This window comes from Pseudoxanthomonas sp. CF125, from assembly GCF_900104085.1.
GTDB lineage: Bacteria > Pseudomonadota > Gammaproteobacteria > Xanthomonadales > Xanthomonadaceae > Pseudoxanthomonas_A.
In genome coordinates this window covers 55,354-110,928 of the sequence record NZ_FNLD01000001.1, presented here as the reverse complement: position 1 = coordinate 110,928, position 55,575 = coordinate 55,354, and the positions used below count along the sequence as shown (strand labels likewise).

52 protein-coding genes, 8 tRNA genes and 2 pseudogenes (1 of these 62 only partly in view) are annotated in these 55,575 nt (G+C 64.4%); 27 read left to right on the top strand and 35 right to left on the bottom strand.

Annotated elements, in window-relative coordinates:
- Nucleotides 1–18: 18 nt before the first annotated feature.
- From BLR66_RS00585 to BLR66_RS00565, 5 genes are read right to left on the bottom strand one after another with little or no spacing between them, the layout of a single operon-like run.
- Nucleotides 19–264 carry a MoaD/ThiS family protein gene (locus BLR66_RS00585; protein WP_093279707.1) on the bottom strand — a complete coding sequence of 82 codons (246 nt, stop codon included), beginning with the start codon at nt 262–264 and terminating at the stop codon, nt 19–21.
- Entirely contained in the window at nt 261–749 is a 489-nt protein-coding gene (gene moaC, locus BLR66_RS00580; RefSeq protein WP_093279706.1) for a cyclic pyranopterin monophosphate synthase MoaC, read from the bottom strand. Before moaC ends, BLR66_RS00585 begins: the two co-directional genes overlap by 4 nt.
- Nucleotides 750–1,799 carry a GTP 3',8-cyclase MoaA gene (gene moaA, locus BLR66_RS00575; protein WP_093279705.1) on the bottom strand — a complete coding sequence of 350 codons (1,050 nt, stop codon included), beginning with the start codon at nt 1,797–1,799 and terminating at the stop codon, nt 750–752.
- Between the two features lie 19 nt (nt 1,800–1,818).
- The gene (locus BLR66_RS00570) at nt 1,819–2,571 is read right to left on the bottom strand and encodes an MBL fold metallo-hydrolase (RefSeq protein WP_093279704.1); all 753 of its coding nucleotides are present in this window, start codon (nt 2,569–2,571) and stop codon (nt 1,819–1,821) included.
- Nucleotides 2,571–3,320 carry a 3-deoxy-D-manno-octulosonic acid kinase gene (locus BLR66_RS00565; RefSeq protein WP_093279703.1) on the bottom strand — a complete coding sequence of 250 codons (750 nt, stop codon included), beginning with the start codon at nt 3,318–3,320 and terminating at the stop codon, nt 2,571–2,573. Before BLR66_RS00565 ends, BLR66_RS00570 begins: the two co-directional genes overlap by 1 nt.
- Nucleotides 3,321–3,341: 21 nt before the next feature.
- Between BLR66_RS00565 and BLR66_RS00560 the strand changes: the two genes are divergently transcribed.
- On the top strand, nt 3,342–4,394 hold the full coding sequence (locus BLR66_RS00560) for a glycosyltransferase family 9 protein (protein ID WP_093279702.1): 1,053 nt from the start codon (nt 3,342–3,344) through the stop codon (nt 4,392–4,394).
- Between the two features lie 20 nt (nt 4,395–4,414).
- On the opposite strand, the gene BLR66_RS00555 is transcribed toward BLR66_RS00560, so the two are convergent.
- Nucleotides 4,415–4,822 (bottom strand): DUF6165 family protein, encoded by a 408-nt coding sequence (locus BLR66_RS00555; protein WP_093279701.1) that lies wholly within the window; start codon nt 4,820–4,822, stop codon nt 4,415–4,417.
- A 272-nt stretch (nt 4,823–5,094) separates the two neighbouring features.
- Nucleotides 5,095–5,184: transfer RNA gene (locus BLR66_RS00550), tRNA-Ser, on the bottom strand.
- Between the two features lie 207 nt (nt 5,185–5,391).
- Between BLR66_RS00550 and BLR66_RS00545 the strand changes: the two genes are divergently transcribed.
- Nucleotides 5,392–6,096, top strand: coding sequence for a PP2C family protein-serine/threonine phosphatase (locus BLR66_RS00545; RefSeq protein WP_093279700.1), 705 nt, complete (start codon nt 5,392–5,394; stop codon nt 6,094–6,096).
- A 97-nt stretch (nt 6,097–6,193) separates the two neighbouring features.
- On the opposite strand, the gene dnaQ is transcribed toward BLR66_RS00545, so the two are convergent.
- The 4 genes from dnaQ to BLR66_RS00525 are packed head-to-tail and all read right to left on the bottom strand — an operon-like array spanning nt 6,194 to nt 8,589.
- Complete coding sequence (gene dnaQ / locus BLR66_RS00540) at nt 6,194–6,904, bottom strand: DNA polymerase III subunit epsilon (protein WP_093279699.1); 711 nt, start codon at nt 6,902–6,904, stop codon at nt 6,194–6,196.
- 8 nt (nt 6,905–6,912) lie between these two features.
- Entirely contained in the window at nt 6,913–7,443 is a 531-nt protein-coding gene (locus BLR66_RS00535) for a GNAT family N-acetyltransferase (RefSeq protein WP_093279698.1), read from the bottom strand.
- Nucleotide 7,444: 1 nt separating this feature from the next.
- On the bottom strand, nt 7,445–7,897 hold the full coding sequence (rnhA, locus tag BLR66_RS00530; RefSeq protein WP_093279697.1) for a ribonuclease HI: 453 nt from the start codon (nt 7,895–7,897) through the stop codon (nt 7,445–7,447).
- A 29-nt stretch (nt 7,898–7,926) separates the two neighbouring features.
- Nucleotides 7,927–8,589 (bottom strand): class I SAM-dependent methyltransferase, encoded by a 663-nt coding sequence (locus BLR66_RS00525; RefSeq protein ID WP_255402256.1) that lies wholly within the window; start codon nt 8,587–8,589, stop codon nt 7,927–7,929.
- Between the two features lie 75 nt (nt 8,590–8,664).
- Here BLR66_RS00525 and gloB point away from each other — a divergent pair, with 75 nt between their 5' ends.
- The 3 genes from gloB (at nt 8,665) to BLR66_RS00510 (ending at nt 11,556) form a co-directional block, all read left to right on the top strand.
- A complete protein-coding gene (gene gloB, locus BLR66_RS00520; protein WP_093279696.1) occupies nt 8,665–9,432 on the top strand; it encodes a hydroxyacylglutathione hydrolase in 768 nt (255 codons plus the stop codon).
- Nucleotides 9,429–10,688: a lytic transglycosylase domain-containing protein gene (locus tag BLR66_RS00515; protein WP_093279695.1), complete on the top strand. Its 1,260-nt coding sequence runs from the start codon at nt 9,429–9,431 to the stop codon at nt 10,686–10,688. The genes gloB and BLR66_RS00515 overlap by 4 nt, the downstream gene beginning before the upstream one ends.
- A 76-nt stretch (nt 10,689–10,764) precedes the next feature.
- On the top strand, nt 10,765–11,556 hold the full coding sequence (locus tag BLR66_RS00510; RefSeq protein ID WP_093279694.1) for an enoyl-ACP reductase FabI: 792 nt from the start codon (nt 10,765–10,767) through the stop codon (nt 11,554–11,556).
- A 129-nt stretch (nt 11,557–11,685) separates the two neighbouring features.
- On the opposite strand, the gene BLR66_RS00505 is transcribed toward BLR66_RS00510, so the two are convergent.
- From BLR66_RS00505 to BLR66_RS00465, 9 genes are all read right to left on the bottom strand, one after another.
- The gene (locus BLR66_RS00505) at nt 11,686–13,662 is read right to left on the bottom strand and encodes a peptidyl-prolyl cis-trans isomerase (RefSeq protein ID WP_093279693.1); all 1,977 of its coding nucleotides are present in this window, start codon (nt 13,660–13,662) and stop codon (nt 11,686–11,688) included.
- 165 nt (nt 13,663–13,827) lie between these two features.
- Nucleotides 13,828–13,904: transfer RNA gene (locus BLR66_RS00500), tRNA-Asp, on the bottom strand.
- Between the two features lie 58 nt (nt 13,905–13,962).
- A tRNA-Val gene (locus BLR66_RS00495) sits at nt 13,963–14,037 on the bottom strand.
- A 39-nt stretch (nt 14,038–14,076) separates the two neighbouring features.
- Nucleotides 14,077–14,349, bottom strand: a complete 273-nt coding sequence (locus tag BLR66_RS00490) for an HU family DNA-binding protein (protein ID WP_093279692.1) — start codon at nt 14,347–14,349, stop codon at nt 14,077–14,079.
- A gap of 217 nt (nt 14,350–14,566) precedes the next feature.
- Nucleotides 14,567–16,999, bottom strand: coding sequence for an endopeptidase La (gene lon / locus BLR66_RS00485; RefSeq protein WP_093279691.1), 2,433 nt, complete (start codon nt 16,997–16,999; stop codon nt 14,567–14,569).
- A gap of 132 nt (nt 17,000–17,131) precedes the next feature.
- Nucleotides 17,132–18,418 (bottom strand): ATP-dependent Clp protease ATP-binding subunit ClpX, encoded by a 1,287-nt coding sequence (gene clpX, locus BLR66_RS00480; RefSeq protein ID WP_093279690.1) that lies wholly within the window; start codon nt 18,416–18,418, stop codon nt 17,132–17,134.
- Nucleotides 18,419–18,557: 139 nt separating this feature from the next.
- Nucleotides 18,558–19,187 (bottom strand): ATP-dependent Clp endopeptidase proteolytic subunit ClpP, encoded by a 630-nt coding sequence (gene clpP, locus BLR66_RS00475; protein WP_093279689.1) that lies wholly within the window; start codon nt 19,185–19,187, stop codon nt 18,558–18,560.
- 84 nt (nt 19,188–19,271) lie between these two features.
- Nucleotides 19,272–20,564 carry a trigger factor gene (gene tig, locus BLR66_RS00470; protein ID WP_093279688.1) on the bottom strand — a complete coding sequence of 431 codons (1,293 nt, stop codon included), beginning with the start codon at nt 20,562–20,564 and terminating at the stop codon, nt 19,272–19,274.
- Between the two features lie 328 nt (nt 20,565–20,892).
- Nucleotides 20,893–20,975: transfer RNA gene (locus tag BLR66_RS00465), tRNA-Leu, on the bottom strand.
- Nucleotides 20,976–21,151: 176 nt separating this feature from the next.
- On the opposite strand from BLR66_RS00465, the gene BLR66_RS00460 reads away from it, so the two are divergent.
- Entirely contained in the window at nt 21,152–21,415 is a 264-nt protein-coding gene (locus BLR66_RS00460; protein ID WP_143014512.1) for a DUF2845 domain-containing protein, read from the top strand.
- 1,206 nt (nt 21,416–22,621) lie between these two features.
- Here the strand turns inward: BLR66_RS00460 and BLR66_RS00455 are convergent.
- From BLR66_RS00455 to BLR66_RS00440, 4 genes are all read right to left on the bottom strand, one after another.
- Nucleotides 22,622–22,697 (bottom strand) — tRNA-Lys (locus tag BLR66_RS00455).
- Nucleotides 22,698–22,760: 63 nt separating this feature from the next.
- Nucleotides 22,761–22,837 (bottom strand) — tRNA-His (locus BLR66_RS00450).
- 35 nt (nt 22,838–22,872) lie between these two features.
- Nucleotides 22,873–22,949, bottom strand: a tRNA-Arg gene (locus tag BLR66_RS00445).
- A 59-nt stretch (nt 22,950–23,008) separates the two neighbouring features.
- Nucleotides 23,009–23,085 (bottom strand) — tRNA-Pro (locus BLR66_RS00440).
- 168 nt (nt 23,086–23,253) lie between these two features.
- Between BLR66_RS00440 and BLR66_RS00435 the strand changes: the two genes are divergently transcribed.
- A complete protein-coding gene (locus BLR66_RS00435; protein ID WP_093284068.1) occupies nt 23,254–24,009 on the top strand; it encodes a Bax inhibitor-1/YccA family protein in 756 nt (251 codons plus the stop codon).
- Between the two features lie 51 nt (nt 24,010–24,060).
- Here BLR66_RS00435 and BLR66_RS00430 read toward each other — a convergent pair whose 3' ends face one another.
- The 4 genes from BLR66_RS00430 to grxC form a co-directional block, all read right to left on the bottom strand.
- On the bottom strand, nt 24,061–25,380 hold the full coding sequence (locus BLR66_RS00430) for a Na+/H+ antiporter NhaC family protein (RefSeq protein WP_093279686.1): 1,320 nt from the start codon (nt 25,378–25,380) through the stop codon (nt 24,061–24,063).
- Nucleotides 25,381–25,515: 135 nt separating this feature from the next.
- Nucleotides 25,516–26,523 carry an isocitrate dehydrogenase gene (locus BLR66_RS00425; protein ID WP_093279685.1) on the bottom strand — a complete coding sequence of 336 codons (1,008 nt, stop codon included), beginning with the start codon at nt 26,521–26,523 and terminating at the stop codon, nt 25,516–25,518.
- 284 nt (nt 26,524–26,807) lie between these two features.
- On the bottom strand, nt 26,808–27,206 hold the full coding sequence (locus tag BLR66_RS00420; protein WP_093279684.1) for a carboxymuconolactone decarboxylase family protein: 399 nt from the start codon (nt 27,204–27,206) through the stop codon (nt 26,808–26,810).
- On the bottom strand, nt 27,203–27,514 hold the full coding sequence (gene grxC, locus BLR66_RS00415; protein ID WP_093279683.1) for a glutaredoxin 3: 312 nt from the start codon (nt 27,512–27,514) through the stop codon (nt 27,203–27,205). The genes BLR66_RS00420 and grxC overlap by 4 nt, the downstream gene beginning before the upstream one ends.
- 173 nt (nt 27,515–27,687) lie before the next feature.
- Between grxC and BLR66_RS00410 the strand changes: the two genes are divergently transcribed.
- The 8 genes from BLR66_RS00410 to BLR66_RS00375 all read left to right on the top strand — a co-directional run bounded on the left by BLR66_RS00410 (nt 27,688) and on the right by BLR66_RS00375 (nt 38,177).
- Complete coding sequence (locus tag BLR66_RS00410) at nt 27,688–29,328, top strand: M48 family metalloprotease (RefSeq protein WP_093279682.1); 1,641 nt, start codon at nt 27,688–27,690, stop codon at nt 29,326–29,328.
- Between the two features lie 166 nt (nt 29,329–29,494).
- Entirely contained in the window at nt 29,495–30,184 is a 690-nt protein-coding gene (gene phoB, locus BLR66_RS00405) for a phosphate regulon transcriptional regulator PhoB (protein ID WP_093279681.1), read from the top strand.
- 138 nt (nt 30,185–30,322) lie between these two features.
- Nucleotides 30,323–31,660 carry a phosphate regulon sensor histidine kinase PhoR gene (gene phoR, locus BLR66_RS00400; RefSeq protein WP_093279680.1) on the top strand — a complete coding sequence of 446 codons (1,338 nt, stop codon included), beginning with the start codon at nt 30,323–30,325 and terminating at the stop codon, nt 31,658–31,660.
- Nucleotides 31,657–33,753, top strand: coding sequence for a polyphosphate kinase 1 (ppk1, locus tag BLR66_RS00395; protein ID WP_093279679.1), 2,097 nt, complete (start codon nt 31,657–31,659; stop codon nt 33,751–33,753). Before phoR ends, ppk1 begins: the two co-directional genes overlap by 4 nt.
- Nucleotides 33,754–33,868: 115 nt before the next feature.
- Nucleotides 33,869–35,398 (top strand): exopolyphosphatase, encoded by a 1,530-nt coding sequence (ppx, locus tag BLR66_RS00390; protein ID WP_093279678.1) that lies wholly within the window; start codon nt 33,869–33,871, stop codon nt 35,396–35,398.
- A gap of 4 nt (nt 35,399–35,402) precedes the next feature.
- Nucleotides 35,403–36,377: an aldo/keto reductase gene (locus tag BLR66_RS00385; RefSeq protein WP_093279677.1), complete on the top strand. Its 975-nt coding sequence runs from the start codon at nt 35,403–35,405 to the stop codon at nt 36,375–36,377.
- Nucleotides 36,378–36,499: 122 nt separating this feature from the next.
- Complete coding sequence (locus BLR66_RS00380; protein ID WP_093284058.1) at nt 36,500–37,642, top strand: glycosyltransferase family 4 protein; 1,143 nt, start codon at nt 36,500–36,502, stop codon at nt 37,640–37,642.
- On the top strand, nt 37,620–38,177 hold the full coding sequence (locus BLR66_RS00375) for a phosphatase PAP2 family protein (protein ID WP_255402255.1): 558 nt from the start codon (nt 37,620–37,622) through the stop codon (nt 38,175–38,177). Before BLR66_RS00380 ends, BLR66_RS00375 begins: the two co-directional genes overlap by 23 nt.
- Nucleotides 38,178–38,255: 78 nt before the next feature.
- Here BLR66_RS00375 and BLR66_RS00370 read toward each other — a convergent pair whose 3' ends face one another.
- The 7 genes from BLR66_RS00370 to creB all read right to left on the bottom strand — a co-directional run bounded on the left by BLR66_RS00370 (nt 38,256) and on the right by creB (nt 44,431).
- Complete coding sequence (locus tag BLR66_RS00370) at nt 38,256–39,140, bottom strand: carbon-nitrogen hydrolase family protein (protein WP_093279676.1); 885 nt, start codon at nt 39,138–39,140, stop codon at nt 38,256–38,258.
- The gene (locus BLR66_RS00365; protein WP_093279675.1) at nt 39,137–39,742 is read right to left on the bottom strand and encodes a GNAT family N-acetyltransferase; all 606 of its coding nucleotides are present in this window, start codon (nt 39,740–39,742) and stop codon (nt 39,137–39,139) included. Before BLR66_RS00365 ends, BLR66_RS00370 begins: the two co-directional genes overlap by 4 nt.
- A gap of 43 nt (nt 39,743–39,785) precedes the next feature.
- Nucleotides 39,786–40,034: a hypothetical protein gene (locus tag BLR66_RS00360; RefSeq protein ID WP_143014511.1), complete on the bottom strand. Its 249-nt coding sequence runs from the start codon at nt 40,032–40,034 to the stop codon at nt 39,786–39,788.
- Nucleotides 40,035–40,184: 150 nt separating this feature from the next.
- Entirely contained in the window at nt 40,185–40,622 is a 438-nt protein-coding gene (locus BLR66_RS00355; protein ID WP_093279673.1) for a hypothetical protein, read from the bottom strand.
- A 7-nt stretch (nt 40,623–40,629) separates the two neighbouring features.
- A complete protein-coding gene (creD, locus tag BLR66_RS00350) occupies nt 40,630–42,039 on the bottom strand; it encodes a cell envelope integrity protein CreD (RefSeq protein ID WP_093279672.1) in 1,410 nt (469 codons plus the stop codon).
- Nucleotides 42,040–42,311: 272 nt separating this feature from the next.
- Entirely contained in the window at nt 42,312–43,742 is a 1,431-nt protein-coding gene (gene creC / locus BLR66_RS00345) for a two-component system sensor histidine kinase CreC (protein WP_093279671.1), read from the bottom strand.
- A complete protein-coding gene (creB, locus tag BLR66_RS00340; RefSeq protein ID WP_093279670.1) occupies nt 43,742–44,431 on the bottom strand; it encodes a two-component system response regulator CreB in 690 nt (229 codons plus the stop codon). The genes creC and creB overlap by 1 nt, the downstream gene beginning before the upstream one ends.
- An 18-nt stretch (nt 44,432–44,449) precedes the next feature.
- On the opposite strand from creB, the gene rlmJ reads away from it, so the two are divergent.
- The 12 genes and pseudogenes from rlmJ to BLR66_RS00285 all read left to right on the top strand — a co-directional run.
- Nucleotides 44,450–45,307: a 23S rRNA (adenine(2030)-N(6))-methyltransferase RlmJ gene (gene rlmJ / locus BLR66_RS00335; protein ID WP_093279669.1), complete on the top strand. Its 858-nt coding sequence runs from the start codon at nt 44,450–44,452 to the stop codon at nt 45,305–45,307.
- A 54-nt stretch (nt 45,308–45,361) separates the two neighbouring features.
- Nucleotides 45,362–46,315, top strand: a complete 954-nt coding sequence (locus BLR66_RS00330; protein WP_093279668.1) for a DUF808 domain-containing protein — start codon at nt 45,362–45,364, stop codon at nt 46,313–46,315.
- A 61-nt stretch (nt 46,316–46,376) separates the two neighbouring features.
- The gene (locus tag BLR66_RS00325) at nt 46,377–46,919 is read left to right on the top strand and encodes a GNAT family N-acetyltransferase (protein ID WP_093279667.1); all 543 of its coding nucleotides are present in this window, start codon (nt 46,377–46,379) and stop codon (nt 46,917–46,919) included.
- A 177-nt stretch (nt 46,920–47,096) separates the two neighbouring features.
- Nucleotides 47,097–48,149: a class I SAM-dependent methyltransferase gene (locus BLR66_RS00320; RefSeq protein WP_093279666.1), complete on the top strand. Its 1,053-nt coding sequence runs from the start codon at nt 47,097–47,099 to the stop codon at nt 48,147–48,149.
- Between the two features lie 212 nt (nt 48,150–48,361).
- A pseudogene (locus BLR66_RS19495) lies at nt 48,362–49,657 on the top strand (transcription-repair coupling factor); the annotation flags it as partial.
- 174 nt (nt 49,658–49,831) lie between these two features.
- Nucleotides 49,832–52,006: pseudogene (mfd, locus tag BLR66_RS19490) on the top strand (transcription-repair coupling factor); the annotation flags it as partial.
- A 157-nt stretch (nt 52,007–52,163) separates the two neighbouring features.
- The gene (locus tag BLR66_RS00310; protein WP_093279665.1) at nt 52,164–52,367 is read left to right on the top strand and encodes a hypothetical protein; all 204 of its coding nucleotides are present in this window, start codon (nt 52,164–52,166) and stop codon (nt 52,365–52,367) included.
- A gap of 110 nt (nt 52,368–52,477) precedes the next feature.
- Nucleotides 52,478–52,918, top strand: a complete 441-nt coding sequence (locus BLR66_RS00305; protein ID WP_143014510.1) for a hypothetical protein — start codon at nt 52,478–52,480, stop codon at nt 52,916–52,918.
- A 94-nt stretch (nt 52,919–53,012) separates the two neighbouring features.
- Nucleotides 53,013–53,345 carry a hypothetical protein gene (locus BLR66_RS00300; protein ID WP_093279663.1) on the top strand — a complete coding sequence of 111 codons (333 nt, stop codon included), beginning with the start codon at nt 53,013–53,015 and terminating at the stop codon, nt 53,343–53,345.
- 20 nt (nt 53,346–53,365) lie between these two features.
- Complete coding sequence (locus tag BLR66_RS00295; protein WP_176943710.1) at nt 53,366–53,860, top strand: SixA phosphatase family protein; 495 nt, start codon at nt 53,366–53,368, stop codon at nt 53,858–53,860.
- Between the two features lie 54 nt (nt 53,861–53,914).
- Nucleotides 53,915–54,640, top strand: a complete 726-nt coding sequence (nfi, locus tag BLR66_RS00290; RefSeq protein WP_093279661.1) for a deoxyribonuclease V — start codon at nt 53,915–53,917, stop codon at nt 54,638–54,640.
- A gap of 78 nt (nt 54,641–54,718) precedes the next feature.
- A protein-coding gene (locus tag BLR66_RS00285; RefSeq protein ID WP_093279660.1) for a pirin family protein crosses the window boundary here: on the top strand, nt 54,719–55,575 show its 5' portion. The gene runs 7 nt beyond the window's last position; 857 of the gene's 864 nt are visible here — the first part of the coding sequence; its start codon is at nt 54,719–54,721; its stop codon lies off the right edge, out of view.

Here is a 55,575-nt window from a genome sequence, read left to right as displayed (position 1 = left end):
CGGCATGACTTGGCATTGTTACCCCCCCGACACCGGCGGAATGAAGGCGATCTCGCCGCCATCGCGCAACGCATCGCCCCACTTGGCGAATTCGCCGTCGGCCGCCACCCGCAGGCGATTGGCCGGCAAGGCGAATCCGTGGCGCGACTGCAGTTCGGCATACAGGGTCTGCAGGTCCGCCGCGGTCGATTCGATCCGTTCCGAGGCGACACCGCTCGCATCGCGCAAACTGGCGAAATAAAGGACCGTCACCGTCGCCATCAAGCTTCTCCGAAATCGCTTTTGCCGCCGCGCTTGCCCAGCAGCTTGGCCGGACCGATCACGATCCGGTGCGAAAGCGCCTTGCACATGTCGTAGACGGTCAGCGCGGCGACCGTGGCGCCGGTCAGCGCTTCCATTTCCACGCCGGTGCGGTGCATGGTCCTGACCGTGCATTCGATCCTCAGCGCGCTATCGCCGTCCCAGACGATGACGATGCGGCAGCCGTCGATCGGCAACGGATGGCAGAAGGGAATCAGCTCGTGGGTGCGCTTGACCGCCATGGTGCCGGCGATGACGGCGGTATCCACGATGCCGCCCTTGGCGCTGCGCAGCCCGTTGGCGTGCAGCTGCACCGCCACTTCTTTCGGAAACCGCACCCGGCACTCGGCCGTGGCCGCACGCGCGGTCGCCGGCTTGCCGGAGACGTCCACCATGGACGGCAGGCCTGCGGCATCGAGGTGGGTCAGGACTTTCTTGCGCGCCGCCATTCAACCACCGATCAGGAACATTTCGACATGCCGGCCTTTGCCGGCCTCGCGTTCGCCGCGCAACTCGCTGTAGCGATCCGCGCGCCGCGACCAGAGCCCCGCCAGATGGTCGGCGAATGCCGCTTCGCCCTGCGCAAGCGCACCGCGAAGATCGGCTCCCTCGGATGCGAACAGGCAGGTGTACAGCTGTCCGTCCGCCGAAACGCGTGCGCGGTGGCAATCGCCGCAGAAGGTTTCGCTGACCGAACTGACGAATCCGATTTCGCCCGCACCATCCTGGAAACGGTAACGCTTGGCCACTTCGCCGCGATAGTTGGCATCGAGCGGGATGATCGGCCAGCATGCGGCGATGCGATCACGCAGTTCGGCCGAAGCCACCACCTGCGCGCGCTGCCAACCGTTGCAGGTGCCCACATCCATGTATTCGATGAAACGCAGCACGTGGCCGCTGCCGCGGAAGTGTTCCACCAGCGGCAGCACCTGGTTTTCGTTGACGCCGCGCTGGACCACGCAATTGATCTTCAGAGAACCGAACCCCGCCCGTGTTGCGGCGTCGATGCCGGCCATCACCGCGGACGCTTCGCCGCGGCCGCCGGACATTTCGCGGAACAGGTCCGCATCCAGTGCATCCAGGCTGACCGTCAGCCGACGCAGGCCGGCGCGGTGCAGCGCATGTGCTTGCGCGGCCAGCAACGAACCATTGGTGGTGAGGGCCAGATCCTCGATTCCCGGAACGACGGAAAGGCGGGCGATCAACTCCGGCAATCGCTTGCGCAGCAGCGGTTCTCCCCCGGTCAGGCGCAATTTGTTGACGCCGATGCGCGCGAATCCGCGTACCAGGGTTTCGATTTCGTCGAACGACAGGCGCGACGCCGAATCCAGGCCATAGTCGTCCGGCACCTGATCGGCAGGCATGCAGTAACCGCAGCGGAAATTGCAGGCCTCGATCACCGACAAACGCAGGTCGCGCAACGGCCGGCCGCGCCTGTCCAAAGGCATGTTCAAAGGCATGCCCTGCGGCCAGGCCGGAGATTGCGGAACTGCACTCATGATCAGGGGCCACTCATGATCAAGCGATGGGGGCGACAGTGGTCTCGTGCAAGGCTACCACTTCGCCCTTCCTGGCTACCCGATAACCGCGCGCCTCCAGGGCGCGCCCGTCCTCGGCGCTGGCGTAGTGGTAAAGCAGGCAGCGCTGCAGCAGCTCGGGCGGGTATTCGCGCTCCAGATCGTCGATGCCGCTGTGAGAGGGATTGCCGTGCAGGCCGCAATCGTGGGCGACGCATTCGCCGGCGTCGGCGAATTTGGCCAGCGTTTCGGGGATCGGCCTCGTATCGCCGGTCCAGACCAGGCTGCCGCGCAGGCGCAGGCCGTAGGCGGTTTCGGGCCAGTGATGGCGGGCTGGAAACACTTCCAGTTGCACGCCGTCGTGCCAGAACGATGTACCGACCGGTATCACCTGGAACGCATCCCAGAAGTTGACGCCGCCCTCGGCCAGCGCGTTGGGATAGCTGCCCACACGCTGATGCAGCAGCGGCACGACCGGGGCCGGAACGTAGAGCTTCACTTTCCCGCGACGCTCCGGGTCGAACCAGGCGGCCACGAACAGCCGTTCGAAGCCGCCCACGTGGTCCAGATGCGTATGGGTGACGAACAAGGCTTGCGGCAAGGCACCGTAATGCGCCAGATAAGCCGACAGGCCCTCCGCTCCGCAATCGATGGTCAGCCACGGCAAGCCGTCGCGCTCGATGGTCGCGTTGGCCGAGCCCAGCTCCACCGCCGCCGCGCTGCCCACGCCCAGGAACCGCAATGCCCAGCCCATCAGAAACCCCTCTGCCAGGCAATGTCATAGGCGCGGCGCAGGCGGGCGAAGTCCTGCATCACCTCGTCGCGGCTGCGCGTATCGCGAAGTTTCAACAGCGAACGTTGCAATCGCATCAGGTTGTTCTCGCGCCAACGGGTAGCCGGAATACGCAGTGCGCCGCGGTCGAAATCGATCATCCAGCCTTTTCCCTGAGGGTTGAACAACAGGTTGTGCGCGTTGAGGTCGGCGTGGTCGAGCCCGGCACGATGGAAGCGCGCGACCAGCCGGCCCGCCTCTTCCCAAGGCGCATCCTTGCCGGCGACCTGGGCGCGGTCTGCGAGGGTACGCACATCGGGCAGGCGTTCGATCAGGATCGCAGCGCGATAGGTCATGCCGTTGCGCACATAACTGGCGGCGATGGGGCGCGGCACCGGCAAGCCCTTGGCCAGCAGGACGCGGGTCAGGCGGAATTCTTCGAAACTGCGGGTGCGGTTGGCGCCGTGCCACAAGTACTGGTCGCGGCTGACGCGTGCGGCCAGGCCGCCGCGCAGGTACAGGCGCAACAGGCTGGGGCCGAACGGCGCGTCGATGAACCAGGCCCCGCCGCGACCGCCGCTATCGACCGGCCGGGCCCGTTCGGCCCACTTCGCCGGCAGGAACCATTCCGGATCCGCTTGCCGTAGCTGTTTGCTGTCGAACAGAATCGCTCCCAATCCGCTACCTTCGCGGAACGGGGTCATGGATTCCGTTGCGTCAAAATCGACCATTCCCTCCGAGTCTAACAATACTTGTCTACCAATCCCTTATCGCTGTGCCTGCTGCGCCTGTCGGCGCTGGGCGATGTGACCCACGTCGTACCTTTGGTCCGCACGTTGCAAAGCGCATGGCCGCAATCGCAGCTGCACTGGATCATCGACAAGGGCGGCCAGAAGCTGCTGGAAGGCCTGGACGGGGTGATTTTCCATGCCTACGACAAGCGCTCCGGACTGGCGGGCATGCGCGAATTGCGCAAGCAGTTGCCGGCGGAGGGTTTCGATGCGCTGCTGCAGATGCAGGTGGCCTTGCGCGCCAACGTGCTGTCGGCCTTCGTTCCCGCCAGGCGCCGCATCGGCTACGACCGCGCCCGCGCCAAGGACCTGCATGGCCTCTTCATCAACGAACGCATCCCCGACCGTCCCGGCATCCATGTGCTGGACGCCATCGGCAGTTTCTGCGAGCCGCTGGGTCTGAAGCAGACCGAAGTCGTGTGGAACCTACCGGTACCCGAGGACGCGCGCGAATGGGCCAGGGCGCAGTGGGCCGATGATGATCGAACGCCGACCTTGATGATCTCGCCCTGCTCCAGCCACACGCGCCGCAACTGGTACCCGGACCGCTATGCCGCCGTCGCCGACCATGCCGCGGCCCAGGGCTGGCGCATCGTCCTGTGCGGCGGCCGCAGCGAGCTGGAACGCAGCACTACCGACGCGATCGTCGCGGCGATGAAGGCTACCGCGCTGGACCTCGTCGGCAAGGACACGTTGAAGCAGCTGCCCGCCCTGCTGGAGCGCGCCGACCTGGTGATGACGCCGGACTCCGGCCCGATGCACATCGCCAATGCGATGGGCGCGAAGGTGCTGGGCCTGCACGCCGCCAGCAATCCGCTGCGCAGCGGGCCGTACTCGGATGTGCGCTATTGCGTGGACAAGTACGATGCGGCCGCGCGCAAGTTCCTGGGCAAACCTGCGTCGGAACTCAAATGGGGAAGCAAGATCGAGTTCGACGAGGTGATGGCGTTGATCGGCGTGGACGACGCGATCGCGGCGTTCGAGCGTTATCGCGCGGACCGGCTTCCCGCCTAGGGAAGGGATCGGCGCAACGATCAGGGATTGGAAGCGGCCCGGTAATCCTGGTAGGACTTCTCTTCCACATAGCTGGAACCCAGCGCCAGGTTGATGTCCTTCTTGATCCGCGCGCGGTCGTCGTTCTCGAAATACACCGCGCGCGCCAAGCGGATGAATTCGGCGTCGAATTCCTGCGCTTTTTCCTTGATGCGGATGTCGTCCTCGATCACCCACAGGCGTTCGTTGACCGCCTTCAGCTGCGCACGCAGATCGACGATATTCTGGCCGGCGGCCGGATGCGCCATCCAGGTGTTCTCCAGCGCGGAGAGCTCGTTGCGCACGTTGGCCAGTTTGGTTTCGTCGCTCATCCGCTCGGATTTGATCTGCAGGATGGCGATCTTGTCGAGCAGCTCGCCGAAGGAAACGGGGACTTGGATCTCTGACATGGCATCGGCTCTGATTGCGGGACCGGGAAGTGTAAGGGAACGGGCGTTGGCGGTCTGTTGCCGCCACATGCAAAAGCCCCCTTGTGGGTGGCCTTTGGCGCATCTGGCGAAGAGGCAGGGATGCATTCGGCTCATCCATGTGCCTCACCCCTTCGGGGCGGCTGCGCCGTGCAGAACGGCGATCCTGCCGTTCTGTCGAACAGGCTTCTCCTCAAACTGCTCCCTCTCCGCCAGATACGCAAAAGCCCCCTTGCGGGGGCCTTTGGCATGCCTGGCGGAGAGGGAGGGATTCGAACCCTCGGTACGCTTACACGTACGCCTGATTTCGAGTCAGGTACATTCGACCACTCTGCCACCTCTCCGGTCGCCCCGCCCATACCGGCCGGGGCCGTGCATGATACGGGGCGGACCATCCCGGGACAAGCGCGATGGCCATGTTCGCCGGCTTTCGCGCTGTCGCTGAACCCTCGCAGCCCCGCGGTCCCGCAAAACCTTGCCGCTTGTCCGTTTCCCCGCGATCATGCCGTTCAAGCCGATAGGGATAATCGGATTCAGACCAACAGGGCGCCATGATCGAATTCGGACACCTTACCCACGTTGGGCTCCGCCGCGACTTGAACGAAGACACCTATTACGGCGACAGCGAACTGGGGCTGTGGCTGGTGGCCGACGGCATGGGCGGACACGCCTGCGGCGAAGTCGCCAGCGCCTTGGCCCGCGAAACCATCGTGCGCGAGATCCGCGACGGCACCCCGCTGGCCCAGGCCATCCGCATCGCCGACGAAGAGATCATCCGCACCTCCAAGCGCCGCAACGACACCCTGCCGATGGGCACCACGGTGGTGGCGGTGCGCGTGCACGGCAACCGCTTCGAAGTGGCCTGGGTGGGCGACAGCCGGGCCTACCTGTGGCGCGACGGCAACCTGGCCCAGCTCAGCCAGGACCACAGCTACGTGCAGGAACTGATCGTGCAGGGCTCCCTGACCAGCGAGCAAGCGCGCTCCCATCCGCACCGCAATGTGGTCACCCAGGCCCTGGGAGTGACCGACCCCAATCATCTGAACGTGGAAACCATGACCGGGGAACTGAAACCCGGCATGCAGCTGCTGCTCTGCAGCGACGGCCTGACCGAGGAAGTGGACGACAAGGGCATCGCCAACACCTTGCGCCACAACGATTGCAGCGCGCAGGAATGCGTGGATACGCTGATCGCCGCGGCACTGGACGGCGGCGGATCCGACAACGTCACCGCGATCCTGGTCCGCTGCCACTGACAGCCCTGTAGGAGCTGCGTAAGCTGCGACCGGAGATCGTCCGGACACGTGAGGTTTTCCGCAGGTTCGGTTGCCGTGGTCGCAGCTTACGCAGCTCCTACAAGGGGACGACGTCCCACAGGCATTTATCGCCCGATTTCTTGCGCAGCACGGCCAGGCGCGATTCGTGGGCGGCCAGCTCGATTTCGCTGACCAGCACGCGCGGCCGCGTTCCCTCCGCCGGCAAGACGAACACCGGTGCAGCCGTCGTCTGTTGTGAAGACTCGTCGCCGCCGAAGCCGATCTCGCTTTGCCCCGCGGTCAGGTGCAGGTACACCTCACACAACAACTGCGCGTCCAGCAGCGCGCCATGCAACTGGCGGTGGGTGTTGTCCACACCCAGGCGTTTGCAAAGCGCGTCCAGCGAATTGCGCTGGCCGGGGAAGCGCTGCCGCGCCATCAGCAGCGAATCCTCCACCTGCACGCGGTCGCGCATGCGTCCGTAGCGCTCGCCCAGCAGCGACAGCTCGTTGTCCAGGAAGCCGATGTCGAAGGCGGCGTTGTGGATGATCAGCTCGGCGCCGTCGATGAACTGCAGGAAGCCGTCGGCGATGTCGGCGAACACGGGCTTGTCGGCCAGGAATTCCAGGCTCAGCCCGGTCACTTCGGCCGCGCCCTGCTCGAATTCGCGCTGGGGGTTGATGTACTGATGGTAGGTATTGCCGGTAGGCCGGCGCTCCATCAGTTCCACGCAGCCGATCTCCACCACGCGGTTGCCCTTCTTCCATTCAAGGCCGGTGGTTTCGGTATCCAGGATGATTTGGCGCATGCGGCAGCTTACCTCGAGGGCCCGGATGCGAACAGCTTGAGCGTGACGTCGTCCGGTGTTAGCTGGACCATTTTCTCGAAGCGGAAATCGAGTTTTTCAAGCACCCGGATCGAACCGGCGTTGCGCGGATCGACGATGGCGACAATCCGTTCCAACCCCAGCCGTTCGCGTGCGTCGGCCAGAACCGCCGCACCTGCTTCCACCGCATATCCGTGTCCGCAGAATTCCGGCAGCAAGGCGTATCCCAGATCCACGTCGTCCAAGGTGGGGCGGTTGACCAGACCGCACATGCCCACGGTCTGCCCTCCTTGTCTGGTCTGCACGCGGTACAGGCCGAAGCCGTTGGCGCGGTAGCTGGTCATCGGCCCTTTCACGATGTAGCCGCGCGCATCCTCGAGGTTGCGCACGCCGCGGTCGCCGATGTTTTCGAGAAAGCTGGGCTCGTTGAGCAGCCGATGGACGAAGGCGATGTCTTCCTGCGATTGGTCGGAGAGTTCATGCAGTTGCAGGCGTTCGGTCTGGAGGATCGCTTCGCTCATCTCAGCCCACCGACGCGAGATCGCGGAATTTGATCGCCTCGTTGCGCGCCAGCACGTCCACGCGTTCGTTGTCCGGGTCGCCGGAGTGGCCTTTCACCCAGCGCCATTCGATGGTGTGACGCTGGGTGGCGGCGTGCAGGCGTTCCCAGAGGTCGCGGTTCTTGACCGGATCGCCGCCGGCGGTTTTCCAGTTGCGTCGCACCCAGTTGGCCATCCATTCGGTAATGCCCTGGCGTACGTACTGCGAATCGGTCTGCAAGGTGATCCGGCAAGGCTCGCTCAGCGCTTCCAAGGCCATGATCGCGGCCATCAGTTCCATGCGATTGTTGGTGGTCAGGGCTTCGCCGCCGGCCAGCTCTCGTTCGCGTCCCTGGTAACGCAAGACCGCGCCCCAGCCGCCGGGACCGGGATTGCCAAGGCAGGAGCCGTCGGTATGTACTTCCACTTCTTTCATTGCTGACCTTTTTGAGAGAGACGCTTGCGTCATGCGGGTGCGGCGCCGGCCCGCCACTGGCGGGAGACCGGCGCGGGGGGAATCAGGGAGGCGGTGCGCTTTTCCGCTTCCAGCAAACAGACCGCGCGCAGCCGGCCGGGGGCCCGCACCTGCGATCCGGCCGCCATGCGCCAGAGCGGGCCCAGATAACTCACTTCGGCGCCGCAGGGCTGCAGGCCGAGCTGGCGCAAGCGACGGCGCCAGTCCTGCACGTCGCGCGCCTGCAGGCCGCTGCTGCGCCAGCGAGCGCGATAGGGGCTCCACGGGTTGAGCACGAACAGCCACAACCGCCCGCCGGGCGCCAGAACACGCGCGCCTTCTTCCAGCAGCCCTTCCCTGCCGTCGTCCAGCACGTGCTGCAGGATCAGGTTGCCGATCGACTCGTTGGGCAGTGGCAGCGGCAGCCCGCATTGCAGGGTGCCGGCGTAGCGCTCGCCCCGGGGATGCAGCAACAGGCTGCGGGGCGGCAATCCGGTCTCATCCGGCGCTGCGGCAGGCGCCAGAGGCGGCACCCAGAGCCAGGGTTGCTGGGCGGGCCGCGAAATCAGGGCGCCCCGGATCACCTTCTGTTCCGCCTCCAGCAAGGGCCGACCCCTTACCGTGTCGAACCAGGCCAGGGCATCGGGTTGACGGCTGATCTGCAGGACAGGCATGTTCGGAATTGTAGAGGACCGCTCAACCGGCCGTCCCTTCGAAGTTGAATCCGCCTCCTCTACCGCTGGTGACCAATGCGTCTGACCGCTCTGCCCGCCTTCGAAGACAACTACATCTGGGCCCTGGTGGACGACGACGGCAATGCCGTGATCGTGGACCCCGGCGATGCGGCTCCCGTGCTGGCCGCCAGCGAACTGGGCATGTGGCCCGCCGGCGTGCTGGTCACCCATCACCACCCCGACCATGCCGGCGGCCTGGCCGCCCTGCGCGAACGCTGGCCTACCCTGCCGGTGTTCGCGCCCGAGGACGCGCGGATTCCGCTCGCCAGCGAACGGGTCGGCGAAGGCTCCCGGTTCCGCCTGAATGGCTGGGAATTCGATGTGCTGGCCGTGCCGGGCCATACCCTGAGCCATATCGCTTTCCACGGCGGCAATGGCCACCTGTTCTGCGGGGACACCCTGTTCAGCATGGGCTGCGGGCGCCTGTTCGAAGGCACTCCGTCGCAAATGCTGGCCTCACTGGATCGCCTGGCGAGCTTGCCCGGCGACACAGCCGTGTGTTGCGGCCACGAGTACACTCTGGCCAACGCAGCCTTCGCCCGGGCCGTGGACCCCGCCAACGACGCTTTGCGTCGCCGTACCGAGGAAGCCCAAGCCATGCGCCACGCCGGACGCCCCACCCTGCCCTCTGCCTTGAGCGTGGAACTGGACACCAACCCTTTCCTGCGCGTGGATGCGCCCGCGGTCCGCGAGGCGATCGCGCGCCGGCTGGGACGCGCGCCTGCCGACCGGGTGGAAGCCTTCGCCGAGCTGCGGCGCTGGAAGGACGGTTTCCGCGCATGAGGCTGCGTGGTTGTCGCGCGTGGTCCTTGCTGTGCGCGCTGGGAATTTCCGCTGCGTTGCAGGCGGCCGAACCGGGGGACGAACAGGCAGGCAAAAGCCCCGGCGCCGATTCCGGCAACTCCAGTCTGGTCCTGGCCGCAAGCGCGTCGGCTGCCGACGGCCCCCCGCTCGAACTCGAATCGGTACCTGTCTCCAGACAGCGCAACGGACGCGAGATCTACGAAAGTTTCCGCGCCGGCCTGGCCGACCCCACTTGCGACGCCGCCGCCACCAGCGCGCGCTGGAAGAAGCATTTCGGTCACGCCCCCGGGCAACTGGCGCGGGGCAACGACGACCTGCTGCCGCTGTTCGGCTACGTGGTCGATTCGCTGCGCCAAGCCGACCTGCCTACCGAATTCGCCCTGATTCCCTTCGTCGAAAGCGGCTACAAGCCCGGCGCGCGCAGCGCCAGCGGCCCGGCCGGACTGTGGCAATTCATCGGCATCACCGCCCGCAACCATGGCGTCGCCATGCGCAGCGGCTACGACGGGCGCCTGTCGCCGGTGGATTCCACCCAGGCCGCCGTGCGTTACCTCAAGACCCTGCATGGGATGTTCGGCGGCGACTGGCGGCTGGCGGTGATGGGCTACAACGCAGGCGAGTACCGCATCCTGCAATCGATGCGCCGCGCCGGCATGAACGCCCAGAACGCCAAGCCCGCGCAGTTGCCCGGATTGTCGGGCATCACCTACGCGTACGTGGAAAAGCTCCATGCCCTGGCCTGCATCTTCCAGCAGGCCGACGACCGCGAGGAATGGCTGCGGACCTTGGACCGCGATGTCCCGCGCCTGGCTTCGCAAACGCTGCCGGGAGATGTCGCCAGCCTGGACGAGTGGTCCAAGCAGCAGGGCCACGACAGCGCGCTGTTGCGGCGGCTCAACCCCGCGCTCGTCGCCGGCCTGTCGCGCGGCGGCAAACCCATGCGGGTGCTCGCGCCCTCCAGCGCAGGAACAGCGGCCGTCGCTGCCGAGCGCGTGCTGGGCCCTCCCGCCCTTCCGGCCCCGACGCAATCCAAACCCTCCTCTCGGGCCACGGCTTCCAAACAGTCCGCACCTGCCGGTTCACACACCGTACGGCGCGGTGAATCGGCCTGGACCATCGCGCGCCGCTACGGCCTGCCGCCGCAGCAATTGCTGGCCCGCAACGGCCTGGCCAGCACCGCAGTGCTGCAACCGGGCATGGTCCTGAAACTGGAAGGCGACGACGGCGACAAATGAGCCGATCGCCAGCGCGGAAAAGTCCGTCGGCAAAAAGTGGCAAAATAGAGCCATTGCTCAATCGACGAGAAAATCCATGGGTTTCCTGCAAGGCAAGCGCGCACTCATCACCGGCATCGCCAGCGAACGCTCCATCGCTTCGGGTATCGCCGAAGCCATGCACCGGGAAGGCGCGGAACTGGCCTTCACCTATCAGAACGACCGGCTGAAATCGCGCGTCGAAAAAGCGGCCGCCGAATACGGCAGCGACATTGTGCTCCCCCTGGACGTCACCGACGATGCGCAGATCGCCGCGTGCTTCGAACAGCTGGGAAAGCGCTGGGACGGTTTCGACATCCTGGTGCACGCCATCGCTTTCGCCCCGCGCGAGGCCATCACCGGCGGTTTCCTGGACGGCCTGACCCGCGAGAACTTCGCCCTGGCCCACGACATCTCGGCCTATTCGCTGGCGGCGCTGGCCAAGGCCGCGCGCCCCGCCATGCAGGGACGCAACGGCGCTGTCCTGACCCTCAGTTATCTCGGCGCCGAGCGTGCGTTGCAAAACTACAACGTCATGGGCGTGGCCAAGGCCAGCCTGGAAGCGACGGTGCGCTACCTGGCGCTGAACCTGGGCCCGGAAGGCATCCGCGTCAATGCGATCTCCGCCGGTCCCATCAAGACCCTGGCGGCGGCCGGCATCGGCGGATTCCGCAACATCCTGGGGCACGTGGAAGCCTATTCGCCGCTGCGCCGCACCGTCACCATCGAAGACGTCGGCAATGTGGGCGCCTTCCTGTGCTCGGATCTGGCCGCAGGCGTCACCGGCGAAGTGACCTATGTCGATGCCGGCTACAACATCCTGGGCATGACCGGTATCGGCGAAGAGTAATCAGGTAGGTCGGGGCTACGCCCCCGACGCGCGCGATGTACGAGCATGCGGTGACCTAGCCAAGTTCAATTAACGCGCATAAAAAAAGCCCGGCAACGCCGGGCTTTTTCACGGCCGCTGTCGAGGACTTCAGAGCTTGTCTTCGCGGCGGGTGATCTTGTACTGCTTGCGCAGCGCGCCCACGTACGAAGCGACATCGCCGGCGGCGCCCATCTGCGCCACCTGCTGCTGCAACTGCATGCGCTGTTCCGGGGTGATCTTGGTCAGGTCGCCTTCGGTGACCTTGTTGACCACGAAGACCACATAGTTCCCGTCCTCCATCCGCGCCTTTCCAACCGATGCCTTGCCCGCGGCCGGCTTCTGCGTTGCGAAGATGGCCGCATTGATTTCCGGCGACGGCATCGGCGCGCCGCGCGGGATGCCAGGCAGCTCGCCGGTCTGCAGCTTGTCGGCCGCGGCGATGGCCTGCAGGGTTTCGCCCTTGGCGATGCGGGCCAGAATCGCGTCCGCGGCTTTTTCCGCCGCCTTGGCCGCGCGGTCGGTGCGGATCGCGGCGATGACGGCATCGCGGACCTGCGCGATCGGCTGGGCCTGCTCCGGCGTGTGCTGCAACACGCGGATGAAGACCGCGTGCTTCGGACCGATCTCGATCGGATCGCTCACCGTGCCGTCCTGCACCAGCGAATCGGAGAACGCCGCACGCAACACCGCCGGATTGGCGGCGATGCCCGAGGCGGTCGCACGCGAGAACGGACCGATCCGCTGCACTGGCAACCCCACCGCCTTGGCCGCCGGCGCCAGCGAAGTGGGATTCTTCAATACTTCGTTGACCACGCGCCCTGCCAGATCGTTATAGGCGCGCTCGCCTTCCGAATCGGCCTGCTCGCGGGCCAGCACATCGCGCACTTCCTCGAACGATTTGCCCTGGCCGGGCTTGATCTCGCGCAATTGCAGGACGTGGTATCCGAACTCGGTCTTGATCGGGCCGGAGATTTCGCCGGGCTGCATGCTGAACATCGCATCTTCGAACGGCTTGGTCATGGTGCCGTCGCGAGCCACCCACGGCAATTCTCCGCCGTTGTTCTTGGAGCCGTCGTCTTGCGAATTGGCTTTGGCCAGCGCCGCGAAATCCGCGCCGGGCTGCTTCGCCTGCGCCGCCAGCGCGGCGGCTTTCTGTTCCGCGGCCTTCTGTGCGGCGGCATTCGCGTCCGCCGGCACCATGATCAGGATGTGCGAAGCCAGGCGCTGTTCGGCGCTCATGAAACGCGACTTCTCCTGCTCATAGCGCTTGCGCAGCGCCGCTTCGTCCACCGGTGCGGTGGTCGGCGACAGCGTCGCCGCATCCACATCCACGTATTCCAGGCTTACCGATTCGCCCTGCTTGTAGTCGGCCGGGTGCGCTTCGTACCAGGCCTTGATTTGCGCATCGGTGACCGCAGCGGTGTCGGCGCCGATCTCGGGCGCCTTCAACGCGGCGATGGTGACGTCGCGGGTTTCGCCCAGCAATTTGATCAGGCGGTCCATTTCCTTGCCGGTGACGAATCCGGATTCGGCGATCCCCTGCGGAATCAACGCCAATTGCAGATTGTCGCGTTGTTCGCTTTCGAACTTGGCTGCAGTCATTCCCCGACCGCTCAGGAAAGCAGCGTAACTTGCCTGGTCGTACTTGCCACCGACCTGGAAAGCCTCGGTGATCGTCTTGCGCACGGCGTCGTCGCTGACCGCAATACCGGAACGCTTGGCGTTGAGCTGCATGACCTTCCGGTCGATCAGCTGATCCAATACCAGCAACTTGTTTTCCTGGGTCTCGAATTCGCGCGCGTCGAAGTTTTCGCCCATCGCCTCCCGCTGCTGCTGCCGCGCCTGCTCGAAACGCGCGCGGAATTCTTCCTGGGTCACTTCTTCGTGCTGCCAGAACATGGAAACCGGCCACCAGGTAGGAGCGGACTTCCACCAAGTGGGCGGCGCTTCGACCTTGGCCACGGCATTGTCGGTGCCGCCGCCCATGTATTCGTTGACGCCCACGAAGGCGAACGGGATGATCAACAGGCCGAGGACGATAGTGGCTATCCAACCGGAGGTCTTGTCGCGAAGTGTCTGCAGCATCGTGGCGTTCGGCCTGATTTCTCGTAAGCCGCGCAGTTTAGCGCGCTTGGAAGGGCCTGTTAACGCCAGGCTCCCCTAATCGCACCGCCCAACGGCATGGATTCAGGCCGAAGCATTCAGGCCGAAACAGAAAAGGCGCCTTTCGGCGCCTTTCTGTTTCAAATATGGCGGAGTGGACGGGACTCGAACCCGCGACCTCCGGCGTGACAGGCCAGCATTCTAACCAACTGAACTACCACTCCGCTTTGAAGAACTCTTGCAGCAACCGGGCAAACCCGGCGACCGCGGTACACCCGAAGGTGGTGGGTGCTGAGGGTTTCGAACCCCCGACCCTCTCCGTGTAAGGGAGACGCTCTACCGCTGAGCTAAGCACCCTAGTGCTAAACCGACACCGAAGCGTCGGCGGCGAGCAGATTAGTTTACGGCATCCTTCAGGGCCTTACCAGCCTTGAACGCAGGATTTTTCGACGCAGCGATGTTGATGGTGTCGCCGGTCTTGGGGTTGCGGCCGGTACGGGCAGCGCGTTCGCGGACCTGGAAGGTGCCGAAACCGACGACGGTGACGCTGTCGCCCTTCTTCAGCGCCTTGGTCACCGAGGAGATGACCGCATCCACCGCACGCGCGGCATCGGCCTTGCTCAGGTCAGCGGACTCAGCGACGTGGTCGATCAATTCTGTTTTGTTCATGTAGTAACTCCCTGTGCGGAATGACCGCGGATTGAGTAATCGGACTTACCCGGACCGATAGTCTGGGGATCGTCCGATCAAGGGTGCCGTGAAGCGCGTCATGAAATCAGGCGCCCGCGGGTGCTTCATTTATACCAGCGGCCGGATACCCACGCAAGGCGAAAAGCCAATAATGGCGCGGGTTTCCCGGGTTTTACCGGTTGTTATTGTCACCGGATTAATGCTTGACATCGGGCTGCGCGGGCGTCTTTCCGGACTCCCGCACGGGCAGCTTCTCGCCGCCACCGGAGGCCGCCGTCGGGGTCAGCGGACGCTCGAGCGCCAGATCCAGCACCTCGTCGATCCAGCGCACCGGCACGATCTTCATGCCCTGGGTGACGTTGGCCGGGATGTCGGCCAGATCCTTGCGGTTCTCCTCCGGAATGATCACGGTGGTGATGCCGCCGCGGATCGCCGCCAGCAGCTTTTCCTTCAGCCCGCCGATCGCCGAGACGCGTCCACGCAGGGTGATCTCGCCGGTCATCGCCACATTGGCGCGCACCGGATTCTTGGTCAGCGTGGAAATCAGCGCCGTGGCCATGGCGATACCCGCGCTGGGGCCGTCCTTGGGCGTGGCGCCGTCGGGCACGTGCAAGTGCACGTCCTGCTTCTGCAGGAAGTCGGTGTCGATACCCAGGCTCTCCGCACGCGAACGCACCACCGACAAAGCGGCCGAAGCGGATTCCTTCATCACATCGCCCAGCTGACCGGTCAGGGTCAGGCCGCCCTTGCCGGGGACCAGGCTGACTTCGATCTGCAGCAAGTCGCCGCCGACCTCGGTCCAGGCCAAACCGGTGACCAGGCCGATCTCGTTCTGTTCCTCGGCGCGGCCGTAATCGAACCGGCGCACGCCCTGGTACTTCTCCAGGTTCTTGGAAGTGACGCTGATCGCGGCCGCTTTCTTCTTGGCGGGTTTGGGACCGGCCAGAGCGATCTCCTTGACCACCTTGCGGCAGATCTTGGCGATCTCGCGCTCCAGGTTGCGCACGCCGGATTCGCGCGTGTAGTAGCGCACGATGTCGCGGATGGCGCTTTCGGCGATCTTCAACTCCTCGGGCTTCAGGCCGTTGGCCTTCAGCTGCTTGGGAATCAGGTAGCGCTCGGCGATGTTGAGCTTTTCTTCCTCGGTATAGCCGGGGATGCGGATCACTTCCATGCGGTCCAGCAGCGGGCCGGGAATGTTGAGCGAATTGGCCGTGGCCACGAACATCACTTCGGACAGATCCAGATCCACTTCCAGGTAGTGGTCGTTGAAAGCGTTGTTCTGCTCCGGATCCAGCACTTCGAGCAGGGCCGAGGACGGATCGCCGCGGAAGTCCATCGACATCTTGTCGATCTCGTCCAGCACGAACAGCGGATTCTTGGTCCCGGTCTTATTGAGGTTCTGTACGATGCGGCCCGGCATGGAACCGACGTAGGTGCGGCGATGGCCACGGATCTCGGCTTCGTCGCGCACGCCGCCCAGCGACATGCGCACGAACTTGCGGTTGGTGGCCTTGGCGATGCTCTGCCCCAGCGAGGTCTTGCCCACGCCCGGCGGGCCGACCAGGCACAGGATCGGGCCGCGCATCTGCTTCACCCGGGTCTGCACCGCCAGATATTCCAGGATGCGTTCCTTCACCTTTTCCAGGCCGTAGTGATCGGCGTCCAAGGTGTCCTGCGCGACCTTCAGATCCTTGCGCACTTTGCTGCGCTTCTTCCACGGCACACCGAGGATCCAGTCCAGGTAGTTGCGCACCACGGCCGCTTCGGCCGACATCGGCGACATCTGCTTGAGCTTGTTGAGCTCGTTCTTGGCCTTGGTCTCCACCACTTTGGGCATGCCGGCTTCGGCGACCTTGCGGGCCAGGTCTTCCAGTTCGTTGGGCGCGTCGTCCAGCTCGCCCAATTCCTTCTGGATGGCCTTCATCTGTTCGTTGAGGTAGTACTCGCGCTGGCTCTTCTCCATCTGCGACTTGACCCGGCCGCGGATGCGCTTTTCCAGCTGCTGCACGTCGATCTCGCCGTCCACGAAACCCACCAGCAATTCCAGGCGGTCGCCGACCTCTATGGTTTCCAGCAGGCGCTGCTTGTCGCTCAGGCGCACGCCCAGGTGCGCGGCGATGGTGTCTGCCAGGCGGCTGGGTTCGTCGATGCCGGCCAGCGTCTGCAGCAGCTCGGGCGGCAGCTTGCGGTTGGTCTTCACGTATTGCTCGAACAGGCTCATCAGCGAGCGCGCCACCGCTTCCACTTCGCGGCCTTCGCGCAGGTCGCTGGATTCGATTTCCTCGCCGCGGCCGTACAACGAGCCGTCGCGTTCGCCGACATCGGTGACGTTCACCCGCGCCGTGCCTTCCACCAGCACCTTGATGGTGCCGTCGGGAAGTTTCAGCAGCTGCAGTACCTGGGCAAGGGTGCCGATCGAATACATATCGGCGGCCGTCGGGTCGTCGGTCTCGGCGGATTTCTGCGCGAGCAGCAGGATGCGCTTGTCGGCTTCCATCGCCTGCTCCAGCGCGCGCATGGACTTGTCGCGGCCGACGAACAGCGGAATGACCATGTGTGGGAAGACCACGACATCGCGCAGCGGCAACACCGGCAGGTCGAGGATGTGGGAATCGGAACGGGCCATGGGGGCTCCAGCAGAGTGCGGACAAGGCGGTGCAAGGCACCATGGCCCCGTTATGGGGCCATCCGCGAAGGGATGCAAGTGGAACGGGATGAAAGCCTCGGAAAGCCGTTGAGGTTCAACGGCTTGGACGGCTTATTCGGCCGAAGCGACCTTGGGCTGCGCGGGCGTATTCTGGTAGATCAGGTACGGTTCGGACTTGTGCTCGATGACCGATTCGTCCACCACCACCTTGCCGACGTTTTCCAGCGAGGGCAGGTCGTACATGGTGTCCAGCAGCACCGACTCGACGATGGTGCGCAGGCCGCGCGCGCCGGTCTTGCGCTTGAGCGCCTTGCGTGCGATCGCCGACAGCGCGTCGGGACGGAACTCCAGTTCCACGCCTTCCATGTCGAACAGCTTCTTGAACTGCTTGGTGATGGCGTTCTTGGGTTCGGTCAGAATCTTGATCAGGGCCGGCTCGTCCAGCTCCTCCAAAGTCGCGACCACCGGCAGGCGGCCGACGAATTCGGGGATCAGGCCGAACTTGATCAGGTCTTCCGGCTCCACTTCCGACAGCACCTTGCCCATCTCGGCCTTGCGTTCGGAACTCTTGATCTTGGAACCGAAACCGATGCCGCTGGCCTCGGTGGAGCGCTGCTGGATGATCTTGTCCAGACCGGCGAACGCGCCGCCGCAGATGAACAGGATGTTCTTGGTGTCCACCTGCAGGAATTCCTGCTGCGGATGTTTGCGCCCGCCCTGCGGCGGCACGCTGGCCACGGTGCCTTCGATCAGTTTCAGCAGCGCCTGCTGCACGCCTTCGCCGGACACGTCGCGGGTGATCGACGGGTTCTCGCTCTTGCGCGAGATCTTGTCGATTTCATCGATGTAGACGATACCCTGCTGCGCTTTGTCGACGTCGTAGTCGCACTTCTGCAGCAGCTTCTGGATGATGTTCTCCACGTCCTCGCCCACGTAACCGGCTTCGGTCAGCGTGGTGGCATCGGCAATGGTGAACGGCACGTTGAGCAGGCGGGCCAGCGTTTCGGCCAGCAGGGTCTTGCCCGAACCGGTGGGGCCAGCCAGCAAAATATTCGACTTGGCCAGTTCGACCTCGTCGTTCTTGCTGCGGCTCTCGATGCGCTTGTAGTGGTTGTAGACGGCCACGGCCAAGGTGCGCTTGGCGCGCTGCTGGCCGATCACGTACTGGTCCAGGACTTCCAGGATCTCGCGCGGCTTGGGCAGGCTGCTGCGCGCGGACTGGGCCTTTTCCTCGAGTTCCTCGCGGATGATGTCGTTGCACAGCTCCACGCATTCATCGCAGATGAACACGCTCGGGCCCGCGATCAACTTGCGGACTTCGTGCTGGCTTTTGCCGCAGAACGAACAGTAGAGGATCTTGTTGCTGTCGCCGGAACGGCTTTGCCGGTCTTCGCTCATGCTTCGGTTGTCCAGTCACCCGACCCGTCGAGCGGGTGTTCGGTTTGAGAATAGCAGTTCCGGCCGCGCGATGGGCGCGCGGGCCGGAAACAGGTGGAAACGTTATATCCGGGGGCTTTCAGCGGCTCTGTCAATCCGTTCAGCCAGCCTGAATGGAATCTTCCGGGCGGCGCTCCAGGACCTGGTCGACCAATCCGTAGGCCACGGCGTCGGCGGCGCTCTTGAAATTGTCGCGCTCGGTGTCGCGGGCGATGGTTTCCAGCGACTGCCCGGTGTGCTTGGCCATGATCTCGTTCAGGCGGGCGCGCATCGCCAGGATTTCACGGGCCTGGATGTCGATATCGGTGGCCTGGCCCTGGGAGCCGCCGGAGGGCTGGTGGATCATCACGCGGGAGTTGGGCAGCGCGTAACGCTTGCCCGCGGCACCGGCCGACAGCAGCAAAGCACCCATGCTGCAGGCCTGGCCGACGCAGATGGTGCTCACATCGGGCTTGATGTACTGCATGGTGTCGTAGATCGCCATGCCGGCGGTGACCACGCCACCCGGCGAATTGATGTAGAAGCTGATGTCCTTTTCCGGGTTCTCGGCTTCCAGGAACAGCATTTGCGCGACGATCACGTTGGACACGTGGTCGTCCACGCCGCCGACCAGGAAGATCACGCGTTCCTTCAGCAGGCGCGAGTAGATGTCGTAGGCCCGCTCGCCGCGGCTGGTCTGTTCGACCACCATCGGGACCAGGTTCAGGGCTTGGGGCTGGATGAGGCTCATGTGTGGTTTCAACCTGGTTGAGGGCGGGAACGCCCGGATGCGGACATCCGGGCACTGGCTGCGCGATGCTTACTTGCGTACCGCTTACTGGCGGATGGCTTCCTGGAAAGACAGCGCCTGTTCGGTGTGCTGGGCGCGCTCGGCGATCCAGTCGATCACCTGCTCTTCCATCACCCGGTTCTGCAGTCCACTCATCAACTGGGGGTCGTTGCGGTACAACTCAATGACCTGTTCCGGCTCTTCGTAGGTCGAGGCGATCAGACGCAGCGTCTCGTTCAGGCGCTTGGAATCCAGGCGCAGCTGGTTGGTGCGGGCGACCTCGCCCACCAGCAGGCCGACCAGCACGCGCTTGCGGGCGGCGTCCTTGAAGCCTTCGTGGGCGTCGGCCGGGACCTGCACCTGCTGGCCGTTGCGCTGGGCCTGTTCCACGGTCTGCTGGAGCATGGCGCGGGCTTCGTTCTCGACCAGGCGGGGCGGCATTTCCACGTGCGAGTACGCGGCGATCAGCTGCTCGCCCACTTCGCGGCGCAGGCGGGTCATCAGCGCGCCCTTGAGCTCGCGCTCCAGATTGGTGCGGATATCGGAGCGGAACTGCTCCAGATCGCCGCCCTTCACGCCGAAACTCTTGACGAACTCCTTGTCCACTTCCGGCATCACCGATTCGGAAACCTCGGTGACCTTGAGGTAGACCTGGACCTGGCGGCCGGCCAGTTGGGCCACGCGCCAATCGGCCGGGAAATTGACCGTGATGTCCTTTTCCTCGCCCTTGGCCATGCCCACCAGCGCATTCTCGATGTCGCTGTACATCACGCCCGAGCCGATCAGGGTGGCGCCCTTTTCGATGCCCTCGGCCGGCAGACGCTCTTCCCCGGCCTGCGACCAGGTTTCCAGGGCCACGCGGTCGCCCTGCTGGGCGGCGCGCTGCACCGGCTGGAAGGTACGGCGCTGCAGGCGCAGGTTTTCGATCATCTGGTCGATGTCGGCGTCGACGACCTCGGCGGTGTGCCGGGTCACGTTGAGCTTGGCGACGTCGATATCGCCGAAATCGGGCACCACTTCGAAGGTGGCGACCCATTCCAGCTCACCGGCGCCGGCCGGCTCCAGGCGCGGATTGCCGGCCAGCCGCAGCGACTGTTCGCGCACGGCCGAATCGAAGGTTTCGCGCAGAAGGCCGTTCAGCGCCTCGCTGCGGACCTGCTGCCCGTAGCGCTGCTCGATCACTTTCTGCGGCACCTTGCCGGGGCGGAAGCCCTTGATCCGCGCCGTGCGGGCCAGCTCGCGCAGGCGGCCGCCGATATGGGTGTCCAGGCGCTCGGCCGGAAGGGTGAAACTCATGCGGCGCTCGAGGTTGCCGAGCGATTCGACCGAAACTTGCATATCCACTGACTCCTGGGCCACGGAAACGTCCGCGGCACGATGTTGATGATCTGATTGGCCGGTAGCGCAGTCGTGGGACTGGCGCGGAACCGGCGCAACGCAATAGTTTCGCCGATTACGGGTTTGGCTGCCAGCAAAAGGCCGCGGAGGGGGCCTGCTGGGCTGGCGATGCGGCGGTTTTGACCGGACATTTTGGCCCCACGCTCAGGCGGAGCCAGCAAAAAAGCGGCAACTCCGGACATTTGGCCGGGCAAACAGCCCATTGCCAGGCATGGCCACGCGCTGCGGCGCTTGTTCCTGCCGCCGCCGCAAGTTGTCCGGGGCGCGGTGCGAAAGGGGGGACTCGAACCCCCACGGGGGTTACCCGCTGGAACCTAAATCCAGTGCGTCTACCAATTCCGCCACTTTCGCTGGTCCGTCGCCATTGTATCCGCCAGCCCGGCCGGCCACAAAAATAAAGCGCCCGGTGTGACCGAACGCTTCGGATAGCGCCCCCGACGACCCAACCAATGGGCCTGCCATAGCGAGGCTTGTAGACGCATACCGGCGGGGCTAGAGTGCTGACAAATCCAATGGACGGTGACCTCATGCGCGCAGCGATCTTTTGCTTTTTCCTCCTACTGTCGGCCCCCGCCTTGGCGGACACGTATGCCTTCGGCAACCGCCTCGTTGTGTCCGGCGACGGCGCCGGCAAAGTGATGGAAGTCGCCGGGAAGCCCGATCGCATCGTTAATCTGGAAAATGAGCAGGGCGCCGTCTACGGCGAACGGTGGGACTACTACCTCGGGGGCAAGACAGTCTCCATCTATCTGATCGACGGCATCGTCAAGCAAATTACTGAAGCCCGTTGAAGTCCAAGCATGGCAACCAGAGCAATTGTGCCTGATTGTCGTCGCAGCTCTTTTGAAGACCGTTTAGTTGACCGCGCCCCTCGCCCTTCCCGGCCGACCGTGTAACGCACGAAAAAACCATCATGACCTACGCTGGATTAGCCGCGCTACTGCCCAATCCATCGCAACTTACTATTTGTTGATCGAACCTCTATAAAGAACGTTAAAAATCAATGTGGCAATCGCTGCAGTAATCAGTACATACACTAGGTCGGCTGCAACGAATGCTCCGTTCCTAACAACACTGATAACAAGCAGTGAGACAAGGATTAGCAAGAAGAACACAATCGTTCTCTGAAACATGACAAGACCTCGAATTAAGATATAGCTGTGAGGCTCTTGAGCCCCACAGCCATATGTATGAGCGGTGTTTATTCCGTAGCGTCAGCAGCCATACATGTAGCGAATTGACCCACAAAACCGGCCACAGCACCAATTGCAGCTCCCATCAGACCACCCGCTACTGCGCCACCAACTATTCCTGTAACCATTGTGTCTCTAAGAGCGCCTGCAGTGCATTGGGAAGGACCTGGGCCGCTGCCAGTCAATGTTCCGCCCCGACTCAGGTTGGGTACTCCCACACCACCCGCAACACTGAAGATTTCTTGGGTATTTAGGGTTCTCATTATTTTTCTCCATTGAATCTGCGCAAATCCTTTGCGCCAAGGGTCAGAGAGACACCTAATAAACTCTCTACAGCAACATACGTACCGCAGTGCTGTATTTGTTTATAGACCAAAATCGAGAACCAGCGGTTCGCGTTTTACGAACGACCAACCACAAGAGAGGAACACCACCTTGCGGTACACCCACGACCTGCCTGAGATGCCGCCACCACAGTGCAAGCCGGCGGCCCGGGAATGATCACGATGACCACACCGACGCCGACATGGCCGCGCTACTGCCGAAGGTGGAGGCCGACGTGCAGTTAACCCTACGCGGTGTGCGGTTCCGGGTTACCTAGGTGATCGAGAGCGCAGACACGTCCTTTCCGAGCAACTCACTGGGGATCGGCGGACTAGATGCGACCCTGGAGGCCGGCTGCGGGCCCTGTAGATGGCCCTGATAAATGCCGGCGAAACGCCATTATTTTCTCGGCGATTTTCCCGGAAGGCGGATTTCGGACAAAAAAATGGCACTCAGGGAGACCTAAGTGCCTGTTTTTATTGGTGGGCTGTGAAGGATTCGAACCTTCGACCTATTGATTAAGAGTCAACTGCTCTACCAACTGAGCTAACAGCCCTGAAACTGTGGATATTGTAACAAGTCGCAGCGGCGTCAGGAACCCGCTGCGACCTTTTCGATATGGGGTGGAAGACGGGATTTGAACCCGCGACCCCCGGAATCACAATCCGGTGCTCTAACCAACTGAGCTACATCCACCATAAATAACGAACTACCAGTACAACCTACCGCAGTGGCGCGCCCGACAGGACTCGAACCTGTAACCGCCGGCTTAGAAGGCCGGTGCTCTATCCGGTTGAGCTACGGGCGCTCGGTCCGGGATTGTCGCATCCAGCCGGTGGACATCCTATCCATTCGACGGCACCTGAGTGGTCGGGGTAGAGGGATTCGAACCCCCGACCCTCTGGTCCCAAACCAGATGCGCTACCAGACTGCGCTATACCCCGACTCGGGTCCCGCATCGCCGTGCAGGCCAACAAGGCCGCGTATTGTCGGAAGCTGCGCCCCCGCTGTCAAACCGCGGGGCTGGCGAACTTCCCTGATTCCGTAACGGTCATGCGATATCCTCCCAAGCTTGGGGACGCAGGTCCGAAACGAAGGAGCAGGCAAAGATGATACGCAGCGGCAATCCGGCACTGAAAGAATCCACCTTCCTCGATCTGGGCAGCGGCGCGGTAGTCTCGCGCGACGCCGGCGCGATGACCCTGAACGGAACCGTCAACAAGACCGGCATCCTGTTGCTGCTGTCTGTGCTTACGGCCGCTTTTGCGTGGAATCAGATCGAATTCACCGCCGACGGCGCGACCGGCGGCGGCATTTACCTGTGGGGCGGCCTGATCGGCGGTTTCGTGCTGGCCCTGATCACCACCTTCAAGAAGGCCTGGGCCCCGGTCACCGCGCCGATGTATGCGCTGGTGGAAGGCTTGTTCTTGGGCGCCATCTCGGCCATATACAACCAGTGGCACGAGGGCATCGTGCTACAGGCGGTGATGCTGACTATGGGTACCTTGTTCGCCCTGCTGTTCGCCTACCGCAGCGGCCTGATCAAGGCCACAGAGAATTTCAAGCTCGGGGTGGTCGCCGCGACCGGCGGCATCGCCTTGGTCTATCTGGCGACCATTGTGCTGGGCCTCTTCAACATAAATATTCCGATGATCCACGAGTCGGGACTGGTGGGCATCGGCTTCAGCCTGTTCGTGATCGTGATCGCGGCGCTGAACCTGGTGCTGGACTTCGATTTCATCGAAACCGGCGTCGAACAGGGCGCACCGAAGTACATGGAGTGGTACGGCGCATTCGGTCTTATGGTCACCCTGGTGTGGCTGTACATCGAGTTCCTGCGCCTGCTGCAGAAGCTCTATTCGCGCTGAGCCTCCTGTTGCAAGACGATGGAAAAGGGGCGCAATGCGCCCCTTTTCCTTTTAGGCGTCCGCAGCGACGGACGCCTTGCGGCGATGCGGCCACAGCATGAAGGCGATGGTCACGCCGACCAGGAACCAGCAGTAGTGTGCCTTGCCCACCAGCGCCAGCGGCGACAGGCCCGCCAGCGATGCGGCGAGCAGGATCTGCGCACCGTAGGGCAACAGGCTCTGCACGCTGCAGACGAAGATATCCAGCAGGCTCGCTGCGCGCGCAGGCGGCACATCGTGACGTTCGGCGATATCGCGAGCAACGCTGCCGCTGATCAATATGGCTACGGTGTTGTTGGCGGTGAACACGTCGGTGACCGAAGCCAGTGCGGCGATGCTCCACTCGCCCGTCCTGCGGCCATCGCTGCCGCGCGCGATGCGCGAAATGGCCCTGGCCAGCCATGCCAGGCCGCCGCTGGCCTTGATCAGCGCACCCAGGCCACCGATGAACAACGCCAGCAGGGTGATCTCCACCACGCTCTCGAAACCGGCGTAGATGTCGGTGGAGAACGCCGCTATTCCGTAATCGGAACTTGTGGCGTAGCCGAATACTCCGGCGACCACCAGGCCTATGCTCAGTACCAGCAGCACATCCAGTCCGATCACCGCCAATACCAGCACCAGCACATAGGGCAGCACCAGCCACGGCGATGCGGTCTGCGCGGCCTGCGCCGGCGAGGCCTCTCCTGAGAAGGCCAGCACCAGGATGGTCAGCAGCGCCGCCGGCAAGGCGATCTTGAGGTTCTCGCGGAATTTTTCGCGCACACTGCAGCCCTGGGTGCGCGCGGCGGCAATGGCGGTGTCCGAAATCACCGAGAGGTTGTCGCCGAAGGTGGCGCCGCCGATGACCGCGCCGATCACCAGCGCACGGTCCAGCCCCGACGCGTCGGAGATACCCAGGGCGATGGGCGCCACCGCGGCGATGGTGCCCATCGAGGTGCCGATCGCCAGCGACAGGAACCCGGCGATCAGAAACATCCCCGGCAAGATCAACGCCGGCGGCAGCGCACCCACTCCCAGCGAGACCACCGCATCTACCGCGCCGATCTGCTTGGTGACCATGGCGAATGCGCCCGCCAACAAAAAGATCAGGCACATCAGGATGATGTTGGAGTCGCCGATGCCTTCCAGCAGCGTATCGACGGCCTTCACTCCGCGCCGATGCGCGATCCACAACCCCAGCGCCAACGCCGGCAGGATCGCCACCGGCGCGTGCAGTTGGTAGAAGCCCATCGCATCGCCCTGTGCTGTGAAGTACAGGCCCGCGCCGAAGAAGATAAGCAGGAAGACCAGCAGCGGGGTCAGCGCAACAGCGCTGGGACGGACTTGCATAGGATCGCTCGACCTGTTTCGGGGAATGGGATTGTGCGTGGCATCGACCGACGCCAGAAACCCCATGCCTGGGACAGGCGGAAACAAAAACGGGACGCTGAGCGTCCCGTTCGGTCAATCGCACGATGGCGGCGATCAGAGCCGGTTGGCGATCGCCTTGGCGAAGGACATGGTGGTGCCCTCGCCGCCCAGATCCGGGGTCAGCGAATCCTTGGCTTCCAGAGTCGCCACGATCGCGTTGCGCAGGCGTTCGGCATTCTGCGGCTGGCCGATATGGTCGAGCATCTGCGCGGCGCCCAGCAGCAGAGCGCAGGGGTTGGCAATACCTTTGCCGGCGATGTCCGGCGCCGAACCGTGCACCGCTTCGAAAATCGCCGCTTCAGTGCCGATGTTGGCGCCCGGCGCCAGACCCAGGCCACCGACCAGACCGGCGCACAAGTCGGAGATGATGTCGCCGAACAGGTTGGTGGTGACGATGATGTCGAACTGTTCCGGACGCATCACCAGCTGCATGCAGGTGTTGTCCACGATCATCTCATTGCACTGGATCTCGGGATACTGCGCCGCGACTTCGCGCGCCACTTTCAGGAACAGCCCCGAGGTCGATTTCAGGATATTGGCCTTGTGCACCACCGTGACTTTCTTGCGCCCGGTCTTGCGGGCCAGGTCGAAGGCATAGCGCACGATGCGTTCGGAGCCGGTGCGCGTGATCTTCTGAGTCAGCAGCGCGGTTTCGCCGTCTTCCGACACGCTCTGGCCTTCGCCGATATACGCGCCTTCGGTGTTTTCGCGCACCGTGATCAAGTCCACGCCGCTCGGGAACCGCGATTTGGTGTTCGGAAACGATTTGGCCGGACGCACGTTGGCGTACAGATCGAAGCGCTTGCGCAATTCGACGTTGATCGAGCTGAAACCTTCGCCCACCGGCGTGGTCAGCGGGCTCTTCAGAGCGATGCGGTTCTTGCGGATGGAATCCATGGTGGCTTGCGGCAGCAGTTCGCCATGCTTTTCCAGGGCGGCCAGGCCGGCATCGGCATTCTCATAGGCCAGACCGACGTTCATGCTGTCGAGCACGTACAGGGCGGCGTCCATGATTTCCGGGCCGATGCCATCGCCGCGGATGACGGTGATCGTCTGGGTCATTGCGTTGGGGTTCCGAACAAGGGCGAGGGCGCTGCAGGTTGCCCAGCGCAGTCGCGGGAAGAAGGGATGCGCAATTATGCCCGATCGGGGCTTTGGACCCCAAATCGACGTTGGTCTTACTGCTTTTCCTTCTCCCACCGGGAGAAGAGCCTGCCCCGTACGTGATATGGGGGCGGATGAGGGAGCGGACTATCCGATTGCGATACAGGTTCCGTGGGTTGGAATTCTCCCTCCCTCATCCGTCGCTGCGCGCCACCTTCTCCCGATGGGAGAAGGAACAGCCCTTACCCGTGATCGTGGGCGACAGGCGCGGATGCCCCCGCTTCCAGCTGATCCAGGAAATCCACCGCCCTGCGCAGATGCGGAATGACGATGGAACCGCCCACCACCAGCCCGACCGAGAAAGTCTCGAAGAACTCCTCGCGGCTGACCCCGGCGTCCTTGCACTGGGCTACGTGGTAGCTGATGCAGTCATCGCAACGCAGCACCATCGAGGCCACCAGACCCAGCAGTTCCTTGGTCTTCACGTCCAGCGCGCCGGCCTGGTAGGTCTGCGTGTCCAATGCGAAGAAGCGGCGCACGACCTGGTTGGGTTCGGCCAGGATGCGTTCGTTCATGCGCTGGCGGAACTCGGTGAATTCGGCCAAGCGCTCGCCGCCCTGATCCTGCTTGCCGCCGTTCATGCCGGTTCTCCGGCCTGGCCGGCCAGCAGCGGCTCGAGCTTGCCGGCGCGATGCAGGGCGATCATGTCGTCGTAGCCGCCCACGTGGGTCTGGCCGATGAAGATCTGCGGCACACTGGTGCGGTTGGTCTTGGCGATCATTTCCTGGCGCTGGCTGAAATCCAGGTCGATGCGCACCTCGGTCCAGACCTGGCCCTTGCTCTTGAGGAAGTTCTTGGCGGCCACGCAATACGGACAGATGGCACTGGTGTATAGAGTGATTTGCGGCGCGCCGGTTACGGCAGGGCCGGTTGCAGCAGGATCAGTCACGGGAATTCTCGGCAACAATCATGGTCAGAAGACTATGGTGGCATGGCCGGGCGTTACCAGCCCGCAAACTGGAACGCTACGGACCGCTGTGAGTTAACCGCCTATTCACCCGGCTGCGAACCCCGCAGGTCATCCTGCTTCACGACTCAACGGCCTACCTCCTGGAGTAACGCTTGCGCCCTTCCCTGCTCGCCCTCGCTCTGACGCTGGCAATCGCGGCGCCCCTGGTCCGGGCGCAGGACTCGAAGCTTCCGGATATCGGCTCCTCGGCCGGCGAGCTGCTGACCCCGGCGCTTCAGGCCGAGTACGGCGGCATGATGCTGCGCGAGTTGCGCAACTACGGCTACCTGCTGGAAGACCCGCTGTTGAACGAGTGGCTGCAGGACATGGGAGGACGGCTGGGCGCCGACAGCGACCAACCGCGCCAGCCCTTCACTTTTTTCCTGCTCAAGGACCGGCAGATCAATGCGTTCGCCACTCTTGGCGGATACATCGGCGTCAATGCCGGCCTGATCCTGACCGCCGAGCGCGAAGACGAAGTGGCGGCGGTGATTTCCCACGAGATCGCCCACGTCACCCAGCAGCATGTCCTGCGCGGAGTGGAACGCGCGCAACGCGACCAGATCCCTATCCTGCTGGGCATGCTGGGCGCCATCGTGGCGGCCCAGGCGGTAGGCGGAAATTCCAGCAGCGATGCTTCGCAGGCGGCCATCGCCAGCGCCATGGGGCTGATGGCGCAGCGGCAGATCGACTACACCCGCTCCAACGAAGCCGAAGCCGACCGCGTAGGCATCCGCACCCTGTCGCGCGCCGGTTACGACGTCGGCGCCATGGCCGGCTTCTTCGAACGCATGTCCCAGGCCATGCGCGGCAACCGCGGCGGCGACCGCGAGCGCACGCCCGATTATCTGCAGACCCACCCGGTCACCACCACCCGCATCAGCGAAGCCCGCGAACGCGCCGAGCAGATCCTGCGCGAAACCACCATCCCGGTCACCACCACCACTCCGGGCGGTACCCAGTCCGAGCGGATTCCACGCAACCCCTCCTATGCTGCGCCCGGCACTTCCAACCCCCTGCTGCCCAGTTCGCTGCTGATGTCGGTGGGGACTTTTTCCAAGGGCGCCAGCGGCCAGTTCGACTGGGCCCGGGAACGGCTGCGGGTACTCAGCGCGGACACGCCCACCCAGGCTATCGCCGAGTACGAACGCATACGCCAAAGCAGCGGCAAGGGCCTCAGCGACGCGCAGAAGTACGGCCTGGCCCTTGCCCGCCTGCGCGCCAACAGCCCGGCCGTGGCGGTCGGCGAACTGCAGCCGCTGTTGGACAAGAACCCCGGCAATCTCTGGCTGGCGCTGGCACTGGGCCAGGCCGAGTCGCGCAGCGGCAAGGTCGAAGCGGCCAATCAGCGCTTTTCCGCCTTGCTGCGGCAGTCGCCCGACAACCGGGCCATCGCACTGGGCTATGCCCAGGTCTTGAACGAGCAAGGTACCCGCGAATCGGGCCTGCGCGCGCAGGCCGTGCTGCGGCCTCTGCAAGGCAGTTCGGCCGACGACCCGGTGTTCCAGCAGGATCTGGCCCGCGCCAACGAACTGGCCGGCGATCTGACCCGCGCGGGCGAAGCCTACGCCGAAGCTGCGTTCCTGAATGGCCGTCCCGAGCAGGCCCTGGTCCAACTGCAGAACCTGAAGAAGCGCGACGACCTGGATTACTACGCGCGCGCCCGCATCGACGCCCGCATCGCCTCGATCACCCCGCAAGTGCTGGAACTCAGACGCCAGGGCATCCGCGACCCGGACGTGGACCGGCGCTAGGCCCGCCGACATTCCGGAAATACGCCTGCACTGACACCGTCTTGTCACATGACACAGGCCCGGCACAGGCCCCGGCCGCCCGTGCTGTCACCTGATAGTCATAAAAACGTCGTCTACTTGCATGCCATGGCACACAATGCTACGGCAACAGCAGGCAGGACACGACATGCAAAAGCACATCCTCATCGTCGATGACGAGCCGGCCATCCGCGACATGGTTGCGTTCGCCTTGCGCAAGGGAGATTTCGAACCCGTGCACGCCGGCGATGCGCGCGAAGCGCAGACCGCCATCGCCGACCGGGTTCCCGACCTGATCCTGCTGGACTGGATGCTGCCCGGCACCAGCGGCCTGGAACTGGCCCGGCGCTGGCGCAAGGACGCCCTGACCCGCGATGTGCCCATCATCATGCTGACTGCGCGCGGCGAGGAAAACGACCGTGTCGGCGGGCTGGAGGCCGGCGTGGACGACTACGTGGTCAAGCCATTCTCGGCCCGCGAACTGCTGGCCCGCATCCGCGCGGTGATGCGCCGGTCCCGTGAAGACGACGAGGACGGCAGCATCGCCGTGGGCGGCCTGCGCATCGATGGCGCCGCGCACCGCGTGTTCGCCGGCGATTCGCCGGTGCCGATCGGCCCGACCGAATACCGCCTGCTGCATTTCTTCATGACCCACCCCGAACGCGTCTACAGCCGTACCCAGCTGCTGGACCATGTATGGGGCGGCAGCGTGTACGTGGAGGAGCGCACCGTGGACGTGCATATCCGCCGCCTGCGCAAGACGCTGGAGCCGCACGGGGTGGAAAACATGGTGCAGACGGTGCGCGGGTCGGGGTACCGGTTCTCGGCCTCGATCTAGAAGATCGGGATTCGGGATTTGGGATTCGGGATTTGTAAGAACTTGTCACCTAGAGCTATTAGGATCTATTGATTCTCCGCTCTGGCCCGGCTCCTGATTGACGAATCCTCAATCCCGAATCCCGAATCCCAACGACTTATGCCTCAACACATCCGCTCCGCCTGGTTCAAGACCCTCGGCCAACTGGTCGCGGTGCTGGCGGTGGCTGCGCTGGTGGGCTGGTTGCTGGGGCATGTCTGGGCTGTGGTCACTTTCGCCGCATTGGGTGTGGTGGCCTGGCACTACTGGCGGCTGCGCAAGGTTCTGTTGCGGCTGACGGCGCGGCAACGGATGGAACCGGCGCGCGGCGATGGCGTATGGAACGAACTGGACCGCCTGCTCTACCGCGGCCAGTCGGAAATGCGCACCCGCAAACGCAGATTGCTGGACATGCTGCGCGCCTATCGCGCTGCCGCCGCAGCTCTGCCCGATGCAGTGGTGGTGGTGGAACGCAACACCCAGCGCGTGCAATGGTTCAACAAAGCGGCGACCACTCTGCTCGGCCTGCAGCACACCGACATGGGCACGCCCATCGGCGAACGCCTGCAACCGATGTCGCTTTCGCACTGGCTGGCGGCCGGCCGCAACGCCGAACCGATGCTGGATGCCGCATCGCCGGTCGATCCCGAACTCCGCCTCAATCTGCGCCTGATTCCCTATTCGGATCAGTACTGGCTGCTGGTCGCGCGCGATGTCAGCAAGATGCTACGGCTGGAACAAGTGCGTCAGGATTTCGTGGCCAACGTCTCGCACGAATTGCGCACGCCGTTGACCGTGATCCACGGCTATCTGGACATGCTGGACCCGACCGATTTCCCGGAATGGACGCCGATCCTGGCCGAGATGCAGCGGCAGTCGCAACGCATGACCCAGCTCGTGGAGGACCTGCTGACCCTGTCGCGGCTGGAAGCGCAGGACAGCCTGCCCGACGAAAGCGTGGCGATGGCGCCGATGCTGGCTACCCTGAAACGCGAAGCCGAAGCCTTGAGCCTTCACCGGCATACGCTGGTGGTGGTGGACGAAGCCGGGTGCGACCTGTGGGGTTCCAACAAGGAACTGCACAGCGCTTTCTCCAACCTGGTCAGCAATGCGGTGCGCTATACGCCGGTCGGCGGCACCATCACCCTGCGCTTCGCGCGCGAGGCCGACGGCGCGGTGCTGAGCGTGCGCGATACCGGCTACGGCATCCCACAATCGCACCTGCCGCGCATCACCGAGCGCTTCTACCGCGTCTCCACCAGCCGCTCGCGCGAAAGCGGCGGCACCGGCCTGGGCCTGTCGATCGTCAAGCATGTGCTCAACCTGCATCAGGCCAGGCTGGAGATAGCGAGCGAAGTCGGCCAGGGCAGCACTTTCTCCATCCATTTCGGCGCCGAACGGGTGCACCCGCGAGACCCCGCTGCAGCACATCCTCCTTCCCAGAGCCAGATCGCATGACTGCCGCCTACCCCAGCCTGCCCGCCATCGACGCTCCCAGCGAGGGCGATCCGCTGCGCGATCCGTCGCTGTACCTCAATCGCGAGTTGTCGCAGCTGGATTTCAACTTCCGGGTGCTGGCGCAGGCGCTGGATCCGCAAGTGCCGTTGCTGGAGCGGCTGCGTTTTCTGTGCATTTCTTGCACCAACCTGGACGAATTCTTCGAGATCCGCGCCGCCACCGTGCGCCACGCCATGGATTTCGGAGTGCCCGCCGCCGCCGACGGCATGAGCCCGGCGAGCATCCTCAACAAGATCCACGACCGCGCCGCGCAACTGGTCGATGCGCAGTACAAATGCTGGAACGAGGTGATCCGCCCTTCGCTCAACGAAGCCGGCGTGCGCGTGCTGGGGCGCGATTCCTGGAACGCGCGGCAGACGCGCTGGCTGCGCGCCTATTTCCGCGACGAAATCATGCCGGTACTGTCGCCGCTTGGCCTGGATCCGTCGCATCCGTTCCCGAAAATCCTCAACAAGTCGCTGAACATCGTGGTGGTGCTGAAGGGCAAGGATGCGTTCGGACGCGCCGGCCACCTGGCCATCGTGCGTGCGCCGCGTTCGCTGCCCCGTATCATCCATCTGCCGCAACGCGTATCCGGCGGCGAGCACGACTTCGTGCTGCTGTCCTCGGTGCTGTCGGCCTTCGCCGACGAGATGTTCCCGGGCATGGAAGTCAAAGGCGCCTACCAGTTTCGCGTAACCCGCAATTCCGAGCTGGTAGTGGACGAAGCCGAAGTCGAGAACCTGGCGCTGGCCTTGCGCGACGAACTGGTCGGCCGCGGCTACAACCCGGCGGTGCGGCTGGAAATCGCCAAGGACTGCCCCAAGCCGATCATGCGCACGCTGCTGCAGAATTTCGATCTGCCGGAAAATGCGGTCTATCTGATCGACGGGCCGGTCAACCTGAATCGCGTCACCCAAGTCTACGATCTGGTGGCCAGGGCGGAGCTGAAGTACCCCAGCTTCACCCCGCGCACGCTGCGCGGACAGGACGCCATGTTCGAGACCGTCGACGACGGCGATGTGCTGATGCACCACCCCTTCGACGCCTTCACGCCGGTGCTGGAACTGATCCGCCAGTCGGCCACCGACCCCAACGTGCTGGCGATCAAGCAGACGCTGTACCGCACCGGCAAGGATTCGGCCATCGTCGATGCGCTGATCCTAGCCGCGCGCAACGGCAAGGACGTCACCGTGGTGGTGGAACTGCGCGCGCGCTTCGACGAGGACGCCAACCTGGGCGTGGCCGACCGCCTGCAGGAAGCCGGGGTGCAGGTCGTCTACGGCGTGGTCGGCTTCAAGACCCACGGCAAGATGCTGCTCATCGTGCGCCGCGAAGGCCGCAAGCTGCGCCGCTACGTGCACCTGGGCACCGGCAACTACCACAGCGGCACCGCGCGCGCGTACACCGACCTGGGCCTGATCACCGCCGATCCGGATATCGGCAACGACGTGCACCTGCTGTTCCAGCAGCTGTCGGGGCTGGCGCCTTCCACCAAGCTCAAGCGCCTGCTGCAGTCGCCTTTCACCCTGCATACGGGCTTGTTGAAGAAGATCGAGCGCGAAGCCAAGCTCGCGCGCGCCGGCAAAACCGGCCGCATCATCATCAAGATCAACGCCATCAACGAGCCACGCATCATCCGCGCGCTGTACGCCGCTTCGCAGGCCGGGGTCGGCATCGACCTGATCGTGCGCGGCGCCTGCGCGCTGCGTCCGGGCGTACCGGGAGTGTCTGAGAACATCCGCGTGCGCTCCATCGTCGGTCGCTTCCTCGAGCACAGCCGCATCTACTGGTTCGGCAACGACGGCGAACCCGAGCTCTACTGCGCCAGTGCGGACTGGCTGGAGCGCAATCTGCTGCACCGTGTGGAGACCTGCTTCCCGATCCTGGACGAAGACCTGGCCGAGCGCGTGTTCAAGGAAGCTCTGCAGAACTACCTGGACGACAACTGCAACGCCTGGGAACTGGATGCCGACGGCGAATACCACAAGCTGTCGCCCGCCGAAGGCGAGACGCCGCATTCGGCGCAGGCTGCGTTGCTGGCCAAGGTCTGACGTTCCCTCGTGTAGAGCCGGGCTTGCTCGGCCGCTCTTGCTTGAGGATCAAAAACAGCCGAGCAAGCCCGGCTCTACAAAACCTTCCGGGTCCGGTTACCGTTAAACTTGCACCATGCCCTTCCCCGCCTCCGCCGTCTCCCCACCTCTCCAAGACGGCGACCAGCTGGCCGCGGTCGACATCGGCTCCAACAGTTTCCACATGGTCGTGGCGCGTTACACGCTGGGCCAGTTGCGGGTGGTGGACCGCCTGCGCGAAACCGTACGCATGGCCGACGGGCTGGACGGCAAGGGCGGCCTGTCCTCCGCTGCGCGCCAGCGCGGCCTGGAATGCCTGGCGCGTTTCGGACAGCGCATCCGCGATATCCCCTCGCTGCGCGTGCGCGCGCTGGCGACCAACACGGTGCGCCAGCTGTCCTCGCCGCAGAGCTTCCTGATGCCTGCGGAAACCGCGCTGGGCCATGCGATCGAAGTGGTTTCCGGCCGCGAGGAAGCGCGCCTGATCTATCTGGGCGTGGCCCATGCGCAGCCCCCCAAGCCAGGGCAACTGCGGCTGGTGATCGACATCGGCGGCGGCTCCACCGAGTTCATCATCGGCCGCGGCTTCGAACAGATCGAACGCGAGAGTCTGCAAGTCGGTTGCATCGCCAGCACCCGCCGGTTCTTCCCCGGCGGAAAATTGTCCAAGAAACGCTGGAAAGAAGCCTTGACCGAAATCGGCGCTGAATTCCAGCAGTTCGCTGGGCTGTACCGGGCGCTGGGCTGGCAGGAGGCGCTGGGCTCTTCCGGCACCCACAAGGCCATCGGCGAAATCTGCGCGGCGATGAAGCTGACCAAGGGTGCGATCACCGCCGAAGCGCTGCCGCAAGTGCGCGATCGCCTGCTGCAAGCCACCCATATCGACGCCATAGAGTTACCGGGCCTGTCCAACGACCGCCGCCCGATCATCGCCGGCGGCGTGCTGGTGCTCGAGGCGGCCTTCGAGGCCCTGGGGCTGCAACGCCTGATGGTCAGCAAAGCCGCGATGCGTGAAGGCATCCTCTACGACATGCTGGGCCGCGGCAGCGACAACGATCCGCGCGATGCCTCGGTTTCCTCGCTGACCCAGCGCTACGGCATAGACGCGGCGCAGGCGGCGCGCGTGGAAGGCACCGCGATGCGCCTGTTCGAGCAGGTCGCGGAGACCTGGGGCCTGGACGACGACGACGCCAGGCAACTCGGCTGGGCCGCGCGACTGCACGAAATCGGCCTGGCGGTGGCGCACAGCCAGTACCACGTGCATGGCGCCTATCTGATCGAAAACTCGGACATCTCCGGTTTTTCGCGCCAGGAACAGCAGGTGCTGGCCGCGCTGGTGCGCACCCATCGGCGCGGCGTCCCCAAGACGGCTTTCGATGCGTTGCCCGACCGCCTGCTGCTAAGCGCCAAGCGCAAGGCCGCCTTGCTGCGCCTGTCGGTGCTGCTGCACCGCTCGCACGATGCCGAACCCATACCGAAGCTGGAGCTCACCGGCAACGGAGATGCGCTGCAGCTGGTCATTTCGAAGAAATGGATCGAAGCCCGCCCCCTGCTGCGCGCCGATCTGATCAGCGAGCCGGAGGATATGGCCGGCCTGAGCGTGGCGTTCCGTCCTTTCGTCGATTGACGCCATGCAAACCTGTCGCATCCCGCATTCGGATCTCGAAGTTTCCCGCATTGCTTACGGCTGCATGCACCTGAGCCGCGCCTGGGACGACGAGGACATCACCACCGCCGAGATATCCGCCGCGACTGGCGCGATAAACACTGCGGTGGAGCTGGGCATCACCCTGTTCGATCACGCCGACATCTACGCGCGTGGAAAGTCGGAACGCTTGTTCGGCGAAGTATTGCAGCGGACCCCGGGCCTGCGCGATCGCATCGTGCTGCAGTCCAAGTGCGGCATCCGCTTTGCCGGCAACCCGAGTGCAAACAGTCCGGGGCGCTACGATTTCAGCCGCGAGCATCTGTTGCGCTCGGTCGAAGGCTCGCTCCGCCGCCTGAACACCGGACACCTCGACCTTCTGCTGCTGCACCGGCCCGATCCACTCGCCGAACCGGCGGAAGTGGCCGCCGCATTCGACGAGCTGCAGCGCAGCGGAAAGGTGCGCCACTTCGGCATCAGCAATCACAGTGCGTCGCAGATATCGCTGCTGCGCAAGTACGTGGATCAGCCGCTGGTGGCCAACCAGATCGAGTTGAGCCTGCTGCATCACTATCCGATTTCCGAAGGCGTTCTCTTCAACCGGCTCGACGGCATTCATGCGGACACCGCCGGCACTCTGGATTACTGCCGCGAGCACGGCATTCTGGTGCAGGCGTGGGCACCGCTGGCGAGCGGTAAGTTCTCGGCTCCCCTCGCCGGCATGGACGAGCCGATGCGCTCGGCCGCTGCCCTGGTGCAGGAGATGGCTCGGGAAAACAATGTTTCCGCAGAGGCGGTCCTCACTGCCTGGCTGCTGCGCCACCCTGCCGACATCCAGCCTATCGTCGGCACCACAGATCCCGCGCGATTGACGGCCGTCTGCGCCGCGGACGAACTGCGACTTACGCGCGAGGAGTGGTACGCCCTGTTGACCGCCATGCGCGGACAATCCGTGCCGTAGCCCGGAAGCAACGGACGGGACATATCGTCCTGTTGCGGCAAGGCCATGTCATCGCGACGTCATTTTCTTGAAACAACGGCTTCATGGCCGACGCCCAGCATGCGCAAAACGTGGAGTCACGCATGCGCTACGCCATCGTCACCGAAACGTATCCGCCCGAGATCAACGGTGTCGCTCTCACCGTCCAGGGTCTGGAGCAGGGTTTGCGCGCCCGCGGCCATGAAGTGCTGTTGGTCCGTCCACGGCAGCAGGACGAACTCCGCCCCGATTCGGACACCTTGCTGGTGCGCGGCGCCGGTTTGCCGCGCTACCCTGGGCTGAAGTTCGGTTTTCCCGCTACCAAGAGCCTGCTGGAGCTCTGGACCGCCAATCCGCCGGATGCGATCTATGCGGCCACGGAAGGCCCCCTGGGCTGGTCGGCATTGCGGGCGGCGAGAAAGCTCGGCATTCCCGCAGCGACCGGCTTTCACACCCGCTTCGATCAATACATGCGCGACTACGGCATGCCGTTCCTGGAAAGCACCGCGCTGCGCTGGATGCGCCGCTTCCACAATGGCGGCGACGCCACCCTGGTGCCCACCCGCGAGCTGGCGGAGTTTCTGCAGTCGCAGAACTTCAAGCACGCGGTCCGGCTGGCGCGCGCGGTGGACGCAGACCAGTTCGCCCCGGACAAGCGCGACGACGCGCTGCGCCGGTCGTGGGGCGTGGGAGATTCCGGACTGGCCGTGATCTACCTGGGAAGGATCGCACCGGAAAAGAATCTGGAGCTTGCGGTGCGCGCATTCCGCGAACTGCAGCGCAGCCGGCCCGACGCCCGTTTCGTATGGGTAGGCGATGGACCCGCACGGCAAAAACTGGCGCAGGAGCATCCCGACTTCATCTTCTGCGGCCTGCAGCGCGGCGCCGAGGTGGCGCGCCACTTCGCCAGCGCCGATCTGTTCCTGTTCCCCAGCCACAGCGAGACCTTCGGCAACACCACGCTCGAAGCGATGGCCAGCGGTGTTGCGGTAGTGGCGTTCGATTACGGTGCTGCGCGCGAACACGTACACCACGGCATCGATGGCATGGCCGTGGACAACGATGCGGACTTCATCGCCGCTGCGATCAAACTGGCCACCGACGACGCCCTGCGCCAAGCCATGGGCCAGCGCGCGCGGGACTCAATGCAGCGTCTGCATCCGGCACAGGTGGCCGCCGACTTCGATGCCCTGCTCGCCGGTCTGGCGATGGCGAGGAGGCGACATGCGTCCGCTGCCGTTGCGTAAACCCATGCGCTTGCACGATGCAGGCTGGTGCCTGCGTGCCAACCGCCTGTGCGAGGGAACCAGCGTGCGCCGCTTCTTCGCTTCGATCAGCCGGCTGGGAGACGGCGTGTTCTGGTATGTGTTGATGGCCGCGCTGATCGTCTTCGACGGAACGGCGGGGCTGGCCGCCTCGGCGCACTTGGCCATCACCGGCGTCATCGCGCTGGTTCTGTACAAGTTGCTGAAACGGTGGACCCGACGCCCGCGGCCTTTCGCTTCCGATGTGCGCATCCGCGCGTGGGTCGCGCCGCTGGACGAATTCAGTTTTCCGTCCGGTCATACGCTGCACGCGGTGGCCTTCAGCATCGTGGCGATTGCCCACTATCCGGCACTGGCGTTGCTGTTGCTTCCTTTCACGATATGCGTGGCGATTTCACGCGTTGTGCTGGGCCTGCATTACCCCAGCGATGTGTTGGCGGCGTTCGGAATAGGTTCCCTGCTGGCTGCGGTTTCGCTGTGGACGACGCGAGCCATGGGCGACCTGCTTCTCCTGTAGGAGCTGCGTAAGCTGCGACCGATATTTTCGGCGTTCATACGCAGGTTCGGCGTTATGCAGTCGCAGCTTACGCAGCTCCTACACCGCCTTGGACAGCGTTGCGCGCGCGATGCCGGGCGCCAATTGGCCGGTCCAGTCGCTGTCGTTGGCGACTTGCGCGTGAGTGCGACTGGCTTTCAACACTGCGAAATCCAATTCCGCCATCGCCCAGACCTGATCGGCCCGGGTCTGCGCCACGATGCCGTTTGCGGGCAGGCCGACGTCCATCGGGGCGTAGATCGCGGCTTCTCCGGTATTGGTATCCAGCGCAGGGCTCCAGGCAGCTTCTCCGGCGGTCACCGACTGGGCAACGAACATGCGGTTCTCCAATGCCCGTGCCAGGCAACCAATGCGCACACGGCTGGCGCCGGCCTCGGTGTCGGTGCAACTGGGCACCAGCAGCAGGCGCGCGCCGCTTTCGTACTGCGCGCGGACCGGCAATGGGAATTCGGCGTCGTAGCAGACTGAGATGCCCGTACGCACGCCTTGAGCCTCGAAAACTTTCAAAGCATCCCCGGCTTCGATCACACCGATGGATTTCTCGAAACCGGTCAGTTGCAGCTTGTCTTGCCAACCGTGCGCGCCCTCGGGCGTGAACCAGTCGCTACGGTTGCGATAACGGCCATCACCGTGCGCTAGCAGGAAACTTCCGGCGACAAGATACAGACGGTACTCACGCGCCAATCGCGAATACAACTCGATCGACTGCTCTCGGTACTGCTGGATCGCCGACAGCGATGCGATCAGGTCGCCGCTGGTCGCGGCATCGAAGCTGGCGGCCAGTTCCAGCGACAGGTATTCGGGCAACACCGCCACTTCCGCTCCGGCTTGCGCCGCCTCGGCCAGCAACTGCGCCTGCTTGCCGGCGAACTCAGCGAAATCGCGCGGCGCGCCGACCGGATATTTGGCGACAGCGACTTTCATGCGGCCTGCTCCAGTTCGCGCAGCCAGAAGGTAAGCGAATGGTCCACTTCGCCGCGACCCGCTTCCTGCCATGGCAGGCGCATGGTCATGCCTGGCCGACTCTGATAGCCGCGCTTGCTCCAGAACGCATCGTTGGGCCGGTAGTCATCGGGGCGCCGTGCATCCCCGGCGTCTCGATCCACGGAGCAGAACGCCGTCCATTGAAACCGCCCCAGCGCACGCGCATGCGCCTCGCGGCTGTCGAAGAAGGCATGGCCGATGCCGCGCCCGCGATAGGCAGGAAGCAGCACGGATTCGCCGAAATAGAAAACCGACTCGACTGGCATGCCCTGCTCCACGAACGGTTGGCGGAACGCAGGCTCGCTGTCGGCCAGCTGCATCCCCGTAGACGCGCCGACTACTTCGTCGCCGTCCAGGGCCAGGACGAGCAGGCTTTCCTTCGACTGCGCGTAGGCCGCCAGATAATCCCGCTCGGATTCGAAACTGCCTTCGTAGAGATACGGCCATTCGCGGAACACGCTTATGCGCAGGCGCGCCGTATCAGCAAGCCAGGGCAGGATTTCGGGCCCGCGAAAGAGGCCGATGGTGTGCGGAGAGTCCATCCCGGGACTCTACCGCACGCCACCGGCCGGGGCGAGATTCGGGCTAGCCCTTGATGGTGTAAGCGAAGACGCCTTCGCCCAGGCTCTCGTAGCTGGGGTCCGACTCTCGCCCCGGCAGCAAACGGGCGGCCGAGTCGGGAACGAACAGCCCACGCTCTTCGACGAAGAAGCTGTCCATGGTGATGTACAGGCCGTCGGGAGTACGGTAGACCCGCTCCGGCCGCAACTTGCGGATGGCATTAGGCCATCTGCTCGCGGGAATGGGGCCGGAAGCGACGACAGTGTCGTTCAAGGTGGCCCCTTCGGAAGCCAGAGCGTTCAACTCTCGGGGCGCGAGCCTACGATCGCACGCTCCGAGAACCAGCATTAAGAAAAAGGCCACGTATGGGAAAATTTTGTTCACGTGCAAGCTGTTCTCGAAGAAGACATCTCACGGACAAATCTAGTCGCGCCAAACGTAGGCGACTATGCGTTCGTCAGGAATCACTACCAACGATGCCTTGCCGTCCGTTCTGTTGGTGAAGTAGGCGTGCCAAGGTCGGGCGTGGGGTCCATCGGAGCGGTTTGTCCGAACGCCAAACCAGTTGCCGGGAAGCCGTGCCGCACGCCATTCCCGATAGACGAATGGCTCGCGTTGGCGGCCGATACCGTTCCTGGCCCGCGTGGCAGCACTGAGGAAGGCCAGCGGCTCGTCCGCCATCGCCCCGATTATCTCTTCGGACAGGCGAAACAGCACCGCCCCACTAGATCTGCGCCGGAATGGAAACAGCATCGCCGCAAGCCTGCTCTGTTCCGGCGTATCCAGCAGCACGCCGGAGGTCTTGATGACCTCCGGCAGCACCCTTACGGCGCGACGGTGCAATGTCTGCGCATTGACCATCCCGACCTCAGCGCAGCGAGGAACCGAGTTCGTACCAGTCCACCTTGCGCGTGATCCACATGATCGCGGCCAGGATGCCGAACAGCAGCAGCGAACCCATCAGCAAGGCGTTGTCTTCGGAGATCAGCAGGCTGTAGAGCACGCCATAGAGCGCGGTGAGCATCACTGCGAACCCGCTGGCGCGCAGCCAGCTTCTCAGCACTCCCGACAGATAGACGAACTGCAGGCCTATGCAGGCGACCGCCGATATCAGGTAGGCCTTCACGAACTCCAGGTGCTCGGACAGGCTGAGCAGCAACAGGAAGAAAATCGCCAGCGCAAGGCCCACCAGCAAATACTGCAAGGGATGGATGGGCAGGCGCTTGATCAGCTCGAACAGACCGAAGGCCACGAAGGTGAGCACCACGAACAGGATGCCGTACTTACTGGCGCGATCGACCTGAGTGTAGACATCGGTCGGATCGACCAGGCTGATGTCCACACTGTCGATCCCAGTATCGACGCCGGACGGCGAAGGCGCCGCGGCCGGGGAGAGTTCTTTGCTGTCCCCGCGGTAGCTACGCAGACTGCGGCGGGTCAACGAGCCTTCCCCTTTGCTCAGTTGCTCGCCCAGCTGCGATTGCGCCGAGCTGGCCAGCGACGAGATTTCCCAGTCGCCGGAAAATCCATCGGCACGGATCTGTTTGCGATTGGGCAGGAAACTGCCACCGAATAGCGGGTGCGGCCAGGTCGAGCCGATGGTGATCCGGTTGCTGTCGGCGATCGGACTGATGCCTAGCGCCTGGGTGCCATTGAGCCGGAAATTGGCGATCACCTGGCTGGCCGGCAGCGCGATACCGGCCGCCTGCGGCAGGCCCGCGTGCATGCCGCTCATGCGTCCGGCGAGACTGGCGGTACCCGACTCCATCGCCACCGGGCGACCGTCCACCTTGAAGTCCGGCGAACCGACCACGCCGCGCACGTCCGCCAGGCCTATCACCAGCGTGGGCTCGCCATAGACCCGGCCTTCCACCGCAGGCAGCTCGAGTGGTTCGAAACCGGCCTGCACGCCAGCCTGCCACTCGAACACGCGCACGTCGTAGATGCCGATGCGACGGGTATCGGGTTTGAGGCTGCCTTGTACGAGCAACGTTTTCGGCGTCTGGTAGAGATAGCCTTCCACGACCTCGGCCTTACGCTCGGGCTTGCCGGCCGCGTTGAGGGTGTCGGCGACGCGGGTTTCCTTGTACGGCACCACCCGCAGCGGTCCGATGAACTGCTGCGGCCCGGCCATGCTTTGGGAAACGCGTTCGGTGGCTTGCTGTTGGTATTGTTCTCGGTCGCTGATGGTCCCGCGGATCATCAGCAGCGGAATCAGCAGCAACAGCACCAGACCGCCGACGGTAAGGAAGCGCAACAACAGTTTGAACGACTTCATGGATTTTGCCCCGGATTGAACACGGGCATAGCCTGAAGCGGGCTTGTGTGGAAGGTTTGAGGCGAATTTGAAGTCTGTGTGAAGTCGGGAATAGTTCGAGGTTTCCCCCAGTCGTCTTCCAAAAAAACCGTCGTCATCCCAGCGCAAGCTGGGATCCATTTTGACTTTGCCCTTGCACTGGAATATCTGGAGCAAGATCAAGATGGATCCTAGCTTGCGCTGGGATGACGTCCTACCTGGATGACGTCCAATTACTACGATGCCCTATTGGATCAGACCTTGGGCAACCGCAACGTAGCCAGCGCGCCACCGCCTTCCAGCGAAGTGAGTTCCGCCTCGCCTCCATGCAATCGGGCCACTTCACGCACGAACGGCAACCCCAGACCCGAACTGCGCAGGCCAGTCGACGGACGCGCCAGCGAATAGAAGCGTTCGAAAACGCGGTCCCGCGCGTAGTCCGGGACGCCAGGGCCTTCATCGGCGACCCGGATCTCGATGTACCGGTCGACCGTGCTGCTGGACAGGGAGATCGTGCCGCCCGCAGGCGAGAATGCGATGGCGTTGTCCAGCAGATTGGAAACCGCCTGCCGCAGCAGGTAGGGATCCCCCTGTATCGTCGCCTGCTGATCGTGGACGTCCACCGACAGGACAAGTCCGGATGCCGCCAGTTTCGCCGACACGTCCTCGCCCGACTCGGTCAGCAACGAAGCGACATTCACCGGCTCCAGCTTCTGCAGCCAGCCGTGCTGTTCCACTTCCGCCAGCGCCAGCAGCTTGTCGATGGTTTCGGTGAGGCGCTGCTCCTGGGTCTGGATGTTGTGCGCGAAACGCTTGCGGTCTTCCTCCGGCAAGGATTCCTGCAACAGCTCGGCCGCGCCGCGGATCGCCGCCAGCGGACTCTTCATCTCGTGGGTCAGCGACTGCACGTATTGCTCGACATACGCCTTGCCTTCCAGCTTCCGGCGCATGGTTTCGACCGCACGTCCCAGATCGCCTATTTCATCGCGCCGCGATGGCAGGGGCGGCACCCGTTCGCCTGCGCTGACCGCCTGCGCATAGCGGTTGAGGCGGTTGATGCCGCGCATCAGCCACCAGGTCATCAGCAAGCCGATCAATGCGGACAGCCCGATCAGCCACGCGCCCTGGCGCATGATGCTGCGCTGACTGGCGGTGATGAACGGATCGATGCTGGCGTTCGGCTGGGACAGGGTAAGCACGCCGATGATGCGGTTGCCGTCGCGCAAGGGCGCGGCCACGTGCATCACCGTATTTTCCCTGTCCCCGGGCACCAGCGGGCTGGAACGGGCACCGTACTGGCCATGCAGAGTGCGGTAGACGTCGTTCCATCGCGAATTGTCGCGGCCCAGGTCGCGGCCCTCCGAGTCGTATACGACGATGCCCTTCTCGTCGGTCACGGTAATGCGGTAATCCACATGGCGCTTGGGGAATTGCCAGATGGTGGCGCGCAGGTCGCGCTGTCGCGCCACTTCAAGATCGCGTACGAACTTGCCGCTGGCGATCCGCCCGGCCTTCATGTCCTCCGTCGCCATCACCGCCAGCACGTTGGCCGCATCGACCAGCGTGGATTCCATGGCCTGGCGCACGCCCGGCTTCACCTCGTTTACGAACACGCGCATCACGAAAAACGCCGCCAACCCGACGATCAGGAAGAACCCAAGGAACAAGCGCAAGCCCAGGCGCATCAGATCTCCAGCGCGTAGCCGAGGCCGCGATGGGTGCGGATCGGATCGTTCTCGGCACCGGCCGCGCGCAGCTTCGCGCGCAGGGTCTTGATATGGGTGTCCACGGTGCGGTCCGCGCTGTCGGCATCGCTGTCCCAGCCCCGATCCATCAGCTGCGCACGGCTGAGAATGGCGCCAGGGCGGTGCAGCAAGGCCGCCAGCAGCATGTATTCGTAGCGGGTGAGTTCCAGTGCGTTGCCGCGGAAACGGATGCGGTGGCCTTCGCGGTCCAGCTCGAAGTCGCCTTGCGCCTGCTCCTTCGCATCCGCTGGTCCGGCCTGGCTTCTACGCAGGCGCGCGCGCACCCGCGCCACCAGCTCGCGCGGCGAGAACGGCTTGGCCATGTAGTCGTCGGCTCCCAGCTCCAGTCCCAGCACGCGGTCGATCTCGTCGTTGCGCGCGGTCAGGAAGATCACCGGCACTTCGCTAAAACCGCGTAGTTCGCGGCATACATCGAAACCGCTGCGGTCCGGCAGACCCACGTCCAGCACCACCACATCGACCCCGCCCTGGCGCACGCGCGGTGCGATTTCGCGGCCCAGCAGGCAGTGTTCGGCGTCCAGGCCCTCGCTGCGCAGCGCGTACAAGACCGCATCTGCGATGGCGGGTTCGTCTTCGGCAATGAGGATCAGGGGCATGGGGCGAAGCATAAACGTTATGCTTGCCCCATGAATTACAAGCACGCCTTCCACGCCGGCAACCACGCCGACGTCCTCAAGCACATCGTGTTGCTGGCTTTGCTGGACGCACTGAAACGCAAGGACGCGCCGTTCTTCGTGCTCGACACCCACGCCGGACGCGGGCGCTACCTGCTGGCCGCGCCGGAGAGCCGCAAGACCGGCGAGGCCGACGCCGGCATCCTCAGGCTGATGGGCGAAGCGAAGATGCCTGAAGTGGTGGAACGCTATCTGCGGGCGGTGGAAGCCAACAATCCGGTCGGCGCGCTGATCGCCTACCCCGGTTCGCCGCTGCTGGTTGCGCAAGCCCTGCGCGAACAGGACCGGCTAGCGGCCTGCGAACTGCAGCCGGAAGAAGCGGCGGCGCTGAAGGAATTGTTCGCCCACGACCCACGCGTGGCCGTGCATGCGCGCGACGGCTATGCGGCGATCAAGGCGATGTTGCCGCCGAAACAAGGCGCAACCAAGTTCGCGCGCGGGCTGGTGCTGATAGACCCGCCGTACGAAGTGCAGGACGACGAATATCCGCAGATCATCTCCACCGTGCGCGAAGCGCTTGAGCGCTGGCCGCAGGCGACCTATGCGATCTGGTACCCCATCAAGCAGCGCCGCATCTTGCAGCCGTTCTTCCGCAAAGCCGCCGCGTTACCGGCCAAATCGGTGCTATTGGCCGAATTGCAGATCCGCGCCGACGACTCGCCGTTGCGCTTGAACGGCAGCGGCCTGTTGGTGCTGAACCCACCCTGGCAGTTCGACCAGCACATCGCCCCCGCGCTGCCGCTGCTGAAGAAGGCGCTGGGCGAAGCCGGTGCAGCCACCCGCCTGGAATGGCTGCGCGCCGAGGGCTGATGCATGGGTCCTGTGCGAGAATCGCGGCTCCTTCGTTCGCCGCACTGACGCCCCATGGCCGGATCCAGCCTGTTCGCCCTGATCGACGACATCGCCACCTTGCTGGACGACGTGTCGCTGATGACCAAAGTCGCCGCCAAGAAGACCGCGGGCGTGCTGGGCGACGACCTGGCGCTGAACGCGCAGCAAGTCACCGGCGTCAACGCCGACCGCGAGCTGCCGGTGGTGTGGGCGGTGGCCAAGGGTTCGCTGGTCAACAAGGCCATCCTGGTGCCGGCCGCGCTGGCGATCAGTGCGCTGGAAGGCTGGCTGCACGGCAAGGGCTACAACATCCCGCTGGTGACGCCGCTGATGATGCTGGGCGGCGCTTTCCTGTGCTTCGAGGGCGTGGAGAAGCTGGCGCACAAGTTCCTGCACGGCAAAGACGAAGAGAACAAACACCATAACGAACTGGTGCAGGCGGTGAAGGACGAGACCGTGGACATGGTCGCGTTCGAAAAGGACAAGATCGGCGGCGCCATCCGCACCGACTTCATCCTGTCCGCGGAGATCATCGTGATCTCGCTGGGCACCCTGGCCGGGCGGACCCTGACCGAACAGCTGCTCACCCTGGTGGCCATCGCACTGGTCATGACCATCGGCGTGTACGGGCTGGTGGCGGGCATCGTGAAGCTGGACGATGCCGGCCTGGCGCTGAACCGGGATGCGGGCGACGGCGGCTGGGCCCGCTTCAAGCGCGCCTTCGGTACCGGCATTCTGCGCAGCGCACCCTACCTGATGAAGTTCCTGTCCATCGCCGGCACCGCCGCCATGTTCCTGGTCGGCGGCAGCATCCTGGTGCACGGCCTGCCCCCGCTGCATCATTTCATCGAGCCTTACATTCAGGGCCCGCTGGGCACGCTGGTATCCATGCTGTTCGATGCCGCCGTCGGCATCGTGGCGGGTAGCGTGGTAGTGGCGGTGGTGACGCTGTTTTCGCGCCTGCGCGGCAAAAAGCAGGCCACGTGAACTCCGGCGGGCGCCGCGCTAGAGCAATCGTTCACCGCAAATCTGGGAACATACGCCTGTCATGAATGGCCATAAACGTCTCCCGCCCTGGCACGAGCACTTCCGCATGCCCAATGGGCGCGAACTGCTCATCCGCCCTATCCGTCCCGAGGACGCCGAACCCATCCAGGGCGCGTTCGTGCTGCTGGGCCCCGAGGAAGTGCGCCAGCGCTTCCTGTATGCGCTGAAGGAACTGACCCCGGAAATGGCGCACCGCCTGTGCCATCCCGATCCGCGCAACGAGTTCGCGCTGGTCGCCGCCGAAAACCTGCCGCCCGGCGAAGCACTGGTGGGCGCGGTCGCGCGCGCCTCCATCACCCCGCGTACGCGCGAAGCGGAGTTCGCCATCCTGGTCAGCCATTTCATCGCCGGCCAGGGCCTGGGCCGCCAGCTCATGCGCAAACTGGTGAAATGGGCCAAGACCAAGAAGCTGGACCGCCTGTACGGCGATGTGCTGGACCACAACCATCCCATGCTGCAACTGGCCCAGTCGCTGGGTTTCAAGCGCATGCGCGAGGACGATACCCCCGGCCTGGTGCGGGTGGTGCTGGATCTCAACGAATAAGCGGATTGGCGGTCGGCAGGGGCGGAAACAGAAACGATTCCGTAATCGATCGCCACGTCTAGAACAGCGTGCGGGACGATTCGTGGTCGTCCTGTCCGCTTGTTTCCCGCAAATGCGTTGCGCCTGATGGGGGGCCTGCGGCAGGCACCGCCGCGCCACCATCGGGAAGAGCCGCACATGAACATAGACCAAGCAAAACTCAACGACTTTCTGGGCAAAGCGGTCGGCGACCTGGGGGCGGCGATCAGCGCCAGCCTGATGCTGGTAGGCGACCGGCTGGGCCTGTACCGGGCCCTGGCCGAAGAACCCGCCACTCCCGCCGAACTCGCCGCGCGCACCGGCACCCACGAGCGCTACATCCGCGAATGGCTGGGCAACCAGGCCGCCGGCGGCTACGTGAGCTACGACGCCGATAGCGGCCGATACACGCTGAGCGACGAGCAAGCCCTGTGCCTGGCCGATCCGGACGGCCCGGTCGATCTGCCTGGCGCCTACAACATCGTCGAGGACACCTTCCATACCCTGGACCGCACTCTGGAGAATTTCCGCAGCGGCGCCGGCATGGAATGGGGCGAGCACCACCCCTGCCTGTTCCACGGCACCGAGCGATTCTTCCGGGCCGGCTACCACGCGCACCTGCTCGGCGAATGGCTCCCCGCACTGGACGGAGTGGTGGACAAACTCGCCCGCAACGCCAAAGTCGCCGATGTCGGCTGCGGCCACGGCGCCAGTACCGTGTTGATGGCGCAGACTTACCCGAATTCGCAATTCATCGGCTACGACTACCACCCCGAATCGATCCGCATCGCCAACGAGCGCGCGGCAGCGGCCGGCGTGGCCAACGCACGCTTCGAAGTCGCGGACGCCGTGGGCTATGCAGACGGCGACTTCGATCTGATCGCCTTCTTCGATTGCCTGCACGACATGGGCGATCCCGCTGGTGCCGCGCGGCACGCACGCCAGGCGCTGAAAGCCGACGGCCATTGCCTGCTGGTGGAGCCGTTCGCCGGCGACAGCGTCGAGGAGAACCTCAATCCGGTCGGGCGGGTTTATTACGGCGCTTCTTCGCAGATCTGCGTACCGGTGTCACTGGCGCGCCACGGGCCCGCGCTGGGCGCACAGGCCGGAGAAGCGAGGCTGCGCGCGATCATGGTCGACGAGGGTGGCTTCAGCCGCTTCCGGCGCGCTACCGAGACTCCGTTCAACCTGGTGCTCGAAGCGCGGCCGTAACGAACGGACTGCACTTTGTAGAGCCGGGCTTGCCCGGCTGCTCTTGCCTTTGCCTTGCAGATCCGAGCTTGCTCGGATCTGCAAGGACATTGGCATGGATCGTCCCGCTGCCCATGCCTGTCGACAGGCCCTGACGCCGGGCACGCTAAACTGCGCGTCCTTCCTTGCGCTGGACGCAACCGCGTCCGGCGCTGCTGCTGTTTTGTGTGCCGATGCCTACCGACCCCAATTCCCCGCGCGCCCCACGTTCCCCCCTCCCGCCGCTGCCCCGTAGCGGCCAATTGCGTGCCTGGTGGCGCGCGCCCGTTTCCCCCACCGCGCTGGCCTGGATGGTGGCCCGTGCAGCAGAGGCCCATACCGGTCCCCTGCTGGTGGTAACGCGCGATACCCATGGCGCGCACCAGTTGGAATCGGACCTGCACACCCTGCTGGGCGAAGGTGGCGACCTGCCGGTATTCCCGTTCCCGGATTGGGAAACCCTGGCCTACGACCGTTTCAGTCCGCACCCGGACATCATTTCGCAGCGGCTTGCCGCCCTGCATGCCCTGCCCGGCCTCAAGCGCGGCGTGGTGGTGGTGCCGGTGCAGACCCTGATGCAACGATTGCCGCCGTTGCGCTACGTGGTCGGCGGCAGCTTCGACCTGAAAGTCGGCCAGACCCTGGATTTCGACCAGGAAAAACGCCGCCTGGAAGCGGCCAGCTACCGCAACGTGCCGCAGGTGCTGGACCCGGGCGATTTCGCCATTCGCGGCGGATTGCTCGACGTGTTCCCGATGGGCGCAAACGCGCCGCTGCGCATCGAGCTGCTGGACGACACCATCGACTCGATTCGCGCCTTCGACCCGGAAAGCCAGCGCTCGCTGGAAAAGATTCCGCAGGTGAAGATGCTGCCGGGCCGCGAAATACCGCTGGACGATCTGTCGGTGCAGCGCGCGCTGGACGCGTTGCGCGAACGTTTCGACGTGGATACGCGGCGCAGTTCGCTGTACCAGGACCTCAAGTCCGGCATCGCGCCGGCAGGGGTCGAATACTACTTGCCGCTGTTCTTCGAACAGACCGCGACCTTGTTCGATTATCTGGACTCGACCACGCTGCCGCTGATCGCCGAAGGCGTGACCGAGGCCACCGAAGCGTTCTGGGCGCAGACCCGCAACCGTTACGAGCAGAGGCGCCATGATCTGGAACGCCCGCTGGTGCCACCAGACGAGCTTTATCTCGCACCCGATGCATTGCGCGAGCGCCTGAACCGTAATGCGCGCATCGAAGTGTGCGGACCAGACCATCCGCGGCGCGAAGAATCGCAGCCGCTTGGCGACCAGCCGGTGCCGGTGCTTCCGCTCGCCGCGAAGGACGCCGAACCTGCCGCTGCGGTGAAGTCGTTTCTTTCCAGCTATACCGGCCGCGTGCTGGTGGCCGCCGATTCGCCCGGGCGTCGCGAGGCGCTGACGGAGGTGATGCAGGCAGCCGGTCTGATGCCACAGGTCGTCGCTAGCTTTACCGATTTCCTCTCAGATCGTCATCCCCGCGAAGGCGGGGACCCAGCGACTTCCGCTTTGGGTGTTGAAGGAAAAACAAAAGCCGAAGCAAAGTCACTGGGTTCCCGCCTTCGCGGGGCTCTCAACAGCCGAACGGCTGGTCATGACGACCTGTTTGATATCTCGGGGCTTGAGAGCGCGGGACCGCGCTTCGCAATAGCGGTTGCCCCGCTCGAAGACGGCTTCGCCCTCGACCACCCGCAGATCGCGGTGCTCACCGAACGCCAGCTGTTCCCCGAACGCGCCACCCAACCGCACCGTCGCCGCCGCACCGGCCGCGAACCCGAAGCGATCATCCGCGACCTGGGCGAACTCAGCGAAGGCGCGCCCATCGTCCACGAAGACCATGGCGTCGGCCGTTACCGCGGCCTGGTGGTACTGGAAGCCGGCGGCACGCCCGGCGAATACCTGGAGATCGAATACGCCAAGGGCGACCGCCTGTACGTGCCGGTCGCGCAGCTGCATCTGATCAGCCGCTATTCGGGCGCCTCGGTGGAAACCGCGCCGCTGCATTCGCTGGGCGGCGAAGCCTGGACCAAGGCCAAGCGCAAAGCCGCGGAAAAGGTGCGCGACGTCGCCGCCGAACTGCTGGAAATCCAGGCCCGCCGGCAAGCGCGCGCAGGCCTGGCGCTGCATCTGGACCGCGCCATGTACGAACCCTTCGCGGCCGGTTTCCCGTTCGAGGAAACCCCCGACCAGCACCACGCCATCGAAGCGGTGATCCGCGACCTGGCCAGCTCGCAGCCGATGGACCGCGTGGTCTGCGGCGATGTGGGCTTCGGCAAGACCGAGGTCGCCGTACGCGCCGCTTTCGCCGCCGCCAGCGCCGGCAAACAGGTCGCGGTGCTGGTGCCAACCACGCTGCTGGCCGAACAGCACTACCGCAACTTCCGCGACCGCTTCGCCGACTGGCCGTTGAAGGTGGAAGTGCTGTCGCGCTTCAAGAGCTCCAAGGAAATCAAGGAAGAACTGCGCAAGGTCACCGAAGGCACCCTGGACGTAATCGTAGGCACGCATCGTCTGCTGCAGCCCGATGTGAAGTTCAAGGATCTGGGCCTGGTGATCGTCGATGAAGAACAGCGCTTCGGCGTGCGCCAGAAGGAAGCGCTGAAAGCGCTGCGCGCCAACGTGCACCTGCTGACCCTCACTGCGACGCCGATCCCGCGCACCTTGAACATGGCCATGGCCGGCCTGCGCGATCTGTCCATCATCGCCACTCCGCCGCCCAATCGTCTGGCGGTGCAGACTTTCATCACGCCCTGGGATGCGCCGCTGCTACGCGAAGCCTTCCAGCGCGAGCTGGCGCGCGGCGGCCAGCTTTACTTCCTGCACAACGACGTGGAAAGCATCGGCCGCATGCAGCGTGATCTGTCCGAGCTGGTGCCCGAGGCGCGCATTGGCGTGGCCCACGGCCAAATGCCGGAACGCGAGCTGGAACAGGTGATGCTGGATTTCCAGAAACAGCGCTTCAATGTACTGCTGTGCACGACGATCATCGAATCGGGCATCGACATTCCCAACGCCAATACGATCATCATCAACCGCGCCGACCGCTTCGGTCTGGCCCAGCTGCATCAGTTGCGCGGCCGCGTTGGCCGTTCGCACCACCGCGCCTATGCCTATCTGGTGGTGCCGGACAAGCGCGCGATGACCGGCGACGCGCAACGCCGCCTGGAAGCGATCGCGGCCATGGACGAACTGGGTGCCGGCTTCACCCTGGCCACGCACGACCTGGAAATCCGCGGCGCCGGCGAGCTGCTGGGCGAAGACCAGAGCGGGCAGATGGCCGAGATCGGCTTCAGTCTGTACACCGAACTTCTGGAGCGCGCGGTGCGTTCGATCCGCCTGGGCAAGCTGCCCGACCTGGACGCCGGCACCGCGCACGGCGCCGAAGTCGAACTGCATATCCCCTCGCTGATCCCGCACGACTATCTGCCCGATGTTCACACCCGTTTGACGCTGTACAAGCGCGTGAGCAGCGCGACCGATGCCGACGAACTGCGCGACCTGCAGGTGGAGATGATCGACCGCTTCGGCCTGCTGCCGGATGCGGCCAAGCATCTGTTCGCCATCGCCGAACTCAAACTCGCGGCCACCGCCATGGGCATCCGTAAACTGGACCTGGGCGAGAACGGCGGACGCATCGTGTTCGAGGCGCAGCCCAATATCGACCCGATGTCGGTGATCCAGATGATCCAGAAACAGCCCAAGCTGTATTCCATGGACGGGCCGGACAAGCTGCGCATCAAACTTCCGTTGCCGGAGGCTGCGGACCGTTTCAATGCCGCACGCGGACTGCTTGCGGCGCTGGCCAAATCCTAGGGAGTCTCTGAACTAGCCTGTAGGTCGGGGCTACGCCCCCGACGTGCAGGAGATGTCAGACACTGCGCACGTCGGGGGCGTAGCCCCGACCTACGGTCACGCACTTTGTCCTTTGTCTGCTCTAATGATCCCCGCCGAAACCGGGAAGGAGACAGTCGTGGACACCGCATCGCTGCTGTGGGGTTTGCTGTTCGGTTCGGTGGGGCTGGGCTATTTCATTTACGGGAAGAACCAGAAGGCATTGCTGCCGGCGCTGTGCGGAGTGGGGCTGATGGTCTTCCCGTATTTCGTTTCCAGCATATGGCTGATGGTGGTTATCGGCGCCGGATTGATCGCGCTGCCGTTCTTCGTCCGCTTCTGAACAGCGCGACCCATTTGAGCCTGTCCGTTGCCAGCTTGCGGGCGCGTTGGTAGTGAATGGCCCACTGTCGCCAGCCGGCGGCCGGGAGACCACCACCGACGGAGGCAATCATGCGTAAATTCCTTGCAGCGTTCCCGGTTCTCATGCTCCTTGCTTCGCCGCAGGCCTATGCGATCACCCAGGCGGAGGCGGAAAAGATCGCCGCCAATTACCTGGCCTCGTTGCCGCCGGCCGAGGTCAGCTACGACGCGATCAAGACGGTCATCGGCGATCTGGATGGCGACGGCAAGCCCGAAATCGTGGTCCAGACCGCATTGCTGGGCCCCACTTACTGGTCCTATCGGCTCGACGTCTTCGTGGACCGCGGCAAGGGCTATGCGCACGTCGGAACCGGCGAACTATGGGGCGACGTACAGAGTATCGCCATCGACAAGGGCATGGTGGTGGTGAAATCGAAGATGCCCGCGCCCAACGATCCGCGCTGCTGCCCCACTCTGGACAAGACTTATCGCTACTTGTGGAAAGGCGGAAAAGTGGTCGAAAGCAAATAGCGCCGTCACGATCCGATGCAGCGGCGATGACCGGTTGGCGATGCTTTCTACGCTGTTTACTCCTGCAGGGGATTTCCATTGAAGGAGATTGCACGTGGCACTGACCAGGATAGAGAGTTACGAAGTGATGTATGCCGCCAACCAGTTCGCTCCGCGGATCTGGCTCAAGCATGGCGGCGCCTATATCGGCCAACTGGTGTTTCACCCCAATGGCCAGGCGTTGCCGGCCGACGGACCGGATGCGACCAATCCCTCGCTGCACTACCATCTGGACGACTTCCACAACGCGCTCGATCTGCTGCGCAACGAGAAACCGGTATGGCTGTTGTATTCGGGAACGGGCGGCGGCTTCGAGAACGGGATCAAGACCGATGCCGAAACCACGGGGGAAGGCGAGACAGGCTTGAAACGTTTCCCCAAAAACTGAGGCGTGCCTGGGCCGGGGCCATGCTCGCGGGCACGGCGCTGGCCCTGGCTTCCTGTTCCACCGTCCCGGTGCGCGATGCCGATACGGTCACTTTCGTGGTGGTTCGGCACGCGGAAAAAAGCGCCGACGACCCGCGCGACCCCTCACTCAGCCCGATCGGCCGGGCGCGCGCGCAGCGCCTGGCGACTCTGCTGAACGACACGACGGTCAACGCCGCCTACGCCACCGCCTACCGCCGCACTTATCAGACCGCACAGCCTGTCGCCGAGAATCATTTCCTGCGCGTCACCACTTACGATGCGCAAATGCCCGCGCCCCAGTTCGCCGAGCGGTTGCGCACGCTGCACAAGATCGGCACAGTCTTGGTGGTTGGCCACAGCAATACCGTGCCCGACATAGTCGGCGCGCTGTCCGGGCGGCAGGTCGCAGCGATGGGCGACGACGAATTCGATCGCCTCTACCGGATACGCATCGGCACCGACGGCAAAACCGCTTTGTCGCAGGAAACCTACTGACGGGCGCAAAGCCGCCTGCACGCGGTCCAAACAGATCCGCGTTAACCTTGACGCATGGATACCACTCAGGAAACCGGCGTCTTCGGCGACTGGGACGGCAGCATCGCCGCGGCGCGCACGCTGCAATCGGAACTGACTGAGCGCGTTTCGCTGCGCGACGATTTCGCCGACCCTCGGGTACTGGCGGGCTTCGACGTTGGGTTCGAGGAAGAAGGCACGATCACCCGCGCCGCCGTCGTACTACTCGATGCCGCCATGCTTCAGCCCATCGAATCGCATATCGCCCGGGTCGAGACTTCGATGCCGTATGTGCCGGGTCTGCTCAGCTTTCGCGAATTGCCGGCGTTGATGGCCGCACTGGCCATGCTGACCCGAATGCCGGATCTGGTCTTCGTCGATGGCCAGGGCATCGCCCATCCGCGACGGCTGGGAATCGCTGCGCACTTCGGTGTCGCGACGGGGTTGCCGGCGCTCGGTGTGGCCAAGAAGGTGTTGGCGGGCCGCCATGACGACCCGGGGCCGGCATTAGGCGACCGCGCTCCTCTCGTGCATCGCGGCGAACAGATCGGCTGGGCGTTGCGCAGCAAACCACGCTGCAATCCGCTGATAGTCTCGCCCGGCCACCGGATTTCCATGGATACCGCGGTGGAATGGGTCGTACGCACGCTGCGGGGCTACCGCCTGCCGGAACCGACCCGCCTGGCCGACCGCATCGCATCCCGGCGCGGCGAGCTGCCGCCAGATAGCGCGGGCCCGCTGGATAACGGCAGTCTCTTTTGAGCGCAACGATCCGTTCCCGCTGTCGAATCAAGCATCCGGCTTTCCTGTGCGATCCTGCCGCCATTCCCGGAGACACCCATGACCACGATCATCACTCCCCGCACCCACGACCTGGGCGGCGGTTTCGAAGTACGCCGCGCCGTACCCAGCCTGCAAGCCCGCGGCGTCGGGCCGTTCGTGTTCGTCGACCACATGGGGCCGGCAATCTTCGAACCCGGCCGCGGCATCGACGTGCGCCCGCACCCGCATATCGGCCTGGCCACGGTGACTTTCCTGTGGGCCGGCGCGATCAACCACAAGGACACGCTGGGCTCGGAACAGGTGATCCTGCCCGGCGACGTCAACTGGATGACTGCAGGCCGCGGCATCGCCCATTCCGAACGCACGCCGGTCGACGCGCGCGCGCGCGGCCATGCCGTGCACGGCATGCAGACCTGGGTGGCCTTGCCGAAAGCGGACGAGGAAACAGCGCCCGAGTTCCACCACCACAATGCCGCGGCATTGCCCCAATTGCGAAGGAACGGCGCCTTCCTGCGGGTGATCGCCGGACGCGCCTTCGGCGAGGAATCGCCGGTGCGGGTGTTCGCCGACACTTTCAATGTCGCCGTCGACCTGGACGCCGACGCCGAGCTGGCGATCGACGATCTGTATGCAGAGCGTGCGCTTTACATTCTGGAGGGCGATGCGCAATTGGACGGTGCCGATCTTCCCGACAAGCACTTGGTCGTGCTGGATCCAGGCACGCGCCCGGTACTGCGCGCCAAGACTCCGCTCAAGGCCATGCTGCTGGGCGGCGAGCCGCTGGATGCCCCACGCCACATGTGGTGGAACTTCGTTTCCAGTTCCAAGGAGCGCATCGAACAGGCCAAGCAGGACTGGCTGGATGGAAGCTTCGGCCAGATCCCAGGCGAAGTGGAATTCATTCCGCTGCCGGA

Excerpts from the sequence above, each read along its gene's own strand:
- rnhA (WP_093279697.1), bottom strand. The coding sequence starts at position 7,897 with ATGAAAGAAGTGGAAGTACATACCGACGGCTCCTGCCTTGGCAATCCC.
- gloB (WP_093279696.1), top strand. The coding sequence starts at position 8,665 with ATGCGTCTGACCGCTCTGCCCGCCTTCGAAGACAACTACATCTGGGCC.
- BLR66_RS00460 (WP_143014512.1), top strand. The coding sequence starts at position 21,152 with ATGCGCGCAGCGATCTTTTGCTTTTTCCTCCTACTGTCGGCCCCCGCC.
- BLR66_RS00555 (WP_093279701.1), bottom strand. The coding sequence starts at position 4,822 with ATGTCAGAGATCCAAGTCCCCGTTTCCTTCGGCGAGCTGCTCGACAAG.
- BLR66_RS00490 (WP_093279692.1), bottom strand. The coding sequence starts at position 14,349 with ATGAACAAAACAGAATTGATCGACCACGTCGCTGAGTCCGCTGACCTG.
- BLR66_RS00295 (WP_176943710.1), top strand. The coding sequence starts at position 53,366 with ATGCTCGCGGGCACGGCGCTGGCCCTGGCTTCCTGTTCCACCGTCCCG.
- BLR66_RS00320 (WP_093279666.1), top strand. The coding sequence starts at position 47,097 with ATGAACATAGACCAAGCAAAACTCAACGACTTTCTGGGCAAAGCGGTC.
- moaC (WP_093279706.1), bottom strand. The coding sequence starts at position 749 with ATGGCGGCGCGCAAGAAAGTCCTGACCCACCTCGATGCCGCAGGCCTG.
- BLR66_RS00355 (WP_093279673.1), bottom strand. The coding sequence starts at position 40,622 with ATGGTCAATGCGCAGACATTGCACCGTCGCGCCGTAAGGGTGCTGCCG.
- BLR66_RS00420 (WP_093279684.1), bottom strand. The coding sequence starts at position 27,206 with ATGAACGGCGGCAAGCAGGATCAGGGCGGCGAGCGCTTGGCCGAATTC.
- BLR66_RS00375 (WP_255402255.1), top strand. The coding sequence starts at position 37,620 with ATGCGTCCGCTGCCGTTGCGTAAACCCATGCGCTTGCACGATGCAGGC.
- BLR66_RS00370 (WP_093279676.1), bottom strand. The coding sequence starts at position 39,140 with ATGAAAGTCGCTGTCGCCAAATATCCGGTCGGCGCGCCGCGCGATTTC.
- dnaQ (WP_093279699.1), bottom strand. The coding sequence starts at position 6,904 with ATGCGCCAAATCATCCTGGATACCGAAACCACCGGCCTTGAATGGAAG.
- BLR66_RS00325 (WP_093279667.1), top strand. The coding sequence starts at position 46,377 with ATGAATGGCCATAAACGTCTCCCGCCCTGGCACGAGCACTTCCGCATG.
- creC (WP_093279671.1), bottom strand. The coding sequence starts at position 43,742 with ATGCGCCTGGGCTTGCGCTTGTTCCTTGGGTTCTTCCTGATCGTCGGG.
- creB (WP_093279670.1), bottom strand. The coding sequence starts at position 44,431 with ATGCTTCGCCCCATGCCCCTGATCCTCATTGCCGAAGACGAACCCGCC.
- ppk1 (WP_093279679.1), top strand. The coding sequence starts at position 31,657 with ATGACTGCCGCCTACCCCAGCCTGCCCGCCATCGACGCTCCCAGCGAG.
- BLR66_RS00505 (WP_093279693.1), bottom strand. The coding sequence starts at position 13,662 with ATGCTGCAGACACTTCGCGACAAGACCTCCGGTTGGATAGCCACTATC.
- creD (WP_093279672.1), bottom strand. The coding sequence starts at position 42,039 with ATGAAGTCGTTCAAACTGTTGTTGCGCTTCCTTACCGTCGGCGGTCTG.
- BLR66_RS00565 (WP_093279703.1), bottom strand. The coding sequence starts at position 3,320 with ATGGTCGATTTTGACGCAACGGAATCCATGACCCCGTTCCGCGAAGGT.
- BLR66_RS00380 (WP_093284058.1), top strand. The coding sequence starts at position 36,500 with ATGCGCTACGCCATCGTCACCGAAACGTATCCGCCCGAGATCAACGGT.
- BLR66_RS00305 (WP_143014510.1), top strand. The coding sequence starts at position 52,478 with ATGCGTAAATTCCTTGCAGCGTTCCCGGTTCTCATGCTCCTTGCTTCG.
- phoB (WP_093279681.1), top strand. The coding sequence starts at position 29,495 with ATGCAAAAGCACATCCTCATCGTCGATGACGAGCCGGCCATCCGCGAC.
- moaA (WP_093279705.1), bottom strand. The coding sequence starts at position 1,799 with ATGAGTGCAGTTCCGCAATCTCCGGCCTGGCCGCAGGGCATGCCTTTG.
- BLR66_RS00365 (WP_093279675.1), bottom strand. The coding sequence starts at position 39,742 with ATGGACTCTCCGCACACCATCGGCCTCTTTCGCGGGCCCGAAATCCTG.
- BLR66_RS00515 (WP_093279695.1), top strand. The coding sequence starts at position 9,429 with ATGAGGCTGCGTGGTTGTCGCGCGTGGTCCTTGCTGTGCGCGCTGGGA.
- ppx (WP_093279678.1), top strand. The coding sequence starts at position 33,869 with ATGCCCTTCCCCGCCTCCGCCGTCTCCCCACCTCTCCAAGACGGCGAC.
- BLR66_RS00430 (WP_093279686.1), bottom strand. The coding sequence starts at position 25,380 with ATGCAAGTCCGTCCCAGCGCTGTTGCGCTGACCCCGCTGCTGGTCTTC.
- BLR66_RS00525 (WP_255402256.1), bottom strand. The coding sequence starts at position 8,589 with ATGCCTGTCCTGCAGATCAGCCGTCAACCCGATGCCCTGGCCTGGTTC.
- BLR66_RS00545 (WP_093279700.1), top strand. The coding sequence starts at position 5,392 with ATGATCGAATTCGGACACCTTACCCACGTTGGGCTCCGCCGCGACTTG.
- clpX (WP_093279690.1), bottom strand. The coding sequence starts at position 18,418 with ATGAGCGAAGACCGGCAAAGCCGTTCCGGCGACAGCAACAAGATCCTC.
- nfi (WP_093279661.1), top strand. The coding sequence starts at position 53,915 with ATGGATACCACTCAGGAAACCGGCGTCTTCGGCGACTGGGACGGCAGC.
- BLR66_RS00330 (WP_093279668.1), top strand. The coding sequence starts at position 45,362 with ATGGCCGGATCCAGCCTGTTCGCCCTGATCGACGACATCGCCACCTTG.
- rlmJ (WP_093279669.1), top strand. The coding sequence starts at position 44,450 with ATGAATTACAAGCACGCCTTCCACGCCGGCAACCACGCCGACGTCCTC.
- BLR66_RS00385 (WP_093279677.1), top strand. The coding sequence starts at position 35,403 with ATGCAAACCTGTCGCATCCCGCATTCGGATCTCGAAGTTTCCCGCATT.
- BLR66_RS00425 (WP_093279685.1), bottom strand. The coding sequence starts at position 26,523 with ATGACCCAGACGATCACCGTCATCCGCGGCGATGGCATCGGCCCGGAA.
- BLR66_RS00510 (WP_093279694.1), top strand. The coding sequence starts at position 10,765 with ATGGGTTTCCTGCAAGGCAAGCGCGCACTCATCACCGGCATCGCCAGC.
- clpP (WP_093279689.1), bottom strand. The coding sequence starts at position 19,187 with ATGAGCCTCATCCAGCCCCAAGCCCTGAACCTGGTCCCGATGGTGGTC.
- phoR (WP_093279680.1), top strand. The coding sequence starts at position 30,323 with ATGCCTCAACACATCCGCTCCGCCTGGTTCAAGACCCTCGGCCAACTG.
- BLR66_RS00535 (WP_093279698.1), bottom strand. The coding sequence starts at position 7,443 with ATGAGCGAAGCGATCCTCCAGACCGAACGCCTGCAACTGCATGAACTC.
- lon (WP_093279691.1), bottom strand. The coding sequence starts at position 16,999 with ATGGCCCGTTCCGATTCCCACATCCTCGACCTGCCGGTGTTGCCGCTG.
- tig (WP_093279688.1), bottom strand. The coding sequence starts at position 20,564 with ATGCAAGTTTCGGTCGAATCGCTCGGCAACCTCGAGCGCCGCATGAGT.
- BLR66_RS00570 (WP_093279704.1), bottom strand. The coding sequence starts at position 2,571 with ATGGGCTGGGCATTGCGGTTCCTGGGCGTGGGCAGCGCGGCGGCGGTG.